Origin of the sequence: Actinophytocola sp. NPDC049390 (assembly GCF_044466355.1) — a bacterium.
Lineage (GTDB): Bacteria > Actinomycetota > Actinomycetes > Mycobacteriales > Pseudonocardiaceae > Actinophytocola.
This window is the reverse complement of record NZ_JBITMQ010000031.1, coordinates 1-49958: the sequence shown is the minus strand read 5'-3', so window position 1 is coordinate 49958 and position 49958 is coordinate 1. Positions and strand designations below refer to the sequence as shown.

The following is a 49958-nucleotide window of genomic DNA, read 5'->3' as shown; positions in this document are numbered from 1 at the left end:
CCCATTCCGAACCCGGAAGCTAAGCCCACCAGCGCCGATGGTACTGCACTCGCCAGGGTGTGGGAGAGTAGGACACCGCCGGACATCCTTTCCAAAGGGCCTCACTGGTAACAGTGGGGCCCTTTTGGCATGCCCGGGTAAATCAGTGGACCGTGCGTGACGCCTCGCGTCACCCTTGGGCATGGACCTGCAACTGTACGACGATCCGCGGGCGTTCAGAGCGCTCGCCGATCCGTTCTACGGCACTGACACCCTTCGGCACACGGTCGCGCTCACCGTCATGGCCCGCTTCCTCGGGATGAAGCGCGACACGCCCCCGATCATGGGCACTCTGCACGACAACGGCGAACTCGTCGGTGTGGCACTGCGCACACCGCCGTGGCCGGTCATCGTCTCCGGTCTGCCGACCGATCCCGACCTGATCGACAGTTTCCTCGCGCAGTGGCTCGCGGCCGATCCCGAAGTGCCCGGTGTCTCCGGGCCGATCGAGAACGCGCAGGCGGTCGCCGACGTGTGGGCGCGGCGCACCGGCGGTACGACGAACGTCACACTCGCCACCAGGCTCTTCCGTCTCGGCGAGCTGGCTCCGCCCGTCACGTCCGGCCAGGCCCGGGAGGCGACCCTGGCCGACCTCGACCTGCTCGTGCGGTGGCGGGGCGACTTCGAGGTCGAGGCGCTCGGGTTCCAGCGGGCACCCGACGAAGGCCCGGCCTCGGTCCGGCGCATGTTCGAGAACGGCGACAGCATGATCCTGTGGGAGGACGGCGGGGTCCCCGTCTCCTGGGCTGTCGCCAGCGCGCCGATGAGCGGCATGTCCCGCGTCGGTCCCGTCTACACCCCGACTGAACACCGTGAGCACGGCTACGGGTCGGCGGTCACCGCGGCCGTGTCCCAGCACGCCCTGGCCGCCGGCGCCAGCGACGTGATCCTGTTCACCGACCTCGCGAATCCGGTGTCCAACTCGATCTACCAGAAGATCGGCTACCGCCCGGTGTACGACGCGACGGAGCTGGAATTCGTGCGGCTACCCTCGACGGTGTGACATCTCCACGCCTGCTCGTCATCCAGCCGGACGAGCAAGACCCGATCGGTCCGCTCGGTGACTGGCTCGTCGACGCCGGCGCCGAGCTGGACCTGCGCAAGCCGGGCGCCATCCCCGAGAGCACGGCCGACTACCAGGGCATGGTCGTGCTCGGCGGTCACATGGGCGCCTACGACGACGTCGACCACCCGTGGCTCGCGGACATCCGCCGCCTCCTCGCCGAGGCGACCACCAAGGGCCTGCCGACGCTCGCGATCTGCCTCGGCGCGCAGCTCCTCGCGGTCGCCACGGGTGGCCGGGTCGTGAAGGGGCCGGACGGGCCCGAGGTGGGCCCGTTGCTCGTCGCGAAACGGGACCTCGGCTGGAACGACCCCTTGTTCGCGGACCTGCCGTTCATGCCGGACGTCATGCAGTTCCACACCGACGTGGTCGACCAGCTGCCGTCCAAGGCGTCGTTGCTGGCCGCGTCCACGCTGTACCCGAACCAGGCGTTCCGGGTCGGCCGCGCCGTCTACGGTCTGCAGTTCCACATCGAGACCACCACGGAGCTCGTGGAGAGCTGGGCGGCGAACGCCCCGCACACGGCCGAGTTCGCACGGCCCGGTGAGCTGTCGCACGACCGGCTCGTCCAGGCGCACGCCGACCTCGAGGAGACGTGGCGGCCGTTCGCGACGCAGTTCGTCAAGCTCGTCATCGGTGAGCTCGCCGCCGCGGCGGGCACGCCGCTGCCGCTGATCCAGCACTGAGCCATGGCCGACCGCGTGCGTTCCGTCGTCTCCATCGCCCGGTACGGGCTCACCGACGACCGGGCGGGCGAGCACCTGCGTGCCGCGGGCTGGTGGGCCGACGGAGCTCCGGTGAAGGAGTACGAGCCGGTTCTCGTCGCCCTGTCGCGCAGCCCCGACCCGGATCTGGCGTTGCGGGCCGTCGACCGCATGCGCTCCGGCGACGAGGCCGGCTGGTCCGGGCTCAACCAGGCGCTCGCGACCGACCGCGGTCTGCGTGCGCGGTTGTTGTCGGTGCTCGGCGCGTCCACCGCGCTCGGGGACTTCGTCATCGCCCGGCCCGGGGAGTGGCGCAGGCTGCTCACCGACCGGCAGACCTCACCCGTGCAGTACCCCATGGCGTTGCTGGCCGCGGTCGAGAACGTGCGGCCGTCCGACGCGGCCCGTGAGCTCCGTGCCGCGTACCGGGGGTTGCTGCTGGAGGTCGCGGCCGAGGACCTCGCGCACCTGATCGAGCCGGACCTGCCGAGCCTCGACTACCAGCAGACCACGGCGCGCCTCACCTACCTCGCGGAGGCCGCGATCCGCGCCGCGCTGGAGGTCGCCGAGACCGAGGTCGGGGTCGCGGCCGAGAAGTGCCGGTTCACGGTCATCGCGATGGGCAAGACCGGCGGCCGGGAACTGAACTACGTGTCCGACGTGGACGTGCTGTTCGTCGCCGACGGCGACCTGGACGTCGCCACCCGGCTCGCCACCGCCACGATGCGGGTCGCGACCAGCGCGTGTTTCGAGGTAGACGCGGCGCTCCGCCCGGAGGGCAAGGCCGGGCCGCTGGTCCGCACCCTCGACGGGCACACCAGCTACTACAAGCGGTGGGCGCGCACCTGGGAGTTCCAGGCGCTGCTGAAGGCCCGGCCGATCGCGGGCGATCACGAGCTGGGCCAGGACTATCTCGACGCGGTGCGTCCGATGGTGTGGACGGCGGCCGACCGCGACAACTTCGTCGATGACGTGCGTTCGATGCGCCGCCGTGTCGAGGACCACGTGCCCGCCGACATCATCGACCGGGAGCTGAAGCTGGGGCGCGGCGGTCTGCGGGACGTCGAGTTCGCGGTGCAGCTGCTGCAGCTGGTGCACGGCCGCAACGACGAGGCGTTGCGGCTCGGCTCGACCGTCGACGCGCTCGCGATGCTCGGCGACCGCGGCTACGTCGGCCGCGCGGACGCCGCTGAGCTGGGGGAGAGCTACCGGTTCCTCCGCACCCTCGAGCACCGGCTGCAGCTGCAGCGGCTGCGCCGCACCCACCTGTTCCCGGCCGACACCGACACCGAGGAGCTGCGCTGGCTCGCGCGTGCCGCCGGGGTGAAACCGGCGCGCGGCAAACCCGAGTCGCAGGTGCTGCTCGACGACTTCCGCAGGCACGTGCGCCGCATCCGCAGGCTGCACGAGAAGCTGTTCTACCGGCCGTTGCTGGAGGCGGTGGCCCGCGTGCCCACGCAGGCGCTGCGGCTGTCCGCGAAACAGGCGGAGGCACGGCTGGCCGCGCTGGGGTTCGCGGGGCCGGACGGGGCGCTGCGGCACATCCAGGCGCTCACGACGGGCGTGTCCCGGCGTGCGGCGATCCAGAGCGCCCTGTTGCCCGCGTTGCTGGACCTGTTCGCGAACACCCCGGACCCGGACGCCGGGCTGCTCGCGTACCGGCGCGTGTCGGAGGCGCTCGCCGCGACCCCGTGGTACCTGCGGGTGCTGCGGGACGAGGGCGCGGTCGTGGAGCGGCTGGCGCAGCTGCTCGGCACGTCAAAGATGGTGCCGGAGCTGCTGGCCCGCGCGCCCGAGGTGCTGCAGCTGCTCGGTGACGTCGACAAGCTCGCGGGCCGCGACCCGGAGGAGGTGGCGCGGTCCCTGCGGCAGGCGGTGAACCGGCACGGCTACCTGCCGAACGCGGTGACGGCGGCCCGGTCGTTCCGCAGGCACGAGCTGCTGCGGGTCGCGTCGGCGGACCTGCTCGGGTTCATGGACACCCTGTCGGTGTGCCACGCGCTGTCGACGGTGTGGGCCGCGGTGCTGCAGTCGGTGCTGGCCGCGGTCGACCGCGCCGAGGCGGTGGCCGCGGGTGGGCGGCTGGCGACGACCGCGGTGATCGGCATGGGCCGGCTCGGCGGCGCGGAGCTGGGGTACGGGTCGGATGCGGACGTGTTGTTCGTGTGCGAGCCCGCGAACGGCGCGTCCGACGAGGACGCGGTGAAGTACGCGTCGCGGGTCGCGCAGAGCGTGCGGAAGCTGCTGTCGTCGCCGACGCAGGACCCGCCGCTGCACGTGGACGTCGACCTGCGGCCGGAGGGCAGGCAGGGCCCGATCGTGCGGACGTTGGAGTCGTACCGCGCGTACTACGCGCAGTGGTCGGAGGTGTGGGAGGCGCAGGCGTTGCTGCGTGCCCGCCCGATCGCCGGCGACGACGACCTCGGCGCCCGGTTCGTGGCGCTGATCGACCCGATCCGCTACCCGGCAGACGGGCTGGACGCGGACCGGGTCCGCGAGGTGCGTCGCATCAAGGCCAGGGTGGACACGGAACGGTTGCCGCGCGGCGCTGACCCGGCCACGCACACGAAGCTCGGGCGCGGCGGCCTCGCCGACATCGAGTGGACGGTCCAGTTGCTGCAGCTGCGGCACGCGCACGCCCACCCCGGCCTGCGCACCACGTCCACAGTGGACTGCCTGGGTGCGGCGGTGGACGTGGGCCTGGTGGACGAGGTCGACGCGACCGCGTTGCGGGAGTCGTGGCTGCTCGCGACCCGTGTCCGCAACGCGGCGACGCTGGTGCGCGGCAAGCAGACCGACCAGCCACCGACGTCGGGCCGGGAGCTGGCGGCGGTGGCCGCGGTCATCCGGCAGGACGTGGAAGCGGATCCGGGTGAGTTTCTCGACTCATACCGTCGCACGTTGCGCCGCGCGCGTGGTGTGGTGGAACGGATCTTCTACGACGACTGAGGTGGGGCCATGGGTTTCAGCACCAGGATCGAGGTGCGTGGCTACGAGCTGGACTCGCTCGGGCACGTGAACCACGCCGTGTACCACCAGTACGGCGAGGTCGCGCGGATGAAGGCGTTCGCCGAGGCGGGCTGCGACTGGGACGAGCTGACGCGCCGCCGGACCGGGCCGGTGCTGCTGAGCACCACCGTGAACTTTCGCAGCGAGCTGCGCGGCAACGACGTGGTGGACGTGACGTGCCGCGCGAAGTTCGGCACGGGCAAGACGTTCACGCTGGAACAGGAGATCATCAAGGCCGACGGCACGTTGTCGGCCGAGATGTACGGCGTGTTCGGTGTGATGGACCTGGACGCCCGCAAACTGTTCCCGGACCCGCGCGCGGCCCTGGAGTCAGCGGGTCTCGACACCGCGGTGTTGCTGGCCCCCTAGACGAAGATCAGGCCGGCGGTCGGGGATTTCCCTCGGCCGCCGGCCTGTGTCCGTGGGATCGGCTCGGATCACACGTCGTAGTACAGGGCGAACTCGTACGGGTGCGGGCGCAGGCGGAGCGGGTCGATCTCGTGCTCGCGCTTGAACGCGATCCACGTCTCGATCACGTCGGACGTGAAGACGCCGCCCTCCAGCAGGAACTCGTGGTCGGCCTCGAGGTTGTCGAGCACCGCGTCCAGCGACGCGGGCACGGTGGCGACGTCCTTGGCCTCCTCGGGCGGCAGCTCGTAGAGGTCCTTGTCGATCGGCGTCGGCGGCTCGATCTTGTTCTTGATGCCGTCGAGGCCGGCCATCACCATCGCCGAGAAGGCGAGGTACGGGTTGCCGGACGAGTCGGGGCAGCGGAACTCGATGCGCTTGGCCTTCGGGTTCGCGCCGGTGATCGGGATGCGGACGCAGGCGGAGCGGTTGCGCTGCGAGTACACCAGGTTGATCGGGGCCTCGTAGCCGGGCACGAGCCGGTGGTAGGAGTTCACGGTCGGGTTGGTGAACGCCAGCAGGCTCGGGGCGTGGTGCAGCAGGCCGCCGATGTAGTGGCGTGCCGCGTCGGACAGGCCCGCGTAGCCGGACTCGTCGTGGAACAGCGGCTCGCCGTCCTTCCACAGCGACTGGTGGCAGTGCATGCCGGAGCCGTTGTCACCGAACAGCGGCTTCGGCATGAAGGTCGCGGTCTTGCCCGCCTCCCACGCCGTGCCCTTGACGATGTACTTGAACAGCTGCAGGTCGTCGGCCGCGTGCAGCAGCGTGTTGAACTTGTAGTTGATCTCGGCCTGGCCCGCGGTGCCCACCTCGTGGTGCGCGCGCTCCACGGTGAAACCGGCGTTGATCAGGTTCAGGGAGATCTCGTCGCGCAGGTCGGCGAAGTGGTCGACCGGCGGCACCGGGAAGTAGCCGCTCTTGTACTTGGTCTTGTAGCCGCGGTTGCCGCCCTCTTCGTCGCGGCCGGTGTTCCACCAGCCCTCGACCGAGTCGATCTCGTGGAAGGAGCCGTTCTCCGCCGAGTCGAACCGCACCGAGTCGAACACGTAGAACTCGGCCTCCGGGCCGAAGTACGCGGTGTCGGCGATGCCGGACTCGGCCAGGTACTGCTCGGCCTTGCGCGCGATGTTGCGCGGGTCACGGCTGTAGGCCTCGCGGGTGAGCGGGTCGTGCACGAAGAAGTTCAGGATGAGCGTGTTCTCCACGCGGAACGGGTCGACGCGCGCGGTCGCGAGGTCGGGCAGCAGCAGCATGTCCGACTCGTGGATCTCCTGGAAGCCGCGTACGGAGGAGCCGTCGAACGCGAGGCCGTCGTCGATGGTGCCCTGGTCGAAGGCCTGCGCGGGCACGGTGAAGTGCTGCATGATGCCCGGGAGGTCGCAGAACCGGACGTCGACGAACTTCACCTCTTCGTCGGAGATGAACTTCAGGACCTCGTCGGAATTCTTGAACACGCTCGTTGGCTCCTTACCTGGTACTCCGGGGCGCTCGCGGTCAAGCTATGAGTGCGGTGTTGCCCGGCCATCACCCCGATGTTTCGCCGGTGTTAACGACGCGCGGCGGGGCCGAGCCGAAGTCGAGCATGCCAGTCGCGTGCCTCTGACGCGACACGTCCTACCCTGGTTGTCGTGAGCAAAGTGACGGGTTCCTGGCTGTCCGGTGGCATCGGCGAGACCGGGGACGACCCGCAGGAATGGCCGGGTGAACGGCTCGGGTTCCCCAAGGAGGGGCCGGGGTCGATCGCCACCCGCGGTGTCCGCCTGCTCGCGCTGCTCGTCGACCTGGTGTTGATGGCGCTGGTGACCAGCTTGTTCGTCGAGGTCGACTTCAATCGGCCGGAGATAATGCGGCCCTTCCAGCTCATCGCTTCGCTGGTGTGGTTCGTGATCACCTCGGTGATGATCACCCTGTTCGGGTTCACCGCGGGCAAGGCGCTGTTCGGGCTGCGGGTCGTGCGCCTGGACGGCAAGCCGATGGTCGGCCCGGTCCGCGCCGTGCCGCGCACACTGCTGACCGCGCTGCTGCTGCCGGCGGCGATCGGCGACGCGGACGGCCGCGGCCTGCACGACAAGGCGACCGGAACGGCCGTCGTACGCACCCGTTAGGCCGCTGTCGGTGACCGGTCGGACCACATACGATTTGCCGGCCGAGACCACCGCTGCCTGAGGAGCCGGACATGCGCAGCCGCCGGCGTGGGCAGGTGCTCTCGCTGGCCGTCGTACTGGGTGCGGTCGGCCTCGGGACCGCGATCGCGGCCGCGGTGCGCACGCAGATCGACGACGGGTGGGGGTACTCGGCGTACGACCCGGTGCCGCTGAACATCGCGGTCGCCGTCTTCTTCTCGGCCATGGGTGTGCTCGTCGTGTGGCACAAGCCCGCCAACGCGCTCGGCTGGACGATGCTCGCGATCGCCGCGTGGGACGGCGTCGGCGTGCTCCTGACGGTCCTGACCGGAGCATCGGGGTCGCCGGTGCTGATGTGGGTGCAGGCGTGGCTGTGGGCGCCGCCGATCTGGGCGGTCACCACGTTGCTGCCGATGATCTACCCCGACAGCCGCCTGCCGAGCCGCCGCTGGTGGTGGGCGGTCGCGCTGATCGTCGTCGGCACCGTCGTGTACTGCGTTGGTCTCGCGTTCGAGGACGCCGACTTCGTCGGTGCGCGGACCGTGGTGAACCCGCTGGCCAGGCCGGCGTTGGCGGCGCCGCTGCTCACGGTCGGCCAGTACCTGCTGCTCGGCGCGACAGTTCTCGCCGTCGGCGGTCTGGTGTGGCGGTGGCTGCGGGCGACCGGCGTGCGCAGGCGGCGGATGACGCTGCTGCTGTGCGCGTACGCGTTCGGCACGGTGCAGGCGGTGGTTCGGGACAGCATCTCCGGGCAGCTGCCGCTCGTGCTGGACCGCGGGCTGGAGGTGCTGGCGTTCGCGCTGGTGCCGCTGGCCATCGCGGTGGCGGTGACCCGGGACCGGCTGTACGACCTGGACCAGGCGGTGCGGCGCGCGATCGTCGGCGTGGCGACCGTCGGCACGCTGCTGGGCTGCTACCTGGGCGGGTTCGCGGCGCTGGCCGCGGTGCTGCCGTCGGTCGTGCCGGGTTCGGTGCTGGCGGTCGGGGTCGCGGGGGCTCTGCTGTTCCCCGTGACGTTGCTGCTGATCCGGTGGGTTCGGTCGTTGCTGTGGGGGCGGCGGGTGGACGTGGTGGAGCTGGCGGTTGGGCTCGGCAACCGGATGCGTGACCAGCTGGACTCGGCCGAGGTGCCCGCCGCGGTGTGCGAGCAGCTGGTGCGTTCCCTGCGGTTGCGGATGGCGCGCCTGGACCTGGAGACCGACAGCGGTCCGCGCCGGCTCGCGCAGGTGGGTTCGATGGATCGGTCGGGCGGCGCGAACCCGGAGACGTTCGAACTGTGGTACCGCGGCGTGCGGGTCGGGCAGCTGACCGTCCTGCCGTCCGACGGCCACCCCTACCTGGACGAACGCATGTCGCAAGCGCTTGCGTCCCTGGCCGACCAGGTGGCGCCGGTGGTGGCGGCGCTGCGGCTGGACGAGGAGCTGCTGCGGTCCCGCGAGCAGGTCGTGACCGCGCGGGAGGAGGAACGGTCCCGCCTGTCCCGCGAACTGCACGACAACGTCGGCCCCACCCTGGCGGGCACCCGCATGCAGATCGAGGCGGTCCGCGTGAAGCTGCCCGCCGACTCCGCGGCCGTCGGTCTCATGGACCGCGCCATGCGGGGCATCGACGACGCGCTCCGCACGCTGCGCCGGGTCGTCCACGGCCTGCGCCCACCCGAGCTTGACGCGTTGGGCCTGTCCGGCGCACTGCGCGAGTTGGCCGTGTTCCTGTCCGGCCCGTCACTGAAGGTGGAGACCGCGTTGCCCGGCGAACTCGTGCCGCTGTCGAAGCAGGTGGAGGTGGCGGCGTACCGGATCGTGGCGGAGGCGCTGACCAACGTCGTCCGTCACGCGCAGGCCACCCGCGCCGAGATCACGGTGACACTGATCGAGAACCGCCTGGCGGTGGAGGTCGCCGACGACGGCGTGGGCGTTCCGCCTGACGCGGGCCGCAACGGCATGGGCATGCGTTTCATGGCGCAACGAGCCCACGAGATCGACGGCGAGTTCTCGTTCGTGAGCGACGGCACCGGCACCGCCGTCCGCGCCGTGCTCCCGGCGGTCACACCAGACGGTCGAGGTTGATCTCCACGGGAAACGGCACGTCGGTCCGGAACGTCCCGGTCACGACCTGGTCGTCCTGATACCCGAACTGCTCCGTCAACCTGCAGGCCGTCAACGAGATCGGATCGTCGATGTCGATGATCCAGTAGTTCGGAATCCCGGCATCGGCGTAGTCGTTCCGCTTGTGCACGTGGTCCATTCGCTTCGAACTCGGCGAGACGATCTCCACGGCCAACAGCACTTCGGACGCACGAATCATTCCGCCTTCGGACCGCACACGCTTGCGGGCGTCGCGCTGCACGACGATCAGGTCCGGGCGCCTGCTGGAACCGGGTTCGTCCGACAACGCCAGCTGCAGATCGACGTCCACATCCATCTGGACTTCGAAGTCTTCCGGCAGCCGGGGGCGCAGCGCGACCGCCAACTCAAGAGCGGCGTTGTTGTGGTCCGGAACCGGACTCGGCGACATGATCAGGCGGCCTTCGATGAGCTCGGTGTAGCCGTGCTCGGTCTCGCCGAGCGCGGCGTACTCCTCAATGGTCAGCAGGTGGACGGAGCCGTCGTCTAACTCATCCAGCGGTTGAATGGTCATGGCGTCTCCTTCCTGTCTGCCGGCCACGTTCTCACGAGGCACCGACAATTCTGGAGGCTCTGCTCAGCGGCGGCGAATCGTGCGCTGCACGTTGCGCATCTTCGCGCCCTGCGGCATCGGGCCCTTCGGCAGCTGGGCGCCGCGGGCCGCGAGGGCCGACATGCGCTTCTCCAGGGTGTCGATCTGCGCCGGCTTCAGGTTGTTCGGCAGCTTCATGATCGTCTGCTGGAGCCTGCGCAGCGGGACCTGGTTCTCCTCGTTGCCGACGATGAAGTCGTAGATCGGGGTGTCGCCGATCACCCGCGCCACCCGCTTCTTCTCCTGCGCGAGCAGCGTCTTCACCCGGTGCGGCGCACCCTCCGCGACCAGCACGACACCCGGGCGGCCCAGTACCCGGTGGACGGCGTCGAGCTGCGTGGTGCCCGCGACCGTCGGGGTCACCCGCCAGCGGCCGCGCATGTTCTCCAGCGCCCACGCCGCGGCGCCCGGCTGGCCCTCGGCCTTCGAGTACACGTTCTTCTGCACCCGGCGGCCGAACAGGATCACGGCCGCGAGCAGGCCGAACGCGATGCCGACCGGCAGCAGGAACCACTGGATGCCCCACACGAGGCCCAGGCCGAAGAACGCGCCCGCCACCACCACGAAGGCGAGCAGCATCAGCGGCACGAGCGCCTTGTCCTCCTTGCGTTGCATGTTGAACGCCTGGAAGATCTGCTTGCGCTTGGCCTTGGACGCTTCCTTCCGAGCCTTCTTCGCCTCGGCGGCCGCCGCCTTGTCCACCTTCTGAGCCATGAATACCAGGATACGGGGCCTGCCTAGCAGGGGCCTCGGGCGGCCGCACCCCGTGTCCGTCGAACGCTTTCGCGCCCCGATCTGTCAGGATGCCGGGCATGGGTGCGGTAGCTGTTTCCGAGGGTGACCCCGGACTCGACCCCGACCAGCTGACCGCGATCCGCGCGCCCCGGGGACCGGTGTGCGTCCTGGCCGGCGCCGGGACCGGCAAGACCCGCACGATCGTTCACCGCATCGCGCACCTCATCCATTCGGGTCACGTCGCCGCAGGTCAGGTACTCGCGGTGACGTTCACGGCACGGGCCGCGGGGGAGATGCGGACCCGGCTCCGTGCGCTCGGCATCCACGGCGCGCAGGCCCGCACGTTCCACGCCGCCGCGCTGCGCCAGCTGCGGTACTTCTGGCCCCGGGTCGTCGGCGGCCAGCAGTGGGACCTGCTCGAAGGCAAGCTCCGGCTGGTCAGCCAGGCCGCGCACAAGGCGGGTGTGGGCACCGAGTCCGAGGTGCTGCGCGATCTCGCGAGCGAGATCGAGTGGGCGAAGGCGTCGCTGGTCAGCCCCGATGACTACGCCGCCGAGGTGGCGAAGCTGCGTCGGCAGCCGCCCGCGCCCGCCGAACAGGTCGCGCAGGTGTACCGGTGGTACGAGTCGATCAAGACCCGTGCCAACCAGCTGGACTTCGACGACCTGCTCCTCCACACCGCGGCCGCGCTCGAGGAGCACCCGGCGGTCGCCGAGGAGTTCCGGGACCGCTACCGCTGCTTCGTCGTCGACGAGTACCAGGACGTGACGCCGCTGCAACAGCGCGTGCTCGACGCGTGGCTGGGCGAACGGGACGACCTGACGGTGGTCGGCGACGCGAACCAGACGATCTACTCGTTCGCGGGCGCGTCGGCGCGGCCGCTGCTGAACTTCACCCGCCGCTTCCCACACGCCACGGTCGTGCGGCTCGAGCGGGACTACCGGTCCACCCCCGAGGTCGTCGCGCTCGCCAACCGGGTGATCGGCGCCGCCCGCGACCGGCCGGCCGGGTCGCGGCTCAAGCTCATCGGCCAGCGCAAACCAGGACCGGCGCCCGCGTTCGCCGAGCACGAGGACGAGGCGGCGGAGGCCGCGGCGGTCGCGCGGAAGATCTCCGAGCTGCTCGACACAGGCACGTCCGCCAGCGAGATCGCCGTCCTGTACCGGGTGAATGCCCAGTCGGAGACCTACGAGCAGGCGCTGTCCGAGCTGGAGATCCCGTACCTGGTGCGGGGCGGCGAGCGGTTCTTCATGCGCACGGAGGTGCGGCAGGCGACGGCCGCGCTGCGCACGGCGGCGGTGCAGAAACCGACCGGGGAGCTGCCGAAGCTGGTGCGCGAGCTGCTCACCCCGCTCGGCCTGACCGAGGAACCGCCCGCGGGCGGGGCCGTCCGCGAACGCTGGGAGTCGCTCCTCGCCCTGGTCGAGCTGGCCGAGGAGCTGGCGGCGACCGTCGACGGGGCGGACCTCGCACAGTACGTCGTCGAGCTGGACATGCGGGCCCGCGCCCAGCACCCGCCGACCGTCGAAGGCGTCACGCTCGCGTCGCTGCACGCGGCGAAGGGCCTGGAGTGGGACGCGGTGTTCCTCGTCGGGCTCGTCGAGGGCACGGTGCCGATCCTGCACGCCGACGGCACCGACGCGGCGATCGAGGAAGAGCGTCGGCTCCTGTACGTCGGCGTCACCCGCGCGCGACAGTTCCTGTCACTCTCGTGGGCGTTGACGCGTTCGGAAAGCAACCGCCGTCCGCGTCGCCGCAGCCGCTTCCTCTACGGGCTGATCCCCGAGGACCACCCGACGTCGAGGCTCACCCGAGCACGACAGCAGGCCGGTGTCGCGCCGACGCTGTGCCGGGTGTGCGGCAGACAGCTCGTCGGGGCGGTCGCGACCAAGCTCGGGCGGTGCTCGAACTGCCCGGCCGACATCGACGAGGACCTGCTGGCGCGGCTCAAGGAGTGGCGGGCCAAGCGCGCCAGGATGCTCAAAGTGCCTGCGTACGTGGTGTTCACCGACGCCACCCTCACCGCGATCGCCGAGCAGCGGCCCACCGACTCGTCGGCCCTGGTGTCGATCGCGGGCATCGGCGCGAGCAAGCTCGAGAAGTTTGGTTCGGAGGTCCTCGCGCTGCTCGCGGGCGCCGACCGATCGGGTGACGTGTAACGCATCGAGAAGAAGTCCCGAAAAACCTGTTGCGCAGGTCTGACCGGGCCTAATAGCCTGCTTAAGCCAGGCCGGGAGGGCCTGAAGATCTCTAGGACAGTGGGGAGGTGGCCATCGTGAGGAACTTGACTCTCATCAAGTGCACCCCGGGCTACCCCATGTCCTCGGGGCACCCGTCTGTCCTCGGTGGCGCCGGCACGGCCGCGCACCTGCCAGTCATCGTCGAGCGTAAGCGGGTCAACCGTGCGCTGACGGCTGCCGTCCGTGTGCAGACCATCGATTTCCCGTCCATTGCGTCCGCTCCACCTCATGAGCGAAGGACTTGACCGAAAGGTCAAGAACCAAGGCTCACGAAGGCCGCGGACCCGGAAACGGATCCGCGGCCTTCGTGTTTTTTCAGGTCAAACCGCGACAAGAGAACACCAACCAAGGAGTAAACCCTGATGAGTACCGCGACTGTCCCGCTCGACCGCGGGGCACCACCGGACCTTCTCGGCGTGAGCGACCTGCTCGACGTGGCGCCTTCGGCCGGTCTCGACCTGCCGTGCCGCTCGGGCGACAACCCCGACCTGTGGTTCGCCGACACCCCGTCCGACCTCGAGCAGGCCAAGCGGCTCTGCGTGGACTGCCCGGTCCGCTCGGAGTGCCTGGCCAGCGCGCTGGCACGGCAGGAGCCGTGGGGCGTGTGGGGTGGCGAGATCTTCGAGCGCGGCGTGGTCATCGCACGCAAGCGGCCTCGCGGCCGCCCGCGCAAGGAGGACGTCGCTCGTGAGGCGGCCGAGCGCGCTGCCCGTGCACAGGAGGCAGCGGCATGACTCGCCACCAGGTCCTTACGCCGACCAACCACGTTGATCTGATCGTCCCGGAGGGAACCAAGACAATGTTGCTCTACGAAAATCTGGCACGAGAACGAATGCGCGAGGCGGAACAGGACGCTGCCGAGCAGCGCCTGGGCCGCCGGTTGAACTCCGCACGCCGCTGGGAACGTCTCTCGGCGTGGGCAGCCAGACGAGCGAGGCGCGCTCAGGAGCTGCTCTAGTTCAACCAGCACACGACCGCACCGCCCGTCCCGGCACCGCCGGGACGGGCGGTGTCGTCGTATTGGTCCCCGAACGCCGGTGGCGACCGAGAAATCTGCCGTAGCGTCCGGAACTCGTTGCCGCACAAGGACTTCCGTGCATGGTGTCGCCCGGCGATGCCGCCGCTGACACACGTCGCGGTCGCTTCGTTTATCGGGCGCGGAACGCGCCGGAAACACAGTTGTCACCGAAGCCGCCTGAATCAGTCGTATCGTGCTGGGTTGGTTCGACCCGGAGTTCCCGAGCGGGGCGGAGATGACACGAGACGACGGTTCGCGAAACCCGACCACCGCCGGCAGGCGGCGGTCCGGCAAAGGCAAGCGAACCAAGGGCGTCGGCCGCACAGGTGCCCGATTCCCGGCCTTCCACGACGAAGAACCCGACGACACCACCGCCACCACGGACACCCCCAGGCCCGGCGAAACCCCCGACGCCCACGTGTCGTCGGGGCACGTCCCTTCGGACTACGCGTCCTCTGCCGACGTGCGTGCGGCGTCGCGCCATGGCTCGCTCGACCGCACCTCGTCCGGTCTTGTCCCGCGCGGTTATGCGTTGCCGGACCACACCACGCCCGGGTATGCCTCGTCGGAGCACGGGGCGCTTGGTGACGGTTCGGCGGCCGGTGCGGACGTCGCTCCCGGCGACGGTGAGGACGACGCCGAGTTCGTCGGGCGGACCGGGGCGCGGTTCGGGCCGTACTCGGTGCGCAGGCCCAAGCGAGCCAAGGAATCCGACTCCGGGAGCACCCCCGGTGTCGAAAACCCGGTCGTCGAGACGCCGCTCGGCGAGCCCACGCCCGAGCAGTCCGCCGAGCGCACCATGCCGCTGATCAAACCGTGGGAGAGTGCTCTCGTCCGGCCCTACGCGCACACCGGTGGCCGCACGCGCTCCAGCCATCCCCTCGACATCGAGGCGCTCGTCTCCAGCAGTTGGCAGCCCGACCTCGGCGACGCGGTCCTCACCACCCACCACCGGCGGATGATCGTCGACCTGTGCGCCCGGCCGCGGTCGGTCGCGGAGGTCGCCGCGTTGCTGTCGGTGCCGCTCGGGGTCGCGCGGGTCCTGCTCGGTGACCTCGCGACCGCGGGCGTCGTCGTCGTTCACCCCACCGCCGGTACCAGCGGCGACGGTGAACCCGACCTCGCCTTCATGCGCCGCGTACTCGTCGGCCTACGGCGACTGTGACGCACTACCGCTAACGTCGCCCGCATGGCGCACAAGCACACCCACGACAACATCGACTGGCCTGCCCGTCTCTCCTCCCTTCGTCGTGCTGACGAGCTTGACGCTCCCTACAACCGTCAGGTCGCCGACCGGCTCGTCGACCTCCTCGGTGCGGCCACCGAGCCGGTGATCGTCGACGTCGGCTCCGGCGGCGGTGGCATGAGCGTCGCCTTCGCCCAGGCGCTCGCCGCCCGCGGCGGCCGCGTCGTGCTCAGCGACGCGGTCGGTGAGCTGCTCGACCCCGCTGCCGCACTCGTCCGGGACGCCGCGGCAGGCACCTCGGTCGCCGTCGACGCGGTCCGGGCCGACGCCGCCGACGACCGCCTGGCCGACCAGCTGCCCCCGGCTGACCTGGTGTGGGCCTCACGCGTGGTGCACCACCTCCCCGACCAGCAGGCAGCCATCGACCGGTTGGTGCGGGTGCTCGCACCCGGCGGCTGGCTGGCGTTGTCCGAGGGCGGCCTCGCGACACGCTGTCTGCCGTGGGACCTCGGCATCGGTGAACCCGGACTCGGTAACCGGCTGACCGCGGCACGTGACGACTGGTTCGTCGGCATGCGTGCGGAAATGCCTGGTGTGCGGTCTCTGCCCGTCGGCTGGAACACGGCACTCGAGGCGGCCGGGCTGACCGAGGTGTTCTCGTTCAGCTACGTGATCGACCACCCAGCTCCGGCGTCCGAAGCGGTCCGACTGTCCGTTGTGGACTGGATCGCGTGGATGGCCGACGTGGGGGAGGTCCAGCTGTCCGACACCGACCGGGCGGCGGTCGCCCGACTCGTCGACCCCGACGACGAAGCCTACGCGGGCGCACGTGACGACGTGTTCGTCCTCAGCGCTTCGACCGTCTACCTTGGACGGAAACCGGTCTGACGTAAGCTTCCGCGCCATGATTGACGATCCCGACCCGGTCGCCGTGCACTGCGCGCGTTGCGGCCGGTCCCGCGCCGAGGCGGCACCGGCGGACGCGCTCGCGTGGGCCATGACCCACGACGAGCGGGGCCGCACCTGGCTGTGCCCGGCATGCGCACGCACCCACGCGCGGGACATCGAGGGAAAGCTGCCTGACGAATACTGGTGACCGGCCAGCCGTCGAAGGAGCCACCGTCCGGCTGTGCGCGGACGTGTGGCAAGCGAGCGTTGGTTCATGTTCGTGCTCCCAGAAGGTTCGTGATCGTGCGTCAGCTCGCGCGGTGGTGAACGTTCGCCGCCGCCGACGCGAACGCCGCGACCAGCTCGTCCGTCACCGTGACCGGGGCCGAGGACAGGCGTTGCGGATCCGTGCGGTGCAGCGCGACCCCCGCCGCCGCCCAGACCCGGGGGTCGTGGTGGCGGGTGTGCGGGCTCACGTCCCACGCCAGCCCGACCTCGGGCCACCACGCGTCCGGGATGCCCAGCAGCATGCCCGTGTCGTCGTGGACCGGTTGCTGCCAATGCGGTTGCGGCAGTGCCGTGCCGCGCAGCACCCGGCGCGCCAGCGTGACCTCTTCCGGCACGACCTCCGCCGCGCCGGTCAGGTCCGGCGTCAGCAACGCCCGGACCGCGGCCGAGCCGCGCTGGCTGCCCGCGTCCAGCTCGGCGCGCAGCTCGGTCACCGTGCACTGGCCGATCACCGACGTCAGTAACGCGCGCAGCTGGTCATGGTCCGCGGCCCGTCTCGCCACGTCCAGCGCCGCCCGCACCAGCGGTGCGTACGGCAGGCCGGCACGGACCGTCGGGGACGGCGGTCTCGTCGTGCGCTCGACCGTCAGGTATGAGCGGCTGACCAGTCTCCGTTCGGCAGGCGCCAGCACGAGCACGTCCGGGGACAGCGGCACGTCCACGCCGTGCGCACGCATCGCGTCGACGCCGGACACCACCGAACCCGGGCCCGCGTAGGCGATCGCGGCACGTAACCGCTGCCGTCTCGTCGGGCGGGTGGCGCTCATCAGCACCACGCCCGGCAGCACGCGTTGCCAGGGGCCGGACGGCCGGCAGCGGGTCGTGATCGCGTGGTTCGTCGCGCCGTGAGCGCGTAGCTCGGCGATCGTCGTGACCTTGTCGGGGGTGGAGATGAGGTGCATGACTGGGTCGTCGGCGCGGGGAGCGGCGAGCTGAATGGGTGGGGTGAAGATGGGGACGACGTGTGCGAGCGAATGGGACTTTCGTTCGCGCGGGCCCTGTTCTCAGGCCGCGAAACCCGGCTGCCAGCGGGTGATCAGCTCACGCACCGGCAGCTCCGCGTCCAGCTGGCACAGGATGCCCGTCGACCCGCCGAGGACCCGGTGCAGCAGCAGGTACTGCGGCGGCAGGTTCAACGTCCGGCCCGTGCGGAAGTCCTGACCGCGCATGTTGCTGACCCGCATGGCCTGCTTCTGCATCCAGCGCCGCGTGAAGTGGAACGTCTCCGACTTCAGCGGCTCCACGAACGGCGCCAGGTACGCGTAGACGTGGTCCGCTTCCGGCTGTAGCCGCGCGTCAGCGCGGATGAAGTGCTCTTCCCGCAACAGTTCGAGCAGCTCACACGACCGGCCCTCGAGCGCGAGCCGCATCATCCGGCCGTGCGCGGGCGGCAGACCGTCCGGCAGCTGCGCCACCGCGCCGAAGTCGATCACACACAGGCGACCGTCGGCCATCAGCATGAAGTTGCCGGGGTGCGGGTCCGAGTGCAGGAGGCCCGCCCGCGCCGGCGACGAGTAGTGGAACTCCGCCAGCCGCAGCCCTGCCAGGTCACGCTCCTCGCGCGAACCGTCACGGATGACCGAGGACAGCGGCCTGCCCTCCACCCACTCCGTGATCAGCACCTTCGGCGCGCTGGCCACCACCCTCGGCACCAGCACGTGTTCGTCACCGGCGAACGCCTTCGCGAACGCCCGCTGGTGGTCGGCCTCCGACCGGTAGTCGAGCTCCTCGCTCATCCGGTCCGACAGCTCCTGCAGAAGCGGCTTCACCTCGGTGCCCGGCACGACCGCCTGGAACAGCTTGCTGAACCGCTGCAGCTGCCGCAGGTCGGACATCAGCGCCTGGTCGGCGCCCGGGTACTGGACCTTGACGGCCACCTCCCGGCCGTCGTGCCACACCGCCCTGTGCACCTGGCCGATGCTCGCCGCGGCCGCCGGCCGGTCGTCGAACGACGCGAACCGCTCCTCCCACCTGCGGCCCAGCTGCTCGGCCAGCACCCGGCGGGTCGTCTGGGCGCTCATCGGCGGCGCCGCCGACTGCAGCTTCGTCAGCGCCTCCCGGTACGGCTCCGCCATGTCGTTCGGCACCGCGGCCTCGAACACGGACAGCGCCTGCCCGAACTTCATCGCGCCGCCCTTGAGGGTGCCGAGGACGGCGAACAGCTGCTCGGCGGTCCTCGCGGACAGCTCGGCGCTCACCTGCTCGGCGTTCTGCCCGACCAGGCGCTTTCCCCAACCGCCGACCGCTCGGCCGGCGACTCCGAGCGGGATGCTGGCGAGCCGCGCAGTCCGTGCCGCGGTCTTACGAGGCATCTCCGTCACGATCCGATTGTCTCAACTCTTCCTTGGTGTTTGCAGCAACTTTGGCGCAGTGGACCAACCCGTCACGTTGCCGCGCGGCGGCACCACACGGGCACTGCGGGTGCGCTGACCAGTGACGACGCCGCACAGCGGCCGTGCGTGGCTCCAGTGCGACACTTGTCTCACATGTCGCGGGACGGTCCGCGGCACCCCGCAGCCACGCCGCGGCCTCCAGCACCTGGGCCGCCGCGAACGCCGCCGTCGCCTGGGTGCCGGTGAGATCCGTGAGCTGTGTCTGCCCCGCCAACTGGACCGCCAGCTGCGGCCAGCACGCGTCCCTGTCGCAACGCTGCAGGTCAGCGCACCGCAGGCAGCTCGTGAGACCGGGCACCACGAACGGGCCCACGATGCCGATCGTGTCCCGCACCCGGACGAACAGGTGCGGGATCGCCGCCCGCATCACCATGTCGACCAGGTCCGGCCTCGGCACCAGCGAGTCGGCGAGAACCACCAGGTCCGGCGCCCGCGTCGCGGGGAAATGGGTCGTCCTGATGTTCGGCTCGGCCCGACGGAGCGCGCGGCGTGCCGCGACCAGCCGCGGCGTGCCGACGTCCTCGAGCCGGTAGCCGGCCCCGACGTCCTCCGGGCGGACCGCGCCCGTCGCCGCCACGTGCACCCACCCGACACCCGCCGACGCCAGCAGACAGCCGACCGCGAGGGCCAGCCTGCCGTCACCCTGCACGGCCACCGCCAGCTCAGCTCGCCCGATCGGGTGGTCCTGCGGTGACAGCCCCGTCCCCAGCGCGTGGACCTTCGCCGCCGACACCTCACCGGCCATCCGCGCTGAGGTCGGCGCCCCGTCCTCCAGAAGGCCCTGGTCATCGAGGTTGCCGAGCAGGTCGGTCAGTTGCTTGCGGTCACGGTCGGCGAGACCGGCGGACAGCTCGTCCCGGGTGCGGTCACCGGTGAGGCGGCCCGCGACGGCCATCACCCGGTCCGACAGGCCCTCGACCACCTTCGCGTGCCGTGGATCGAGGCCAATCTGCAGCTCACCGCTCTTGCGGCGCAGGACGGGAAGGCCTGCCACGACCCGCGGGCGGACCGGTAGTTGTTTCGTCATGTGGACAGATTCACCGACTTCGCGCCGGCGACGAAATCGTTATCCACAGGCTCCGCAGGTGACCAAGGCCCTGTCAGGGAACGCACTCCGAATTGTCGGTGCGTCGTCGTAACGTGGCAGCCGTGGCCGAATCCAGAGTCGAAGTGCGGCGCAGCAAGCGCCGCACGCGCACCGTGACCGCGTATCGCGACGGCGACACGCTGGTCGTGTTGATACCTGCCCGGCTGTCGAAGGCCGAGGAGGCGCACTGGGTCGCCGAGATGCAGCGGAAGCTGCTGAAGGGCGAGCCTCGGAAGCTCCCACCGACGAAGCCGTCGGACGAGGCGCTGTTACGTCGCTGTGCCGAGCTGTCGGCCAAACATCTTCAGGGTCGCGCCGTGCCGAACAGTGTTCGGTGGGTGCCGCCCATGCGCACCCGGTGGGCGTCCTGCACGCCCGCCGACAAGACGATCCGGGTGAGCGAGCACCTCAAGTCCGTGCCCGGCTGGGTGCTGGACTACGTGCTCGTGCACGAGCTCGCGCACCTGCTGGTGCCGTCGCACAACGCCAAGTTCTGGGACCTGGTCCGGGAGTACCCGCGGGCCGATCGGGCCATCGGCTACCTGGAAGGGCTGTCCGCGGCCGCTGGGCTGGGGGTGGTGGCCGAGGACTGAACCTGGGGTCACGGGCTGAAGGGTTCTTCGGGACGCGGTGCGACTCGAAGAACCCTGCGCGTGCTGCTCGTCAACCCTGGTCGCCGCTGTCCTTGCCGGTGTCCCCGTCCTCGCCGGAGGCCTCCCGGTCGCGCTTGGCCTGCTCCTCGCGCTCCAGCGCGGCGATCGGGTCGTCCTCCAGGGCGGGCTTGCTGCCCACGCGCTCGGCGAAGTCCATCGGCTCGTCCAGGTCCTCCGCGGTCGGTACCAGGTCCGGGTGCGCCCAGATGCCGTCGCGGGCCTCGAAGCCGTGCTGGTCGCCGACCAGGCGCCACAGGGCCGCGGCGGCACGCAGACGCCTCGGGCGCAGTTCCAGACCGACCAGCGTGGCGAACGTCTGCTCGGCCGGGCCGCCGCTGGCACGCCTGCGGCGCAGGGTCTCGCGCAGCGCGTCCGCGCCGGGAAGACGGTCGGTCACCGCGTCGCCGACGACCACGTCCACCCAGCCCTCCACCAGGGCCAGCAGCGTCTCGAGCCTGGTCAGGGCCGCCTTCTGCTCCGGGGTGGTCTGGGGCTCCAGCATGCCCGACTGCATGGCCTCCTCGATCGACTGCGGGTTCGCGGGGTCGATCTGGGTGGCCAGCTGCTCCAGGGCGGACGTGTCGACGCGGATGCCGCTCGCGAACTCCTCGACCGTCGCCAGCAGGCGCTGCCGCAGCCACGGGACGTGCGCGAACAGGCGCTGGTGTGCTGCTTCCCGCGCCGCGAGGAACACCAGGACCTCGCTGTTGGGGCGCTCCAGGCCGCTCGTGAACTCCTCGATGTTCTGCGGCAGCAACGCCACGGTAGCGGGCGGGCCGAGGGGCAGGCCGATGTCGGTCGACGTCAGCACCTCCGACGCCAGCTGCGCCATCGCGTTGCCCAGCTGCGAACCGAACGCCATGCCGCCCATCTGGCTGACCATCGACAGCAGCGGGCCCGCGGCCTGCTTCGCTTCCGCGGGCAGCGCCTCCACCCACGCGCCCGACACCCGGCGGGCGACCGGGTCGCACAGGCGCTGCCACGTCGGCAGGGTGTTCTCCACCCAGTCACGTGGCGTCCACGCCTTCACCGCCGTGGCCCCCGTCGGGAGGATCGTCGCCGGATCGAGCCACATCTCCGCGAGGTGCACCGCGTCGGTCACCGCGCCCTGGAACTCCGTCGACGTGCGGAAACCCACGTCGCCCGAGGTCAGGCGTTGCATCGCGATCTGTTTCGCCAAGTCGTAGTTCACCGGCCCGGCCGAGGTGCCGGCCTGGCTGAGCATCTGCCCGAGCTGGCTGAGCATCTGGCCGAGCTGGTTGAACGCCTCAGCGGGGTTCTCGCCCTGCCCTGAGGGCTCCTTCTTGCCACGGTCGTCCGGGTTCGGCGGTCCGAAGCCAAAGGGAAACTCGGTCATGTGTCCAAGGTACGCGGACACGCCACGCCAGTAACGCGCGGTGATTCGCTCATCGAGAACACGCCGTACCCTGTCAACCCGTGAGTGACACCCCGAGCCCCCAGGCCGAGGCCCCGCGGACAATCGGTTACGAACCGGGCACAGAACGTCCGCGAGGGCTGACCCGGCGCGGATGGACCGTGGCGATTAGCTTCATCCTGGTGGCGGCGCTCGCGCTCATCGGCGGGTTCGTGAAGGTCCCGTACGTCTCCATCGGCCCCGGCCCGACCTACGACACGCTCGGCGAAGTCGACGGCCAGGCCGTCATCGAGGTCGACGGCACCAGGACCTACCCGACGAGCGGGCAGCTGCGGATGACCACCGTGTCGATCAACGACGAGGTCACGCTGTTCGACGCGCTCGGCAAGTGGGTCAGCGGCCGCTACGCGCTCGCGCCACGCGACGAGTACTTCGGTCCCGGCCAGACCCAGGAAGACCTCGAGCGCGAGAACAAGATCATGTTCCAGGACTCGCAGAGCGCGGCGGAGACCGCGGCGCTGCGGCTGCTCGACAAGCCGGTCAAGGTCGTCGTCCAGGAGATCACCCGCGGCGCGCCCGCCGACGGCGTCATCCAGCCGGGTGACCGCCTGTGGGTGGTGAACGGGAAGAACATCGCCGTGCAGGAGGACGTGCGCGAGGCGCTCAAGGGCACCAAGCCCGGGCAGACGGTCTCGGTGACGTTCCAGCACGAGGACGGGCCCAAGAAGACCGCCGACATCAAGCTCGGCAAGGCCAGCGACTTCGGCACCGACGACCGGCAGGAAGGGTTCATGGGCCTCGCGCCGGCCGACCGCGCCGACGTCGACTTCGAGACCACGATCCACCTCGAGGACGTCGGCGGCCCGTCCGCCGGGCTGATCTTCGCGCTCGCGATCGTCGACACCCTCACCCCCGGCGAGATGGAGGCGGGCCGCACCGTCGCCGGCACCGGCGCGATCGACGAGAAGGGCAACGTCAAGCCGATCGGCGGCATCCCGTTCAAGCTGATCGCCGCACAGGAGGACGGGGCGACCGCGTTCCTCGTGCCCGCCGACAACTGCGCGGAAGCGAAGTCGAACACGCCCGACGGCCTGCGGTTGGTGAAGGTGGAGACGCTGGCCGGTGCGGTCGAGGCGCTGGAGGACCTCGACGCGGGCCGGACGCCACCCAGCTGCTAGTTGTCCACAGCCTGCGGAGTTGTCCACAGGCAAGATCGACATCGGTCCATCTGTCGGTGGGCACCGGTAGACTGGCATGGCGGGTGGCCCCCGGGAACGGGTGGGGGTCGAGGTTACGTACCGGGGGCCGGACGATTCTCGCGTTTTCGCAGGTCAGCGGCTTGGTGGCGCGGGTTGTCCTGAAGCGTCTTCCGGGACGTTGAGCGGTCCCGAAAGACGCTTCCCGGTCAGCGGAGGGTGTCCAGCAGGGCGTCGGTCAGGTTGGGGGCCAGTTCCGGGTGCTCGATGATCTCGTCGTCGCCCTCCTGGCTGCGCAGGCGCAGCACGCACGCGGCCGACCCGTCACGTAGGACGGCGGCCACCAGGCGGGCCTCGCGGCGGCGGGGGTGCTCGGCGGCGATGCGACGCAGCGCGTCCGTGTCACCGGTCTTCTCACCGCCGGGCAGGGTGTCCTCCGCGTCCGGCGGGAGCACCACGATCTCCTGGGCGACGGCGCACCCCTCCACCGCCTCCGGCCACATGATGCCTGCCAGCGCCTCCGCGAGGTCCTCGTTGGGCAGCTGGTCCTGGGCGACCGGGGTGAGGAACGCGCCCGCGTCGACCTGGCCGGCCAGTTCGGGGTTGGCCGCCACCAACTCGGCGGTCGGGACCAGGGCGAACAACTGCGGGGGCTGGTCCCACCCGGCCGTCGACACGAAGTCGTCGACCTCCCGGGCGGCGGCGGACAGGTGCTGGGCATGGCTCGCGGACATACCTGCCATCCTCACCTATTCTCGCGTTCGGCTATTTCGACCTACCCGAACGGGAACCTGACAGGCTCGGAATAGAGTTGGACATCTAGGACAGCCCTCGGCGGTCCTGCGAACACTGGTCAACACAGGGAGTGCACCGTGGCCACCAGGCCCCCGATCGGCATGCCGAAGCTGTCCCGACGCGCCAAGATACTCCTGAGTATCGCCGGTGTCCTGATCCTGGTGCTGATCGTCGGCGCCCGGCTGCTGGACACCTACGTCGACTGGCTCTGGTACGGCGAGGTCGGCTTCCGGTCGGTGTTCACCACCGTGATCCTCACCAGGCTCATCCTGTTCTTCGCGATCGGGCTGCTCGTCGGCGGGCTGCTGGCGGTGAGCCTCGCCATCGCCTACCGGTCGCGGCCGGTGTTCGTGCCGGTCTCCGGCGCGGACGACCCGCTCGCCCGCTACCGGTCGACCATCGTGCAGCGGGTGCGGCTGTTCGGCATCGGCGTCCCGGTGGTCGTCGGCGCCATCGCGGGCGCCGCGGGCCAGGGCGAGTGGCAGCCCGTGCAGCTGATGCTCAACGCGCAGACGTTCGGGCAGACCGACCCCGAGTTCGGCAAGGACGTCGGCTTCTACGCGTTCACGCTGCCGTTCATCAGCTGGCTCATCACCTGGCTGTTCGTCGCGCTCGCCATCGCGGGCATCGGCGCGCTCGTCACGCACTACATCTTCGGCGGCATCCGACTGGGCGCCAAGGGCGACAACTTCTCCGTCCCCGCCCGCGTGCAGCTGTCCGTCACCGCGGGCCTGTTCGTCGTCGTCCTCGCCGTCGACTACTTCTTCGAGCGCTACGAACTGCTGTTCTCCACCCGCAACGGCCTGTTCGACGGCGCCACCTACACCGACCTCAACGCGGTGCTGCCCGCCAAGCTCATCCTGATGTTCATCGCCGGGTTCTGCGCCGTCGCGTTCTTCGTCGGCGCGTTCGTCAGGAACCTGCAGCTGCCCGCCATCGCGATCGTGCTGCTCATCCTCTCCAGCATCCTCGTCGGCTGGGCGTGGCCGACCGTGCTGCAGCAGTTCTCCGTCAAGCCCAACGAGGCGGAGAAAGAGGCGATGTCCATCGAACGGAACATCAACGCCACCAAGTACGCGTTCGGGCTCACCAACGACAAGGTCGAGTTCGAGGACTACGCGGGTGACGCCTCCGTCGACGCCGCCACCTCCCAGAAGGTGAAGGCCGACACCGGCACCATCCCCAACATCCGCCTGCTCGACCCGAGCATCCTGTCCCGCACCTTCACCCAGCGCGAAGGTGGCGAGAACTTCTACGGCTTCCCGACCAAGCTCGACGTCGACCGGTACGAGGTCAACGGCAAGGTCCAGGACTACATCGTCGCGGCCCGCGAACTCGACTCCACGCGGCTCGCCGCCAACCAGACCTCCTGGATCAACCGGCACCTCGTCTACACGCACGGCAACGGGTTCGTCGCCGCGCCAGCCAACCGCATCAACCGCGCGCTCGCCGAAGGCGAGTCCAGCGGCGAAGGCGGCTACCCGGTCTTCACCGTGAGCGACCTCGAGGCGCTCGAGAGCGGCCGGGACATGGACATCCCGGTCACCGAGCCGCGGATCTACTACGGCGAACTCAACACCGACTACGCGATCGTCAACGCGCGCGGCGAGTACGACACCCCCACCGACCAGAACTACCGCTACAAGGGCCAGGGCGGCGTGCCCGTCGACGGCTGGTTCAACCGGTTCGTGTTCTTCGCCCACTACGGCGAGCGGAACATCCTGTTCTCCAGTGACATCGGCGAAGGCTCGAAGATCATGTACAACCGTGATCCGCGGGACCGCGTCAGCAAGGCCGCGCCGTGGCTGACCGTCGACGGCGACCCGTACCCGGCGGTGGTCGACGGCCGCATCAAGTGGATCATCGACGGCTACACCACGCTCGACAACTTCCCGTACGCGCAGCGCACCCCGCTCGGCGAGGTCACCAACGACTCGCTGACCGGCGTCGCGCGGCAGGAGAACCGGGACATCAGCTACATCCGGAACTCCGTCAAGGCGACCGTCGACGCGTTCGACGGCACCGTGACGCTGTACGCGATCGACGAGAAGGATCCCGTGCTGAAGGCCTGGGAGAGCGTCTTCCCCGACACCGTGAAGCACGGCGAGATCCCCGACGCCCTCCGCGAGCACTTCCGCTACCCGGAGGACCTGTTCAAGGTGCAGCGTGAACTGCTCGCGCAGTACCACGTGGAGAACGCGGGACAGTTCTTCTCGACCCAGACGTTCTGGGACGTGCCGTCCGACCCGACCGGCAGCAACAACGAGGCAGGAGGCGCGGCACCGAACCAGCCGCCGTACTACGTCCTCGCGCAGGCGCCAGGCCAGGCCGAGCCGACGTTCCAGCTCACCAGCCCGATGACGCTGCTGCGAAGGCAGTTCCTCGCCGCGTGGGTGTCGGTGTCGTCCGACCCGGACGACTACGGCCAGTTCAGAGTCCTGCGACTACCCGCACAGGACCAGACGAAGGGCCCCGGCCAGGTCCAGAACGAGTTCGAAACCACCGACGAGGTGACCGAGAACAGAACTCTGTTCCAGAACCCGAACGTCAACGTCATCTACGGAAACCTGCTGACGTTGCCGGTCGCGGACGGCCTCCTCTACGTCGAACCGATCTACATCGAGCAGAAGGACGAGAACGCGTTCCCGCAGCTCGCCCGCGTGCTCGTGTACTTCGGTGGACGAGTCGGGTTCGCGCCGACGCTGCAGGAGGCGCTCGAGGAGGTCTTCGGCGAAGGCGCAGGCGGCGAGGTGACACCGCCGGAGGAAGGCGAACAGCCGCCGCCGGAGACCGAGACCCCGTCGACACCACCCGGCACGACCACGCCGCCGCCGTCGACCGGCGGGGACAACCCAGGCATGGACAAGGCCGTGCAGGACATCGGCAACGCGCTCGAGGCGTTGAAGAACGCCCAGCAGTCCGGTGACTTCGCCGCCCAGGGCCAGGCACTGTCCGACCTGGAGAAGGCCGTCGCCGCCTACGAGTCCGCCAAGGCCAACCCGCCGTCGGGTGGCGGCGGCTGAGCCGACCCGGACCAACCGAAAACGCGGCCTCCCCCGACCACCGATCGGGGAGGCCGCGTTTTTCGTCTGGAAGGGCTAGCGCGATCCGGCATTGCGGCGAATGCGGCAACCGCCGCACACGAAAAAAGCACGGCCGCCCGCGGTGCGGACGGCCGTGCTTGCTTCACCGCGTCAGATCATCGGGTGTCGTCGAACAGAGCCAGGGAGAGCCAGTTATCCACTGTGGACGTACAAGCACGCAACAGTGACACCGCGACGCCAAATGTCAATATCCCGGCCGGCTACCGGACGCGGTTCCGTGCTTTGACCGCGTCCGCGAACCACCCGGTCAGGCCTTCTTCGCGCGCGTCCTGCGCTTGGCGGCGGGCTTCGCCGACTTCGCCTGCTTCGACTCGGCCTGCGCCTCCTTGTAGGCCTCGACGACGTGCGACGGAATACGTCCGCGGCCGGCGAGCTCGTAACCGTTCTCCAGCGCCCACTCGCGGATCTGGCCGGCCTCACCGGAGTTCGCGGACTTGCCGGCCTGGCCAGGACGCGTGCCGCGCTTGATCCGGCCACCGGTGCGCCGCGCCGACTCGACGAACTCCGCCAGGCTTTCCCGCAGCTTTTCCGCGTTGGCGTCCGAGAGGTCGATCTCGTAGCTCACGCCGTCCAGGCCGAACAGGACGGTGGAAACGTCCTCCGAGCTGGTGCCGTCCAGGTCGTCGACGAGCTGTACCAATACCTTCTGAGCCATCTGGCTGCTCTCCCTTGGACGCCGTTGCACGAGACATGCGTGCACAACCGTTGGTTTGTGTCGGCACACTAGCAAATAAGCGGCCTGAGTCCGAAACGAACCGGGATCGCTGCTGGTGCCGACTGTCCGAACGCGACTCCGCGTGGACGCACCTTCCATGAGCCATTTCCAGTGCGACGCAAGGCGACTTACCGGATTCAATTCGCTCGATCGATGAACGGACGTCCAATTGCGGCGGTGTCCACACGGGAGCGGCCGGCAGAGGTGAATGTGACACGTATTACTCGTGCACGCAAAAGAACGATGGCCCCTCGGAAGGATCTCCGAGGGGCCATCGTCCCTGGTAGCGGGGACAGGATTCGAACCTGCGACCTCTGGGTTATGAGCCCAGCGAGCTACCGAGCTGCTCCACCCCGCGTCGTTGTGTTCATAACTATACGCGGGGTTTCGAGGGGGTTTCCACCGGGGGGTCATTTGTGCGCTGACCTGGGCAAACGTGGCCCGAAGGGGTGGTTGCAGGGTTGGGGCTCGAAGGGTGCGGCAGGGGTGCGTGGAGCTGGGGGTGCCGGAGGTAGGCGGGGGAGATGCGTGGAGGGCTCGAAGGGATACGCGGGCCCGGAGATGGCCGAGATGGGGAGGGATGGGCTTCGAAGGGAACGGGGCGGGCGGTGGGGAAGGGATGGGTTGGTCGGCGGGCGGGGACAGGGCGGGGATCGGAGGGGGTACAGGGAGGGCGAGGAAGGGCTGGGAAGAAGGCGGGAGGGGGTGGGGGGAAGGAAAGGGTGACGAGGAGCGAGGAAAGGGCGGAGAGGGCGGGGCGTGCGAGAACGGGGAAGGACGGGCGTGTGAGGACAGGGAAGGCGGAGGGGCGGGGCATGAGAGGACCTGGGGAGGAATGGGAAGGGATGGGAAGGGATGGGAGGAGAACGGCTAACGGGCAAGGGTGGGCAGGCAGGGCGAACGGGGAAGGGCGGCGTGAAGCGGTGGGTGAGGAAGGGCGGTGCAGGTAGGAGCGGGCGGGGAAGGGTGGCGAGAGCGAGGCGGCATGAGGGAGCGGCAAGAGGGAGGAGTGGGCGAGGAAGAACGGCGAGGGAAGGGTGCGGGAGGGCCGGCGAGAGGGCATAGCGGGGGAAGGGCGGCGCTGGGAGGAGCGGGAGGAAAGGACGGTGCGGGGTAGGGCGAGGGAGGACGGCGCTGGGAGGAACGGGGAGAAAGTCCGGTGCGAGGTAGGGCGAGGGAGGACGGCACTGGGAGGACTGGGGAGGAACGACGGCGCTGGGAAAGGGCAGGCGAGGAAGGGGAGGCGTGGACAGGTAGGGCGATGGGGGGAGGGAGTGGACGGACAAAGGTGGCGATCGGATGGAGGACGGGCAAGGGCAGCGAGGGGAACGGCATTGAAAGGAAGGGGCGGGCGGACACGGGTCGCGATGGGGAGGGGTGGACAGGGAGGCCAGCGGGGGTAAGGAAGGGTGGAGGCGGGAAAGGCGAGACGGACGCGGTAGGGCAGGAAAGGCGGGGACGAGCGGGAAAGACGGGGAAAGGCCCGGGGAAGGCAGGGAAAGGCCGGGGATGGCAGGGGAAGGCCGGGGAGGCGGGGGGAGGAGCGGGGAAGGCCGGGGATGGCAGGGGAAGGCCGGGGGAAGGCCGGGGGAAGGCGGGAAGGCGAGGTGGGAGGAGCGGGAAAGGCGGGGAAGGCAGGGGATGGCAGGGGCTGGCAGGGGAAGGCAGGGGAAGGCGGGGAAGGTAGGGAAGCAGGGAGGATCGGAAAGGGCGGGGAAGGGCGGAGAAGGGAACGTGCGAGGGGAAGTGAGGCGGGGATGGGTGGTGAGGGCGGCGGCGGGGGAAGGAGTGAGCGTCGGAGGGAAAGGGTGGCTGTCGGAAGCGGAGATGGCGGGGGTGGGCCACTGGGGACAGCTGGGAAGGCATGGGGATGGGTGGATGGAAGGCGTGGAGGTCAGGGGGTGTGTCGAAGTGCGCAGGCGACTGATTGGTGACGTGTGGACGGTTTGGTGTCGAGCATTCGGCGCGTGAGCCGTGCGTTGTGAGCGATGTGGACGAAGGTCGCTGCTCCGTTTGGCGGCGGTCTGGACCACTGGAGTCCCTGTGGTGGCCCGGAAGTTTCGGCGTGACAGAAGTCGGTCTGTGTGATTTCCAGTTCGGACACTTGGTTGCACGAGACGCATGCACGTGCACCTGGGTGTGCGAATAGTTGCGACAGGGCGCCGACGGGTCGTCCACACAGGACTGGGTGGGCGTCGTGCGCGTGTGACCGTCGTCATCGGTCGCTCGAGTCCCGCATGAGAACGGTCATTGTCGAGTGGGCTCTGGGGATGTTTTACCCGGATGGAGTAGCGGCCTTCTCGGGGGGCCCCGGAACGCTGGAAACGGCGTGGAGAAGCGCGGTTCTGTGTTCCTGTCGCGGTTGTCCCGGGTGGGGTGAGGGTCGTGTCGTGGCCGGTGTGTGCGTGTCGCCCCGTTGGTATTTGCGCTGGTACAAGCGTTAACGGCCGTCTCGAATCGGGAAGTTCTTTCGCGGTGCGAAGGATTCCTTGGCTCTCAGGGAGATCGGTGAATCTCGGCGTACTGTGCGACTGGAACTCCTCGTGGCGGCTCCCGAAATCGCACAAGCCACAGTGGACAGATGTCCCGGCCACTGTGGACACCGGCTTCTGTTCGTGGCACGGTGGTAAGGTGTCTGAACTGAATGCAACTGCTGCTGCCCTCTTGGGGCTGCTGCACGAAGGTCCGGCTACTGGTGGGCAATTGGTCTCGGCTGCCCGTGATCGATTTGGGTCGTTCTTCAGTGTCACGCGGAGTCAGGTATACCGCGAGCTCCCCGCACTCGCCGACGCCGGTTTGGTCCGGCTCGGCAAGCAGGGGCCGCGGTCGAGCCAGCAATACCTGGTCACCGCCGCGGGCAAGAAGGCGTTCAAAGGATGGTTGGGCAGTGAGCCCGGTCCCGACCATCTCCGCAGCCCATTGATCCTGAGGCTCGTCCACGCGGACGCGCTGACGGTGAAACAGCGGGCGGCGCTCATCGAGTCGGCCAAGAAGGTCTATTCCGACGAACACGATGCGGCGAGGTCGGCGGTCAAGGCCGCCGACGGCGCCTACTCGAAGGCGATCGCTGAGTTCGGGGTGGCGCGAGCGAAGGCGGTCCTGAAGCTGCTCGACTCCATTCCCACCTCCTGAAAGGGTCGCCACAAGCGGACGGCGTGCGGGTTCACGGTAGATTCTGAAGACGTGAACCCGGACGTCGCAGCTGACCTGAAGGAACTGTCCGACACCCTCGCCAGCGTCGAGGCCGTGTCGGACCTGGACGCCCTGCGTGCCCAGATCGCGGATCTGGAGCAGCAGGCGGCCCGTCCGGACTTGTGGGACGACCCCGAGTCGGCACAGAAAGTAACGAGCCAGCTCTCCCACAAGCAGAGCGAACTGCGTCGCATCGAGGAGCTGCGCCAGCGGCTCGACGACCTCGGTGTGATGTACGAGCTCGCCGAGGAGGAGGGGTCGGCTGACGCACGTGCCGAGGCGGACACGGAGCGTGAGCGGCTGCACGACGACATCGCGTCCATCGAGGTGCGCACTCTGCTTTCCGGCGAGTACGACGAACGCGACGCGATCGTCACCATCCGGTCCGAGGCGGGCGGGGTCGACGCCGCGGACTGGGCGGAGATGCTCCTGCGCATGTACCTGCGGTGGGCGGAGCGGCACGGCTACTCGACCGAGGTCTACGACACCTCGTACGCGGAAGAGGCCGGCATCAAGTCCGCGACGTTCAAGGTCAACGCCCCGTACGCCTACGGGACGCTGTCCGTCGAGCAGGGCACGCACCGGCTCGTCCGCATCTCCCCGTTCGACAACCAGGGACGTCGGCAGACGTCGTTCGCCGGGGTCGAGGTGCTGCCGTTCGTCGAGACCAACGACCACGTCGACATCCCCGAGAAGGACATCCGGATCGACGTGTTCCGGTCGTCGGGGCCCGGTGGACAGAGCGTGAACACCACTGACTCGGCTGTGCGCATCACGCACCTGCCGACCGGCATCGTGGTGTCCTGCCAGAACGAGAAATCGCAGATCCAGAACCGTGCCGCCGCCATGCGGGTGCTGCAGGCGAAGCTGCTGGAGCGCAAACGGCAGGAGGAGCGTGCCGAGATGGACGCGCTCAAGGGTGACGGTGGGTCGTCGTGGGGCAACCAGATGCGGTCGTACGTGCTGCACCCGTACCAGATGGTGAAGGACCTGCGGACCGAGTACGAGGTCGGCAACCCGGGCAGCGTGCTCGACGGGGAGATCGACGGGTTCCTCGAGGCCGGTATCCGCTGGCGGCGCACTCAGGCGGCCTGATTTCGGCGCCGGGGCGGCCACCGGCCCCCGGCGCCAGCCCAGGGGTGAGGGGTGACATCGGGGCCGTCTCGATGTGGGGTTGTCCACAATCGGGGCGGTTGTCCACAGGGGTCCGTCGGCGGTGGCGATCATGTCGGTGACCGGCGCTACGCTGGGATTCGGGGGCCGGAGGCGGCCGTTTGCCGGATCCGTCCCGATCTTGGCTGGTCAGCGTCTTCCGCTCCCAAGGCAACAGGTCGATAACGGATGTAGGTAGACTCGCGCCTCGTGATCCGGCTCGAACACGTTTCGAAGGTGTACAAGACCTCCACGCGCCCCGCGTTGGAGGACGTTTCCGTCGAGATCGACAAGGGTGAGTTCGTCTTCCTCATCGGGGCATCCGGGTCGGGCAAGTCCACCTTTCTCCGGCTGTTGCTACGTGAAGAGGTGCCCACCAAGGGGCGCGTCTACGTGGCCAACTTCGACGTGGTCCGCATGGCGCGGCGCAGGGTCCCCCGCCTGCGCCAGTCCATCGGCTGCGTCTTCCAGGACTTCCGGCTGCTGCACAACAAGACCGTCGCGGAGAACGTCGCCTTCGCGCTCGAGGTCATCGGCAAGCCGCGCAACACCATCCGCAAGGTGGTGCCCGAAGTCCTCGAACTCGTCGGTCTCGAAGGCAAGTCCGCGCGCATGCCGCACGAGCTGTCCGGTGGTGAGCAGCAGCGCGTGGCGATCGCGCGCGCGTTCGTCAACCGGCCGCTGATGCTGCTCGCCGACGAGCCGACCGGAAACCTGGACCCCGACACCAGCCAGGACATCATGCTGCTGCTGGAACGGATCAACCGCACCGGCACGACGGTGCTGATGGCGACCCACGACCACTCGATCGTCGACTCCATGCGGCGCCGGGTCGTGGAACTGTCGCTCGGCCAGGTCGTGCGCGACGACTCACGAGGGGTTTACGGCGTAGGCCGGTAGAAACCCCCGCAACCCCGCCCTCCCGACCCACAAGGACGCCTTCCCCCGATGCGTGCCAGCTTTGTTCTCAGCGAGGTCCTGACCGGCCTGCGCCGGAACGTGACCATGACCATCGCGATGATCCTCACGACCTCGATCTCGCTCTTGATGCTGGGTATCGGGCTCGTCGTGGTGCGGATGATCGACAAGACCCAGGAGGTCTACGAGGACAGGGTCCAGGTCAACGTCTTCCTGACCAACGACATCAGCGCCAACGACAAGGAATGCCAGAACGATCCCTGTCGCACGCTGCGTGCCGACCTGGAGAGCGACCCGGCGGTCGAGCGGGTCACCTACCAGAACCGTGACGACGCCTACGAGCGGTTCAAGCAGATCTTCGAGGCGCAGCCTGAGCTGGTGAAACTCGCCCGGCCGGAGGCGCTGCCCGCGTCGTTCAGCGTGAAGCTCTACCAGCCCGACCGCTCGGACGTGATCATCCAGACCTTCTCGGGCCGTGTCGGCGTCGACTCCGTCACCGACCAGAGCCAGTACCTCGAAGGCCTGTTCGAAGGCTTCAAGGGCGGCCGGGACTTCACGTTCGTGATCGCGCTCATCCAGGCGGTCGCGGCGCTCCTGCTGATCTCCAACACCGTCCAGATGTCGGCCTTCACGAGACGGACGGAAGTCGGCATCATGCGCCTGGTCGGCGCGACCCGCTGGTATACCCAGCTGCCGTTCCTCCTGGAGGCGGTGGTCGCGGGCCTCCTCGGTTCGTTCCTCGGGATCGGCCTGCTCATATTCGTCAAGTCGTGGTTCATCGACCGCGCGCTGGGCGGGTTGTTCGAGTCGGGTGTGCTCAGACGGATCGAGGGCATCGACATCCTGCTGGTGTCACCGTGGCTGGTGCTCACCGCGGTCGCCATCACGGCGATCACCGGCTACGTGACGCTCCGCCTGTACGTGCGCCAGTAAACGGCGTGCGTGGACACGTAGAGTTGTCACCATGTCGAAAGAACGTGGCCAGAAGGTGATCGTGCAGAACCGCAAGGCTCGGCACGACTACACGATCCTGGACACGTACGAGGCCGGGATCGCCCTCATGGGCACCGAGGTCAAGTCGCTGCGCCTCGGCCGTGCGTCGCTCGTGGACGCGTTCGCCACGGTCGACGACGGCGAGGTGTGGCTGCGCAACCTCCACATCCCGGAGTACGTGCTCGGCACGTGGACCAACCACACGCCGCGCCGCACCCGCAAGCTCCTGCTGCACAGGCGCGAGATCGAGCGCCTGATCGGCAAGACGAAAGAGGGCGGCACGGCGCTGGTGCCGCTGTCCATGTACTTCAAGGACGGCAAGGTCAAGGTCGAGTTGGCGCTGGCCAGGGGCAAGAAGGAATACGACAAGCGGCAGTCGTTGGCCAAGCGGGACGCGCAGCGGGAGATCGCGCGCGCCCACGGCAGGGCGCTGAAGGGCCGCCGTTGACACCCGAGTCCGACGCGGAGGTCCCGGCGTTCACCGCGGCGCTGGGCCTCCCCGGGCTGACCGACCTGCACGTCCACTTCCTGCCCGAACCCGTGCAGAAGAAGGTGTGGGGGTTCTTCGACCGGGCCAGCGCCGAGTACGGCACGGAGTGGCCCATCCACTACCGGCTGCCCGCCGCCGAACGGCTCGCCATCCTGCGTGACCTGGGCGTACAGCGGTTCGCGCCGCTCGTGTACCCGCACAAACCGGACATGGCGGCGTGGCTGAACGAGTGGGTCCGCGAGTTCGCCGCGACCACCCCCGAGGCCGTGCCGACCGCCACGTGCTTCCCCGAACCCGGCGCTCCCGAGTACCTCGCCGACGCCATCGACCAGGGCGTTCGCTGCGTGAAGTCACACGTGCAGGTCGGTGCCTACGACCCGCGCGACGAGTTGCTCGACCCCGTCTGGGGGCTCCTCGCCGAGGCCGGGGTGCCGGTCGTCGTCCACTGCGGGCACGGGCCGGTCGCGGGCAAGTACACCGGGCTCGACGTGTTCGAGGACGTGCTGCGCCGCCACCCGCGGCTGGTGGCCGTGCTCGCGCACGCCGGGGCACCCGAGTTCACGCTTGCGCTCGACCTCGTCGACCGCTACGACGGCGTGCACCTCGACACCACCATGGTCGGCGTCCCGTTCAACCGCGCGGACCAGCACCTGCCGGGTGACTGGGTCGCCCGCCTGGCCGCGCACCCCGACCGTGTCGCGCTCGGCACGGACTTCCCGTCCATCCCGTACGACTACGCCACCCAGCTCCGCGCCATCGCGGGCTGGGCCGCCGAGGACGACCGTCTCGGCGAGAACTTCCTGCGTGCGGTGCTGTGGGACACCCCGCGCCGCTTGCTCTCTCTGAGCGAACAGCCAGCGGAAACATCCTGAACCCCTCCTGGGTTGAGTAGGTCAGACTCAACTTTGGAGGGTGGACTCATGGCAGAGTCGTTGACGCTTCCGGTGCTGCCGCTGGACGACACGGTGCTGCTGCCGGGGATGGTCGTGCCGATCCGCATGGCCGGTACCGACGGCGCCGAGGTCAGGGCCGCGGTGGAGGCCGCGCAGGCGGCCACCGAAGGGGAACGGCCGCGCGTGGTGATGGTGCCGCGCCTGGAAGGCAAGTACGCACGCGCCGGTGTGCTCGGCGTCGTCGAGCAGGTCGGCCGCATGCCGGGCGGCGAGCGAGCCGCCGTGGTCCGCGGCACCCAGCGCGTCCGCATCGGCGCGGGCACGACCGGGCCCGGCGCCGCGCTGTGGGTCGAGGTCGAGGTGGCCGACGAGCCGCCCGTGACCGGCCGCACGCAGGAGCTGGCCAAGGAGTACAAGGCGCTGGTCATCACCATGCTCCAGGAGCGTGGCGCGTGGCAGGTCGTCGACTCGGTGCAGTCCGAGGCCGACCCGTCCGCGCTCGCCGACATGGCCGGCTACGCGTCCTGGCTGGACGACGAGCAGAAGCTGTGGCTGCTGGAGACCGCGGACGTCACCGAGCGGCTCGAGAAGCTGCTCGAATGGACCCGCGAGCACCTGGCCGAACTGGACGTCGCGGAGACCATCCGCAAGGACGTCCAGGAAGGCATGGAGCGCCAGCAGCGGGAGTTCCTGCTGCGCCAGCAGCTCGCCGCGATCCGCAAGGAACTGGCCGAGCTGGACGGCAAGCCCGACACCGAGGAGCAGGACTACCGCGCCCGCGTCGAGGCCGCCGACCTGCCCGAGAAGGTTCGCGAAGCCGCGTTGGCGGAGGTCGACAAGCTGGAACGGACCTCCGACCAGTCGCCCGAGGTGGGCTGGATCCGCACCTGGCTGGACACGGTGCTGGAGATGCCGTGGAACACCCGCACCGACGACGCCTACGACATCCAGGGCGCGCGGGAGATCCTGGACACCGACCACGCCGGGCTCGAGGACGTGAAGGACCGCATCATCGAGTACCTGGCCGTCCGCAAGCGGCGCGAGCAGCGTGGTCTCGGTGTCGTCGGCGGCCGGCGCAGCGGCGCCGTGCTGGCGCTCGCCGGTCCGCCCGGGGTCGGCAAGACGTCGCTGGGTGAGTCGGTCGCGCGGGCCATGGGCCGCGAGTTCGTGCGCGTCGCCCTGGGTGGCGTCCGTGACGAGGCGGAGATCCGCGGCCACCGGCGCACCTACGTCGGCGCGCTGCCCGGCCGCATCGTCCGCGCCATCTCCGAGGCGGGCTCGATGAACCCGGTCGTGCTGCTCGACGAGATCGACAAGGTCGGCGCCGACTACCGGGGCGACCCGACCGCCGCGCTGCTCGAGGTGCTGGACCCGGCGCAGAACCACACGTTCCGCGACCACTACCTCGAGGTCGAGCTGGACCTGTCGGACGTCGTGTTCCTGGCGACCGCGAACGTCATCGAGTCCATCCCGGCGCCGCTGCTGGACCGCATGGAACTGGTGCGGCTCGACGGCTACACCGAGGACGAGAAGGTCACCATCGCCCGCGACCACCTGCTGCCGAGGCAGCTCGAACGTGCGGGCCTGGCGGCCGACGAGGTGACGCTGACCGACGACGCGCTGCGGCTGATGGCGGGCGAGTACACCCGCGAGGCAGGCGTGCGGCAGCTGGAGCGGTCGATCGCGCGGGTGCTCCGCAAGATCACCGCGTCCCTGGCGCTGGAGTCGGTGACGCTGCCGCTCACCGTGGACCTCGGTGACCTGCGCACCTACCTCGGCCAGCCGAAGTTCACGCCGGAGTCCGCCGAACGCACGGCGGTGCCCGGCGTGGCGACGGGCCTGGCGGTCACCGGCGCGGGCGGCGACGTGCTGTTCGTCGAGGCGTCGGTCGCGTCGAAGGACTCCGGTGCCACCGGCGTCACGCTGACCGGCCAGCTCGGTGACGTGATGAAGGAGTCGGCGCAGATCGCGCTGTCATACCTGCGTTCGCACGGCGACGTGCTGGACGTGCCGGTCGACTCGCTCGTCGACCAGGGCGTGCACATCCACGTCCCGGCGGGCGCGGTCCCCAAGGACGGGCCGTCCGCGGGCGTCACCATGACGACCGCGCTGGCCTCGCTCCTGTCGGGCCGCCCGGTCCGCGCGGACGTCGCGATGACCGGCGAGGTGTCCCTGACCGGGCGCGTCCTGCCGATCGGTGGGGTGAAGCAGAAGCTGCTCGCCGCCCACCGGGCCGGGATCACGGACGTGGTGCTGCCGAAGCGCAACGAACCCGACCTCGAGGACGTGCCGGAGTCGGTGCTGGACGAACTGACCGTGCACCTGGCGTCCGACGTGCGTGAGGTGCTGGCGGTGGCCCTGGCCCCGGCACGCACCGCCGCGACCGTGGCGGCCTGAGGTCATGCCCTGACGGCACGGACACCCCATCCCCGGCGGGGTGTCCGTGCCGACGGTCATGTGCCGAACACCGGCCCCGTGGCCGGCTGCCACGCCGACGGGCTGGGTTCGTCCGCCGGGACACCGTCGGCCGCCGGCTCCCGCACGTCGCGCGCGGACAGGTAGGCCGCCCCGGCCGTACCCAGCACGAGCGCGGCGAGGAACGCCCGCAGAACCCCGTTCAGGTCGGCCAGTTCGTCGGCGAACCCGCGGCAGCGCCGGCAGCTCTCCAGGTGCTCGCGGATCCGGGCGGCGTCCCGTTTGGACACGCCACCGCGGGTCCAGCGACCGAGCCGGTCGAACGTCGGGCGGCAGTCGTCCGGGGGCGTCCCGGTCAGGTGGACCTGGAGGTAGGCCTGCCGCAGCCCCTCGCGAGCGCGGTAGGCAAGAGCCGAGACACCGTTGGGCGTCAGCCCCATGAGTGGCGCGAGCTGTGCGGGTGACTCGTCTTCGACCTCGGTGTGCCACAGGACCGCCTGCCAGCGTTCAGGCAGCCGGGAGAAGGCCTTCAGGACCAGGGACCGCTCCAGCTTCGTGGCTTCGGTGTCCTGGAACGGCTCGCTGATCGACTCCAGCCGGACGCCCAGCGTTGTCGTCACGTCGTCGGAGAAACGCAGCGGCCGGTCCTTGCGTTCCCGGTTGTAGGCGACGTGCTTGATCGCGACCAACAGGTACGGCCGAAAGGCGTGATCAGGCCCGCCCCCGGCACGCAACGTGTCCAGGACCCGGGCGAACGCCTCCGCCACGTAGTCGTCGGCCTCGTGCCGGGACCACGCCAGCTGCCGTGCGGCGCGACGCCCGGCGGCGGAGTGCCGTTCGTACAGCTCGGCATACGCGTCGTCGCCGCCCGCGCGGACCGACTCGATCAACTCGCTGTCGCTCGGACCCGGGATCGTCTTCTCGTCAGCCATTCCGTTGTGCTCCTGTGGTGACAGCAGTGGTCACGAACGGAACACGCGTGGTCACGTGACATGACGCCACTCACCCGGGTGAATCGGGCCGACGGTCACGGGTGCCGCCGTCATACCGTGCGAGGCCGCGTGTTCGGACCACGTGACGAACCCCTGGCAACTGACCGGCATCCTGCTGGCCGGCGCGGTCCTCGGCTTGGGCCGCCCGACGTTGTTCCTGCTCGCGGTCCTCGCCCACCGCCGCTGGCGCATTCCGGTACACGACGTGGAACGCCTGATCAACGCCTGCTTCCGCCGCGGCAGCGGCGGAGCGCGACGACCTCGACGACCTCGACGTGAGCGGACCTAGTGCCGCTACCCCCGCTCGAGAAAGGTCAGCACCGCCCGCACGCGGCGGTGTTCCTCCGCGCTCGGCTCCAGCCCCAGCTTCGAGAAGATGTTCCCGACGTGCTTCTCGACCGCGCCGTCCGACACGGTCAGCGACTTCGCGATGGCCACGTTCGTCAACCCCTGCGCCATCAGCCCGAGGACCTCGCGCTCACGTGGGGTCAGCACGTCGATCGGGTTTCGTCGACCTCTGGCCATGAGCTGTGCGATCACCTCCTGGTCGATGCACGTGCCGCCGCCCGCGACCCGCTGCACCGCGTCGACGAACTCGGCGACGTCCGCCACCCGCTCCTTCAGCAGGTAGCCGACACCGCCCGCGCCGCCGGACAGGAGCTCCACCGCGTAGCGCTCCTCCACGTACTGCGACAGCACCAGCACCGGCAGACCCGGCTGGTTCTCGCGTGCCTTCAACGCGGCACGCAGACCCTCGTCGGTGAACGACGGCGGCATCCGCACGTCCACGATCGCGAGGTCCGGGCGGTGCTCGCTCACCGCGACCAGCAGACCGTCCCCGTCCTCGGTCGCGGCCACCACCTCGATGTCCTCGTCCGCCAGCAGGCGTTCGATGCCCGCGCGCAGCAGCACCGAATCCTCCGCGATCACCACGCGCATGGCAGGTCCGCCCTGATCACCGTCGGCCCGCCGAGGGGGCTCACCACCGTCATCACGCCGTCAATCGTGGCAGCCCGGTCCGCGAGCCCCGCCAGGCCACCGCCCGGCCGCAGCGACGCGCCACCCGCGCCGTCGTCGGTGATCTCCACGATCACCAGCACACCGGTCGGCCGGTCCTCCCGCCACGCGTTGACCTTCGCCTCCTTCGCGCCCGAGTGCTTCGCGATGTTCGTGAGGCACTCGCCGACGATGAAGTACGCCGTCGACTCCACCGCCGCGGGCGGTCGCGGTTCGATCAGCACGTTCACCTCGACCGGGATCGGGCACTTCGCCGCCAGCGACGACAGCGCCGCGTCCAGCCCCCGGTCGCCCAGCACCGCCGGATAGATACCCCGCGCCAGGTCACGCAGCTCCGACACCGCGAGCTTCGCGTCCGCGTGCGCCTCGTCGATCAGCGCCTTCGCCGCGTCCGGGTCGGCGTCCATCTTGTTCTTCGCCCTGCCCAGGCCCATGGCGACCGCGACCAGCCGCTGCTGCGCGCCGTCGTGCAGGTCGCGCTCGATGCGCCGCCGCTCCGCCTCCGCCGCGTCCACCCCACGCGCACGGGAGGCCTGCAGGTGCTCCGCCTTCTGCGTCAGCGCCTCGGTCTCGGTCGGGCCCAGCAGCCACTTCGCCAGCAGGACGTGCAGCGCCGCGACCACCGGCAGCACGAACAGGCCCACCGGCAGGATCACGATGCCGACCAACGCCAGCGGCAGCTCGAAACACGCCAGCGGGAACGCGATCAGCAGGTACGCGAGGTTGCGCCACATCTGCGGATGCGTCAGCTTGCGCACGTAGCGCTGCCAGAACGTGCCGGAATCGTCGTAGGCGATCTTCGGGGCCGGGATGTCCACGCCCAGCGTGCCGCGGATCAGCGCCCGGTTCGCCTGCGCGAACCCGAACACCACCTTCGTCGCCAGCAACAGGATCGCCAGCCCCAGCCACACCACCAGCGTGCCGATGCCCGCCGAGAACAGGGCCACGATCAGGACGAACGCCAGCACGTTGACCGGGAACGCGGAAACCATGAAGCCCGCGGCCTTGAACCCCCGGCTGACAAGCGTCGGCTGCTCGGTCTCCGGCTCCGGCACGGGATTGTTCCTGACAGGCGCTGCCACGGTGTCAGCATCCACCTGCTCGTCCCCGGGAACCAAATACAGCTGCGGCTGGTCCGGCGCCGGGCTGCTCATCGCGTCACCGGCCCGAAGTTCATCGAGTTCGACGGCCACTCGTTCGACCAGTCGATCGCGCCCGCCGTCGACAGGCCCTCCAGCCGCGCGATGTGCCGCTCGCTCGGGCCCAGCATCGCCCTCGCGTACCGGGCGTGCAGCGTGCCGAGGCCCTTCGTCACGGTGACCGCCAACGCCAGCACCAGCACACCCAGCCCCGCGAACGGCAGCGTGCCCATCCACGAGTCGATGTGCCAGACCGGGTGATCCCACAGGACGATCTGCCAGTCGGTGGGCATCCAGTTCCAGTACAGCGGCAGGAACATCAGGTACAGCGACACCGACCACAGCACCACCACGATCGTGAACTCCGCGATGCCCACCGGCAGCATCAGCAGCAGGTAGACCATGTCCTTCCAGGTCGCGGGGTCCTTCGCGCCGGTCAGCCAGCGGGACTTCTGCCCGGCGGGGCGGTACGGCGAGGCCACGTACGTGCCCAGCATGCCGTGCACCCGCATCCGCTCCAGCGTCGCCATGCCCCGCATGCCCAGCACTGCCAGCGCCAGCACCGCCAGCCCCACCCAGATGATCACCGTGCTCACACCGACCGCCATCGTCGTCACGACGAACACGAACGACGCGATCCCCACCGGCAGGTTCATCACCAGGTACGCGAGCGCGCCGAGCAGCGGAGGGTTCGGCCGGGTGCCGTCGCGCACAGTGCTGGTGGTCATCTCTGGTCTCCTTCGTCGGTGTCGCAGGACCACGATCCCGCGACGCGCGGGGCGAAACCATGAGGAGGACCACCGACTTCGGGGTGGGGTTATCCCTACCTCCGTTAACCGGAATGATCCGGGGGCCGTCGGGCGTTATGCTGGTCGAGACACAGTCCCACCAAGGGGGTGAACGGTTTCGACTCTGGACGTTGATTCAAGGGAAGCGTGCAGGTGCAGGCAGATGACCACCTCAAGCGTCGCTGCAAACCAATAAGCGCCAAGGTTAGTAACCAGCGCGACGTCGCTCTCGCCGCCTGAGCGAGTAGCGATGTCTGTCGGCCCGGGGTCGCCTCCGACCCGGTTCGCCGGCATCAGCTAGGAGGCTTACCGCCACGGGTCGGCCGCGGACCTGTAGCGGGACAACCACAGCGGCTGGGCCCGTCACACCGGCTAGTTCACGTGACCGGTGGGGTCAAGTAGAGACACAGTGAACTGCGCACGGAGAAGCCTTGATGAGGCGACAGAGGACCCGGGTTCGATTCCCGGCACCTCCACCGACCTCTGGCCGACCCTGCTCGGTTGCCGTTGGCAACCTCGCCGGGTCGGCCGTCATCGTGTTGGGGGGCCGAGCCCCCCAAGCCCCCCACGGTGCGGGTGGTTCCTGACCCAGCGTGGTTACGTGTGGGGTGGTTGGGAGGAGGTCGATGCCGATGCCTGTTGGCGTGTTGGCTGGGGTTGTTGGTGGGGTTGTCAGTGGGGTGCCGTCCACGTTGCATGCCCTGGGTGCTCGGCGGGATGTGTTGGGGGCCTCCCGGGCGGCTGGGAAGGTGCTTCTGCCTGCTGAGGAGCGGGATCTTCCGTTGCTTGTCGCGGCTTTGCCGGTGCATTTTGGGGTTTCCGCCTGGTGGGGGGTTGTTCTGGAGCGGGTGTTGCCTCGGCGTGGCACTGTGCTGGCAGGCGTTTTCGCCGGGGGTGTGATCGCGTTGCTCGACCTTTCGATGCCGGGGCGGCGGACTGCCGCTGTGCGTGCTTTGCCGGTTTTTCCGCAGGTTGTGGACCACCTTGTGTTCGGCGCCGTGGTGGGGGCCTACCTGCGGCGACGGGCTCTCAGGTTGCGCTAAGGCGGGTTCGGTAGCTTTCGGGACGTGGTTCGTCCGTCCGCGCGGGCGCTCGACGTGATCGGCCTGCTCGTCAGGCTCGGCCTGGCCGCTGTGTGGCTGGTGTCCGGAGCGATCAAGGTCAGCGACCTCAACCAGACCTACATCGCGGTGCAGGCCTACGACCTGCTGCCCGCCGGGGCCGTCAGCGTCGTGGCCGCCGGGTTGCCGTTCCTCGAGCTCCTGCTCGGGGTGCTGCTGCTCGCCGGGCTCGGCACACGGCTCGTCGCCATCGCGTCCGCGGTGGTGCTGGTCGCGTTCGTCTTCGGTGTCGCGCAGTCGTGGGCGCGCGGGCTCACCATTGACTGCGGGTGCTTCGGCGGGGGCGGGCAGATCGCCGCCGGCGAGACGCGGTACCCGCAGGAACTCGCACGGGACATCGGGTTCCTGTTGCTCGCCGGCTGGCTGGCAGTGCGGCCGCGCAGCCTGGCGTCGCTCGACGGATGGCTTACCGTCCGCGGTCCCGAGGTGGAAACCGTGGACACACAGGGAAGGACTTGATCGGTGGGTGGAGCTGAGCGCAACGCTCGCAAGAAGCGCCAGGCGCAGACGGCGACCGGCCGGAGCACGGCGGTCGCCGCCGCCCGCAGGAGCACCGACCGCAAGAAGATCGCGGTCGGCGCCGTCGTGGTCGTCGTCGTGGCCATCGCCGTCATCGGCGGTGTGCTGATCTACAACAACCAGAAGAACGCCACCGAAGGCCAGGACATCCAGGCCCGGCCCGGCGCCTCCCAGCAGTCCGACGCCGCCGAGGCCGACTACCCCGTGGCCCGCGACGGCGGGATCGTCGTCGTCGGCGACGACGACGCCAAGGTCACCCTCGACGTCTACGAGGACTTCCTCTGCCCGGCCTGCCGCGTCTTCGAGGAGACCTACGGCGACGACATCGAGAAGCACGTCGCCGACGGCACCGTCAAGGTCCGCTACCACATGCTGCCCATGCTCAACGAGCGCTCCGACCCGCCCGGCTACTCCATGGACTCCGCCAACGCCGGTCTGTGCGCCGCCGACGCGGGCCAGTTCCCCGCGTTCCACAAGAGCCTCTTCGGCGACCAGCCCGAGGAAGGCAGCCGTGGCTGGGACCGCCGGCAGCTCGCCAAGCTCGGCGAACAGCTCGGCATCTCGGGCACGACGTTCGAGAAGTGCGTCGTCGACGGCACCTACAACGACCTCGTCCAGCAGAACTTCGACGACGTCAAGGCCGCGCCCTACCTGCAGCAGGAGTTCCCGGACGGGTCCAAGGGCTTCGGCACCCCGACCATCGCGGTGGAGGAGAAGGTCGTCGACACGTCCAAGTCCGACTGGCTGGACCAGCTCGTCAAGTCAGCCGCCTAGCCCGGCCAGCGGCGGCGGACCCTCCGACCAGCGCACGAACCGCTTCGCCTTGCCGACCTCGGTACGCGGCACGCTGCCCGCGGCCAGCACGTGCACCACACACGTGATGCCCAGCCGCTCCCGCAGCGCCACGTCCAGGTCGGCGGCGAGTGACGCGTCCCCCGCCGTCTGCTCCACCGCCACCCGCAGCTCCGGGCGCGCCGGGTCCCGCCGATCCTCCACCACCAGGTAGTGCGGGCTGACCCGGTCGTCGGCGAGCAGCACCGCCTCGATCTCCGTCGGGAACACGTTCACGCCGCGGACCACCAGCATGTCGTCGGTGCGGCCCAGCAGCTTCGACATGCGCCGCAGCGTCCTCGGCGCACCCGGCACCGGGCCCGCCAGCGTGGCCACGTCGCCCGAGCGGTAGCGCAGCAGCGGCATGCCCGTCTTCGTCAACGTCGTGAACACCAGCTCACCCGGTGTGCCGTCCGGCACCGGCCTGCCGTCCGCGCCGACCGCCTCCACGAAGAAATGGTCCTCGGCGACGTTCAACATGCCGTCCGAATCCAGCGACTCGGCCGCCACCCCGGGCCCGATGATCTCCGACAGACCGTAGATGTCGAGCGCACGCAACCCCAGCAGCCGCTCGATCTGCGCGCGCATCTCGTTCGTCCACGGCTCCGCACCGAACAGCCCGGCCCGCAGACTCGTCGGCCCGATCCCCGCCGCCGCCATCGCCTCCCCGAGGAAGATCGCGTACGACGGCGTGCACGTCAGGATGTCCGGCTTCAGGTCCACGATCATCCGCACCTGCCGGTCCGTCATCCCACCCGAAAGAGGGAGGACGGTCGCGCCGAGCCGCATCCCACCGTGGTGCACGCCGAGACCGCCGGTGAACAGACCGTAGCCGTACGCGTTGTGCACCAAGCTCCGCCGCGTCGCGCCCGCCCCACCCAGCGCACGGGCCATGACCTGCGCCCACACGTCCACGTCGGCGGCCGTGTACGGCACCAGCGTCGGCCGGCCACCGGTCCCCGACGAGCCGTGCACGCACACGACGTCCTCGACCGGCGCCGCCCGCAGGCCCTCCGGGTAGTGATCCCACAGGTCACGCTTAGTGACCGTGGGCAACCGATGGATGTCGTCCAGTGACACGTCCGCGCCGGCCCGCACCCCGGCGTCCACCAGCCGGCGCGCCTGCAGCCCACCGGCCGCGAGCAGCCGGTCGACCAGCCCCCGCAACCGCTGTTCCTGCAGCTCCCGGCGACGTGCGGGATCCGTCCCCTCCGCGTCGGGCTCGACAAGGGGCACCACGAGGGCATCAGCGACCACGGAGTGGGTGTAGCACGTGACCAGGCCATTGCGGAAGGACCGACCCCGCTGCAACGCCCCCTGAACGGGGAGGTATCTTGTACGAGCACAAGGGGCTGTAGCGCAGCTGGTAGCGCACCACACTGGCAGTGTGGGGGTCAGGGGTTCGAACCCCCTCAGCTCCACCCTAGGGGTCTTACTAGAACAAGTGCCTGAATGAAGGCCGCGAAGTAGGACCGTGACGCTTGACGGCGTGCAAGGACCACCCGCGTTGCGGGTGGTCCTTTTGCTTGTGTCCTCCGCGTTGGGTGCGGCGGTCCGCTGATCTTGGATGGCGTGGAGTTCGCCGAAGGGCTCACGGAGCTCACCGTCTGTGATCTTGTCGTCCTCGATGTAGAGGGCGTGGAAGATCGCTTGGTTGAGGAGGCGCCGCTGTTGGTCGTTGCAGCGTCGGTATAGCTGGTCGGGCTGTTCGAGGAGGGCAAGGCTGGCGTTGACGAGCTGGGCGCTGTCGGTGAGGTCGGCGTTGGCTGTGTCGAGGCGCTCCTCCAGCCGGCGGCGTTCGCGGGCGATGTCGCGTAGCTTCTCCTTGACCTTGGTCCGAGGCAGCGTGCTGTCGGCGGCGAGGTCGATCAAGTTCTCCTCCTTCGTGTCGAGTTCCTTGAGCTGTGCGGTGATCTGCTTGCGCAGGAGGCGTGCGGACTTTTCCTGCTCGCCGAGCACGGCATCGATCTGATCGCGCATGTCAGCGATGAACGGCTGGCTGAAGCGAATCGCGGAGTAGTGGCGCTCAACCGCGTCCTCGACGAGCGTGACGTTGACGTGGGGTGCTTGGCACAGTCCCTTTTGCCGGCCGCGGCAGAAGAAGTACAGGTACTCGGCGCCCTTGGAGTTGATGGTCCGTTGGATGATCATCCGCCGCTTGATGCCGTCGCGTTGGCAGCGTCCACAGAAGAGTGATCCCTTGAGGTAGTGGTGGTGGACGCGACGGCGTTCTTGTGCCGTCATGCGAGATTCGAGGATCTCCTGGACGGTGTCGAAGAGGTCCTCGTCGATGAGGGGCTCGTGTCGCCCCTGGATTTCTTCGCCGTCGTACTCGACGTATCCGAGGTAGTAGCGATCGCGCAGCATTTGCGAAATCTTGTTCTCGGAGATCTTCTTGGCGGGGTGTCGCCGGGTGGCCCTGGTGCGTAGGCCGCGGTCGTAGAGCTCGTCAGCCAGCTCTTCTTGCGTGTAGTCGCCGGTGGCGAAGAGCTCGAAACCCAGCTGGACAAAGGGCGCCCGTTCGGGGTCGACGATGATCGTGCGGATCACGCGGCCGTCGGAGTGGTCGATGTGGTTGAGGTAGCCGAGTTTCGCGCGGCCGAGCGTGCCGCCGTTGCGCGCCTTCTGGCCCATCTTGTATGCGATGTCGGCACCGGACTGGCGGGATTGGTACTCGTTGAACGTGGTCAGGATGCCGTGCATCAGCTGGCCGACCGGGGTGTCGTCGATGGCTTCGGTGGCCGAGACCAGGGTGACGCCGCGCTTGCGCAGGTCTGCCATGACGATCGCGTCGTCGTAGCGGTTCCGCGCCATGCGCGAGAGCTGGTAGATGATGATGACGTCGACGTCGCCTTGGCTGCGGACCCGCGCGAGCATCTGTTGGAATGCTTCGCGTTTGGTCATCTCCGTTCCCGAGCGTCCGGGTTCGACGTACTCGTCGATGACCGTGACGCCGAGGTCTCGCGCCTTGCGAAGGCACGCTTCCCGTTGGGCCGGGATGGAGATGCCTTCTGGGTTGTAGTCGGTGCGGACTTGCCCGGTCGAGGACACGCGCAGGTAGATCACTGCGCGGGTGCCGGGGGCAAGGTCGTCCGTCGGCGGCTGGATGGGGATGGTGACGTCCTGCTGCAGTTCGTCGATGAAGTCGGCATAAGCGCTGGTCATGACACCTCCTTCTGAGGGCGGCCTGGACGGTGGACCGTGCAGCCGGCGAGTGGGTCCTGGCGGCTGGATCGCGCGCTTCCGGCGAGCGGCGAATTCGTGGCGGGGTTGCTGTGTCTCACCGGCTGCGGAACCGCGCGAGGATGCGTCGGAACGGTTGGCACTTCGGCCGTCGCCAGAGTCGAGCGCGTGGGGCGACGTACTCGTCGATGACCGACAAGCCCAGTTCCCTGGCCCTGCGCAGGCATGCCTCACGCTGGGCCGTGACGCTGTGCTCGCTCTCGGCCCGGTCGGAGGCCACGCGTATGTAGATCACTGCTCGGGCGTCGGTCGCGGGGGCATCCGATGGTCGCTGCGTGGGGACAGGACAGCGCTGCTGACGTTCGTTGTCCGAGTTGGCGTACGCGCTGGTCATGACACCTCGTTGTGGGTCGTTCGGATTGGTTGGTGTTGTTCGGCGGAGTGGGCCCCGGCGGGATTTGCGGCTAGCCCGCGAGCGGCGACTCGTTGTCGGATCGCTGCTCGTGCCGACGACGGTCGCGTCGATCTGCGACTGCTCCCGTCTGCTCGATCTCCGCGACGGCGGTCACCACGCGCACGAGAAAGAGGCCGTGCGCGGTCTCGGTGTCGAGGGCGGGATCGGCGGCCGAGACGACCCGCACGCCTCGGGACGTCAGCTCGCTGAGAACGAAGGCGAGGTGCTGCGTCTTGCGGGACAGGCTGTACAGGTGATTGACGACGAGCACGTCGATGACTCCGGATCGGGCTGCCGCCAATATCCGTTGCAGCCCTGGACGTTTCAGCGTGCCGCCTGATGCGTAGTCGCTGCTGCGGAGAGCGATGTGCCAACCGGGTTGGGACGCGACGTAGGTCTGCAGGTGGTCACTTTCGCGGAGCGTGGGCCACCGCTGGTAGAGGCCGACGCGTACCGACCGTCGAGTTCGTGGGTGTGTGTCGCGACGACTGCGGGGATCGCAAGTGACAGGCGGCATCGTGCTGGACCGTCCTTTCGAGTCATTGGCGAGCGGCTTCGTTCTGCTGCGTTCGTTGCGCAAGCGCGAATGGGCGGCGTCATGCCGCGTCGCGGCGGTGGTCGCGGTGGCCGGCGTCCGCAGCGCCTGGCTCGGCGGGCAGCGTTTGTTCGCTGGCTTCGGCCTGCAGCAGGTCGGCTGCGAGGCAGGCGACCACCCGCGCGAGCTTGTGCATGTCCGGTGGATCGCGGCGGACGCCGCGCACCACCACGTTGCGCACAGCTCTGCCCGCGCCAACGCGCCGTCGGGGTTGCCTGTTCGACGCGTTGACGGGGCTTCCTTGCTGCTCCTGGTCAGCCGGAGAAGGAACGTCGGCGCAGTTGTCGTTGGTCTGGTCAGGGTTGCGAGGTTGAGCGCACATGAGCGCCCCCTTCGTGCCCATGAAGCCCGCGGCTGGCGGAGGTTCACGGGGCTGCTGGTCGGCGACAGGAACCGTCGACACAGCGGGCGCTCCCAGCCGTTGACACCTGCGGTCGCCGGTCCGCGCGAGGCGGGTTTCGCGGCGACGCGGGCACGCACCATGACGTGCGTTGAATGAGCTGGGACCGCCGAAGCTGTCACGACCCACGGGCCTCTACTCCCCGAGTGCACATGTACGGGGCCGGCGCTCGTGGCCGTGCTGGACTCTTGCCGTTCGGCGGGGCCGAACTGGTACTGGATCACCTCGTCAGCGCGAGGTGAGCGGTCGACGCGAGTCCAGAAGATCGCTACCGGCGCTGGCAGCGGACTGCGGTGCGTCGGCATGGCGGTGAACGTGATGGGCGCCGAAGCACCTCCTTTCTCTCGAACCGGGGACAGGTCTGCCATTCAACTAAGGTAGCACCTGAGTAAATCCGGTAAAACCTTAGTAGCTCAAGTCATGCTTGTTGATCGGCGTGTGTCTGCTGAACACGCCGGACGTGCGACGGCCGGCCTTCGTCGCCATCGGGGACACTGAGCGTCGGTTGGCGACGGCGCGAAGCGCCTCGGAGCGACGAACACGGGACGGCAGCGGGTGCAGATCGAGTGGCGGCTGCGGAAGGTCATGGCCTCCCGCGACGTCTGGAACGCGACTCAGCTGCGCGAACTCCTCATCCAGCGCGCCGGGTTCGAGCTGTCCCTCCAGTCGGTTGACGTGCTGATCAAGAGGCAACCGGTCCAGGTGAAGGTGGTGACCTTGCAGGCGTTGTGCACGACGCTGCGGTGCACGCCCAACGAGCTGTTCGGAATCGACACGCCACGTGACGTCTCGCTCGTCGAACCGGACACCGCGGAGTCCCGCGACGAGCAGTGAGCCCTCGGCGGCGAACGCGGCGACGGCCATCACGCGGCCCTCCTCGATACCTGCGGGGACACGCTGTCCGCAGACAGTCCCGCCGACCCCAGCGTGGTTCGGATCTGCCGATACCAGCTGAGCGCGAAGCGCAGACAGTTCGACTCGGTGCGATGGCTCGGACCGCATCCGGGCACGTACCGGCCGCGCATACTCCAGGACATCGTTCTCTCGCCGGTCAGACACTGTTGATCGGTCACGGGTGGCGGGGTAGCCCGGCCCTTGTAGCGGCCTTGCCCGCGGATAGTCCGATCGGCGG

41 protein-coding genes, 2 tRNA genes, 1 rRNA gene, 1 other RNA gene and 1 pseudogene are annotated in these 49958 nt (G+C 69.3%); 29 read left to right on the top strand and 17 right to left on the bottom strand.

Features of this window, described 5'->3' with window-relative positions:
- The 5 genes from rrf to ACIBVP_RS44785 form a co-directional block, all read left to right on the top strand.
- A 5S ribosomal RNA gene (gene rrf, locus ACIBVP_RS44805) occupies window positions 1-84 on the top strand; the annotation flags it as partial.
- Window positions 85-181: 97 nt separating this feature from the next.
- Entirely contained in the window at window positions 182-1042 is an 861-nt protein-coding gene (locus tag ACIBVP_RS44800) for a GNAT family N-acetyltransferase (RefSeq protein WP_396112670.1), read from the top strand.
- A complete protein-coding gene (locus tag ACIBVP_RS44795) occupies window positions 1039-1788 on the top strand; it encodes a type 1 glutamine amidotransferase (RefSeq protein WP_396112669.1) in 750 nt (249 codons plus the stop codon). Before ACIBVP_RS44800 ends, ACIBVP_RS44795 begins: the two co-directional genes overlap by 4 nt.
- Window positions 1789-1791: 3 nt before the next feature.
- Entirely contained in the window at window positions 1792-4755 is a 2964-nt protein-coding gene (locus ACIBVP_RS44790) for a bifunctional [glutamine synthetase] adenylyltransferase/[glutamine synthetase]-adenylyl-L-tyrosine phosphorylase (protein ID WP_396112668.1), read from the top strand.
- A gap of 9 nt (window positions 4756-4764) precedes the next feature.
- On the top strand, window positions 4765-5184 hold the full coding sequence (locus tag ACIBVP_RS44785) for an acyl-CoA thioesterase (protein WP_396112667.1): 420 nt from the start codon (window positions 4765-4767) through the stop codon (window positions 5182-5184).
- Between the two features lie 68 nt (window positions 5185-5252).
- Here ACIBVP_RS44785 and glnA read toward each other — a convergent pair whose 3' ends face one another.
- Window positions 5253-6677: a type I glutamate--ammonia ligase gene (gene glnA / locus ACIBVP_RS44780; RefSeq protein WP_396112666.1), complete on the bottom strand. Its 1425-nt coding sequence runs from the start codon at window positions 6675-6677 to the stop codon at window positions 5253-5255.
- Between the two features lie 174 nt (window positions 6678-6851).
- Between glnA and ACIBVP_RS44775 the strand changes: the two genes are divergently transcribed.
- Both ACIBVP_RS44775 and ACIBVP_RS44770 read left to right on the top strand, forming a co-directional pair.
- Entirely contained in the window at window positions 6852-7328 is a 477-nt protein-coding gene (locus ACIBVP_RS44775; protein WP_396112665.1) for an RDD family protein, read from the top strand.
- Window positions 7329-7399: 71 nt separating this feature from the next.
- On the top strand, window positions 7400-9412 hold the full coding sequence (locus ACIBVP_RS44770) for a histidine kinase (RefSeq protein WP_396112664.1): 2013 nt from the start codon (window positions 7400-7402) through the stop codon (window positions 9410-9412).
- Here the strand turns inward: ACIBVP_RS44770 and ACIBVP_RS44765 are convergent.
- Together ACIBVP_RS44765 and ACIBVP_RS44760 are read right to left on the bottom strand one after the other, a co-directional pair.
- Entirely contained in the window at window positions 9390-9983 is a 594-nt protein-coding gene (locus tag ACIBVP_RS44765) for a Uma2 family endonuclease (RefSeq protein ID WP_396112663.1), read from the bottom strand. The genes ACIBVP_RS44770 and ACIBVP_RS44765 overlap by 23 nt on opposite strands.
- Before the next feature lie 63 nt (window positions 9984-10046).
- Window positions 10047-10775, bottom strand: coding sequence for a DUF4191 domain-containing protein (locus tag ACIBVP_RS44760; RefSeq protein ID WP_396112662.1), 729 nt, complete (start codon window positions 10773-10775; stop codon window positions 10047-10049).
- 98 nt (window positions 10776-10873) lie between these two features.
- Between ACIBVP_RS44760 and ACIBVP_RS44755 the strand changes: the two genes are divergently transcribed.
- From ACIBVP_RS44755 to ACIBVP_RS44735, 5 genes are all read left to right on the top strand, one after another.
- On the top strand, window positions 10874-12955 hold the full coding sequence (locus tag ACIBVP_RS44755) for an ATP-dependent DNA helicase UvrD2 (protein WP_396112661.1): 2082 nt from the start codon (window positions 10874-10876) through the stop codon (window positions 12953-12955).
- A 443-nt stretch (window positions 12956-13398) separates the two neighbouring features.
- Complete coding sequence (locus ACIBVP_RS44750; protein ID WP_396112660.1) at window positions 13399-13770, top strand: WhiB family transcriptional regulator; 372 nt, start codon at window positions 13399-13401, stop codon at window positions 13768-13770.
- Window positions 13771-14289: 519 nt separating this feature from the next.
- Entirely contained in the window at window positions 14290-15219 is a 930-nt protein-coding gene (locus ACIBVP_RS44745; protein WP_396112659.1) for a DUF742 domain-containing protein, read from the top strand.
- A gap of 24 nt (window positions 15220-15243) precedes the next feature.
- Window positions 15244-16128, top strand: a complete 885-nt coding sequence (locus ACIBVP_RS44740; protein WP_396112658.1) for a class I SAM-dependent methyltransferase — start codon at window positions 15244-15246, stop codon at window positions 16126-16128.
- A gap of 19 nt (window positions 16129-16147) precedes the next feature.
- Window positions 16148-16336 (top strand): hypothetical protein, encoded by a 189-nt coding sequence (locus ACIBVP_RS44735; protein ID WP_396112674.1) that lies wholly within the window; start codon window positions 16148-16150, stop codon window positions 16334-16336.
- A gap of 100 nt (window positions 16337-16436) precedes the next feature.
- Here ACIBVP_RS44735 and ACIBVP_RS44730 read toward each other — a convergent pair whose 3' ends face one another.
- The 3 genes from ACIBVP_RS44730 to ACIBVP_RS44720 all read right to left on the bottom strand — a co-directional run bounded on the left by ACIBVP_RS44730 (window position 16437) and on the right by ACIBVP_RS44720 (window position 19836).
- A complete protein-coding gene (locus tag ACIBVP_RS44730) occupies window positions 16437-17318 on the bottom strand; it encodes a hypothetical protein (protein ID WP_396112657.1) in 882 nt (293 codons plus the stop codon).
- A 102-nt stretch (window positions 17319-17420) separates the two neighbouring features.
- Complete coding sequence (locus ACIBVP_RS44725) at window positions 17421-18728, bottom strand: ABC1 kinase family protein (protein WP_396112673.1); 1308 nt, start codon at window positions 18726-18728, stop codon at window positions 17421-17423.
- Window positions 18718-19836 (bottom strand): ThiF family adenylyltransferase, encoded by a 1119-nt coding sequence (locus ACIBVP_RS44720; protein ID WP_396112656.1) that lies wholly within the window; start codon window positions 19834-19836, stop codon window positions 18718-18720. The genes ACIBVP_RS44725 and ACIBVP_RS44720 overlap by 11 nt, the downstream gene beginning before the upstream one ends.
- 122 nt (window positions 19837-19958) lie before the next feature.
- Between ACIBVP_RS44720 and ACIBVP_RS44715 the strand changes: the two genes are divergently transcribed.
- Window positions 19959-20489, top strand: a complete 531-nt coding sequence (locus ACIBVP_RS44715; protein ID WP_396112655.1) for a M48 family metallopeptidase — start codon at window positions 19959-19961, stop codon at window positions 20487-20489.
- A gap of 70 nt (window positions 20490-20559) precedes the next feature.
- Here the strand turns inward: ACIBVP_RS44715 and ACIBVP_RS44710 are convergent, their stop codons facing one another.
- Window positions 20560-21906 (bottom strand): zinc-dependent metalloprotease, encoded by a 1347-nt coding sequence (locus tag ACIBVP_RS44710; protein ID WP_396112654.1) that lies wholly within the window; start codon window positions 21904-21906, stop codon window positions 20560-20562.
- 179 nt (window positions 21907-22085) lie between these two features.
- Between ACIBVP_RS44710 and ACIBVP_RS44705 the strand changes: the two genes are divergently transcribed.
- Window positions 22086-23102, top strand: coding sequence for a PDZ domain-containing protein (locus ACIBVP_RS44705; protein ID WP_396112653.1), 1017 nt, complete (start codon window positions 22086-22088; stop codon window positions 23100-23102).
- A gap of 227 nt (window positions 23103-23329) precedes the next feature.
- On the opposite strand, the gene ACIBVP_RS44700 is transcribed toward ACIBVP_RS44705, so the two are convergent.
- Window positions 23330-23854, bottom strand: a complete 525-nt coding sequence (locus tag ACIBVP_RS44700) for a PPA1309 family protein (RefSeq protein ID WP_396112652.1) — start codon at window positions 23852-23854, stop codon at window positions 23330-23332.
- Between the two features lie 138 nt (window positions 23855-23992).
- Between ACIBVP_RS44700 and ACIBVP_RS44695 the strand changes: the two genes are divergently transcribed.
- Entirely contained in the window at window positions 23993-26938 is a 2946-nt protein-coding gene (locus tag ACIBVP_RS44695) for a UPF0182 family protein (protein ID WP_396112651.1), read from the top strand.
- Window positions 26939-27266: 328 nt separating this feature from the next.
- Here the strand turns inward: ACIBVP_RS44695 and ACIBVP_RS44690 are convergent, their stop codons facing one another.
- Window positions 27267-27674 carry an Lsr2 family protein gene (locus ACIBVP_RS44690; RefSeq protein ID WP_396112650.1) on the bottom strand — a complete coding sequence of 136 codons (408 nt, stop codon included), beginning with the start codon at window positions 27672-27674 and terminating at the stop codon, window positions 27267-27269.
- A 341-nt stretch (window positions 27675-28015) separates the two neighbouring features.
- A tRNA-Met gene (locus tag ACIBVP_RS44685) sits at window positions 28016-28092 on the bottom strand.
- A 2273-nt stretch (window positions 28093-30365) separates the two neighbouring features.
- Here ACIBVP_RS44685 and ACIBVP_RS44680 point away from each other — a divergent pair.
- From ACIBVP_RS44680 to lon, 7 genes are all read left to right on the top strand, one after another.
- Window positions 30366-30866 (top strand): PadR family transcriptional regulator, encoded by a 501-nt coding sequence (locus ACIBVP_RS44680; protein WP_396112649.1) that lies wholly within the window; start codon window positions 30366-30368, stop codon window positions 30864-30866.
- 51 nt (window positions 30867-30917) lie between these two features.
- A complete protein-coding gene (gene prfB, locus ACIBVP_RS44675; RefSeq protein WP_396112648.1) occupies window positions 30918-32021 on the top strand; it encodes a peptide chain release factor 2 in 1104 nt (367 codons plus the stop codon).
- A gap of 267 nt (window positions 32022-32288) precedes the next feature.
- Window positions 32289-32978 (top strand): cell division ATP-binding protein FtsE, encoded by a 690-nt coding sequence (gene ftsE / locus ACIBVP_RS44670; protein ID WP_396112647.1) that lies wholly within the window; start codon window positions 32289-32291, stop codon window positions 32976-32978.
- A 48-nt stretch (window positions 32979-33026) separates the two neighbouring features.
- Window positions 33027-33929: a permease-like cell division protein FtsX gene (gene ftsX / locus ACIBVP_RS44665; protein ID WP_396112646.1), complete on the top strand. Its 903-nt coding sequence runs from the start codon at window positions 33027-33029 to the stop codon at window positions 33927-33929.
- A 31-nt stretch (window positions 33930-33960) separates the two neighbouring features.
- Window positions 33961-34437, top strand: coding sequence for an SsrA-binding protein SmpB (smpB, locus tag ACIBVP_RS44660; RefSeq protein ID WP_396112645.1), 477 nt, complete (start codon window positions 33961-33963; stop codon window positions 34435-34437).
- Window positions 34434-35351 carry an amidohydrolase family protein gene (locus tag ACIBVP_RS44655; RefSeq protein WP_396112644.1) on the top strand — a complete coding sequence of 306 codons (918 nt, stop codon included), beginning with the start codon at window positions 34434-34436 and terminating at the stop codon, window positions 35349-35351. Before smpB ends, ACIBVP_RS44655 begins: the two co-directional genes overlap by 4 nt.
- 48 nt (window positions 35352-35399) lie before the next feature.
- Window positions 35400-37769: an endopeptidase La gene (gene lon, locus ACIBVP_RS44650; RefSeq protein WP_396112643.1), complete on the top strand. Its 2370-nt coding sequence runs from the start codon at window positions 35400-35402 to the stop codon at window positions 37767-37769.
- 56 nt (window positions 37770-37825) lie between these two features.
- Here lon and ACIBVP_RS44645 read toward each other — a convergent pair whose 3' ends face one another.
- The gene (locus ACIBVP_RS44645) at window positions 37826-38719 is read right to left on the bottom strand and encodes a sigma-70 family RNA polymerase sigma factor (protein ID WP_396112642.1); all 894 of its coding nucleotides are present in this window, start codon (window positions 38717-38719) and stop codon (window positions 37826-37828) included.
- A gap of 142 nt (window positions 38720-38861) precedes the next feature.
- On the opposite strand from ACIBVP_RS44645, the gene ACIBVP_RS44640 reads away from it, so the two are divergent.
- Window positions 38862-39068, top strand: coding sequence for a hypothetical protein (locus ACIBVP_RS44640; protein ID WP_396112641.1), 207 nt, complete (start codon window positions 38862-38864; stop codon window positions 39066-39068).
- A 5-nt stretch (window positions 39069-39073) separates the two neighbouring features.
- Here the strand turns inward: ACIBVP_RS44640 and ACIBVP_RS44635 are convergent, their stop codons facing one another.
- From ACIBVP_RS44635 to ACIBVP_RS44625, 3 genes are all read right to left on the bottom strand, one after another.
- Window positions 39074-39718 (bottom strand): response regulator, encoded by a 645-nt coding sequence (locus ACIBVP_RS44635; protein WP_396112640.1) that lies wholly within the window; start codon window positions 39716-39718, stop codon window positions 39074-39076.
- Window positions 39706-40788, bottom strand: a complete 1083-nt coding sequence (locus ACIBVP_RS44630) for a sensor histidine kinase (RefSeq protein ID WP_396112672.1) — start codon at window positions 40786-40788, stop codon at window positions 39706-39708. The genes ACIBVP_RS44635 and ACIBVP_RS44630 overlap by 13 nt, the downstream gene beginning before the upstream one ends.
- A 158-nt stretch (window positions 40789-40946) precedes the next feature.
- Window positions 40947-41663: a sensor domain-containing protein gene (locus ACIBVP_RS44625; RefSeq protein ID WP_396112639.1), complete on the bottom strand. Its 717-nt coding sequence runs from the start codon at window positions 41661-41663 to the stop codon at window positions 40947-40949.
- 164 nt (window positions 41664-41827) lie between these two features.
- Here ACIBVP_RS44625 and ssrA point away from each other — a divergent pair.
- The 3 genes from ssrA (at window position 41828) to ACIBVP_RS44610 (ending at window position 44137) form a co-directional block, all read left to right on the top strand.
- Window positions 41828-42202, top strand: a transfer-messenger RNA (tmRNA) gene (gene ssrA / locus ACIBVP_RS44620).
- 588 nt (window positions 42203-42790) lie between these two features.
- Complete coding sequence (locus tag ACIBVP_RS44615; protein WP_396112638.1) at window positions 42791-43303, top strand: MauE/DoxX family redox-associated membrane protein; 513 nt, start codon at window positions 42791-42793, stop codon at window positions 43301-43303.
- A gap of 3 nt (window positions 43304-43306) precedes the next feature.
- Window positions 43307-44137, top strand: coding sequence for a DsbA family protein (locus tag ACIBVP_RS44610; RefSeq protein ID WP_396112637.1), 831 nt, complete (start codon window positions 43307-43309; stop codon window positions 44135-44137).
- Here ACIBVP_RS44610 and ACIBVP_RS44605 read toward each other — a convergent pair.
- A complete protein-coding gene (locus ACIBVP_RS44605) occupies window positions 44126-45451 on the bottom strand; it encodes a phenylacetate--CoA ligase family protein (RefSeq protein ID WP_396112671.1) in 1326 nt (441 codons plus the stop codon). The two genes, ACIBVP_RS44610 and ACIBVP_RS44605, sit on opposite strands and share 12 nt — an antisense overlap.
- A 91-nt stretch (window positions 45452-45542) precedes the next feature.
- On the opposite strand from ACIBVP_RS44605, the gene ACIBVP_RS44600 reads away from it, so the two are divergent.
- Window positions 45543-45615: transfer RNA gene (locus tag ACIBVP_RS44600), tRNA-Ala, on the top strand.
- Between the two features lie 883 nt (window positions 45616-46498).
- On the opposite strand, the pseudogene ACIBVP_RS44595 reads toward ACIBVP_RS44600, so the two are convergent.
- Both ACIBVP_RS44595 and ACIBVP_RS44590 read right to left on the bottom strand, forming a co-directional pair.
- A pseudogene (locus tag ACIBVP_RS44595) lies at window positions 46499-47359 on the bottom strand (recombinase family protein); the annotation flags it as partial.
- A gap of 482 nt (window positions 47360-47841) precedes the next feature.
- The gene (locus tag ACIBVP_RS44590; protein WP_246272384.1) at window positions 47842-48348 is read right to left on the bottom strand and encodes a recombinase family protein; all 507 of its coding nucleotides are present in this window, start codon (window positions 48346-48348) and stop codon (window positions 47842-47844) included.
- On the opposite strand from ACIBVP_RS44590, the gene ACIBVP_RS44585 reads away from it, so the two are divergent.
- Entirely contained in the window at window positions 48335-48925 is a 591-nt protein-coding gene (locus tag ACIBVP_RS44585; protein WP_168522218.1) for a hypothetical protein, read from the top strand. The genes ACIBVP_RS44590 and ACIBVP_RS44585 overlap by 14 nt on opposite strands.
- A 456-nt stretch (window positions 48926-49381) precedes the next feature.
- Complete coding sequence (locus ACIBVP_RS44580; RefSeq protein WP_168522275.1) at window positions 49382-49660, top strand: helix-turn-helix transcriptional regulator; 279 nt, start codon at window positions 49382-49384, stop codon at window positions 49658-49660.
- Window positions 49661-49958: the final 298 nt, after the last annotated feature.

What these genes read in the sequence shown, in the direction of transcription:
- ACIBVP_RS44630 (WP_396112672.1), bottom strand. Translation starts at nt 40,788, where the DNA reads ATGGTTTCCGCGTTCCCGGTCAACGTGCTGGCGTTCGTCCTGATCGTG.
- ACIBVP_RS44690 (WP_396112650.1), bottom strand. Translation starts at nt 27,674, where the DNA reads ATGGCTCAGAAGGTATTGGTACAGCTCGTCGACGACCTGGACGGCACC.
- ACIBVP_RS44765 (WP_396112663.1), bottom strand. Translation starts at nt 9,983, where the DNA reads ATGACCATTCAACCGCTGGATGAGTTAGACGACGGCTCCGTCCACCTG.
- ACIBVP_RS44740 (WP_396112658.1), top strand. Translation starts at nt 15,244, where the DNA reads ATGGCGCACAAGCACACCCACGACAACATCGACTGGCCTGCCCGTCTC.
- smpB (WP_396112645.1), top strand. Translation starts at nt 33,961, where the DNA reads ATGTCGAAAGAACGTGGCCAGAAGGTGATCGTGCAGAACCGCAAGGCT.
- ACIBVP_RS44770 (WP_396112664.1), top strand. Translation starts at nt 7,400, where the DNA reads ATGCGCAGCCGCCGGCGTGGGCAGGTGCTCTCGCTGGCCGTCGTACTG.
- ftsX (WP_396112646.1), top strand. Translation starts at nt 33,027, where the DNA reads ATGCGTGCCAGCTTTGTTCTCAGCGAGGTCCTGACCGGCCTGCGCCGG.
- ACIBVP_RS44785 (WP_396112667.1), top strand. Translation starts at nt 4,765, where the DNA reads ATGGGTTTCAGCACCAGGATCGAGGTGCGTGGCTACGAGCTGGACTCG.
- ACIBVP_RS44625 (WP_396112639.1), bottom strand. Translation starts at nt 41,663, where the DNA reads ATGACCACCAGCACTGTGCGCGACGGCACCCGGCCGAACCCTCCGCTG.
- ACIBVP_RS44800 (WP_396112670.1), top strand. Translation starts at nt 182, where the DNA reads ATGGACCTGCAACTGTACGACGATCCGCGGGCGTTCAGAGCGCTCGCC.
- ACIBVP_RS44710 (WP_396112654.1), bottom strand. Translation starts at nt 21,906, where the DNA reads ATGACCGAGTTTCCCTTTGGCTTCGGACCGCCGAACCCGGACGACCGT.
- ACIBVP_RS44745 (WP_396112659.1), top strand. Translation starts at nt 14,290, where the DNA reads ATGACACGAGACGACGGTTCGCGAAACCCGACCACCGCCGGCAGGCGG.
- ACIBVP_RS44755 (WP_396112661.1), top strand. Translation starts at nt 10,874, where the DNA reads ATGGGTGCGGTAGCTGTTTCCGAGGGTGACCCCGGACTCGACCCCGAC.
- ACIBVP_RS44725 (WP_396112673.1), bottom strand. Translation starts at nt 18,728, where the DNA reads ATGCCTCGTAAGACCGCGGCACGGACTGCGCGGCTCGCCAGCATCCCG.
- ACIBVP_RS44720 (WP_396112656.1), bottom strand. Translation starts at nt 19,836, where the DNA reads ATGACGAAACAACTACCGGTCCGCCCGCGGGTCGTGGCAGGCCTTCCC.
- ACIBVP_RS44700 (WP_396112652.1), bottom strand. Translation starts at nt 23,854, where the DNA reads ATGTCCGCGAGCCATGCCCAGCACCTGTCCGCCGCCGCCCGGGAGGTC.
- ACIBVP_RS44730 (WP_396112657.1), bottom strand. Translation starts at nt 17,318, where the DNA reads ATGCACCTCATCTCCACCCCCGACAAGGTCACGACGATCGCCGAGCTA.
- ACIBVP_RS44635 (WP_396112640.1), bottom strand. Translation starts at nt 39,718, where the DNA reads ATGCGCGTGGTGATCGCGGAGGATTCGGTGCTGCTGCGCGCGGGCATC.
- ACIBVP_RS44590 (WP_246272384.1), bottom strand. Translation starts at nt 48,348, where the DNA reads ATGCCGCCTGTCACTTGCGATCCCCGCAGTCGTCGCGACACACACCCA.
- ACIBVP_RS44790 (WP_396112668.1), top strand. Translation starts at nt 1,792, where the DNA reads ATGGCCGACCGCGTGCGTTCCGTCGTCTCCATCGCCCGGTACGGGCTC.
- lon (WP_396112643.1), top strand. Translation starts at nt 35,400, where the DNA reads ATGGCAGAGTCGTTGACGCTTCCGGTGCTGCCGCTGGACGACACGGTG.
- ACIBVP_RS44760 (WP_396112662.1), bottom strand. Translation starts at nt 10,775, where the DNA reads ATGGCTCAGAAGGTGGACAAGGCGGCGGCCGCCGAGGCGAAGAAGGCT.
- ACIBVP_RS44645 (WP_396112642.1), bottom strand. Translation starts at nt 38,719, where the DNA reads ATGGCTGACGAGAAGACGATCCCGGGTCCGAGCGACAGCGAGTTGATC.
- ACIBVP_RS44750 (WP_396112660.1), top strand. Translation starts at nt 13,399, where the DNA reads ATGAGTACCGCGACTGTCCCGCTCGACCGCGGGGCACCACCGGACCTT.